Here is a 54,825-nt window from a genome sequence, read left to right as displayed (position 1 = left end):
TCGCCAAGGCAACACCCATCGTGCGCTCGACAGCAAAATGTCGGATGTCTTCCGGGAGACGCTCTTCGATAAAGCCAATGTGTAAATCGCTACCTTTTGCTTCTTCCAGGCACACCTGCACTATCGACGCGTTGAGGTCGGCGTACCGGAGCATGATGTCAAAAGCGCTCCGGTAGTTTGGGCTGCTGACCAAGGCAAACCCGGCGGGAGCCAATGACGTGAATCGATAGCGGCATCCGATCTTCATGCCGATACCAACGTCATCTCCGCACCGAGCGAGAAGATTTCGGATCAACCGAAACTCCTGCTCGAACGTGATCGTCGAATTTGCGTCCTCCAAATCTTCTGGCTTTAGGTCCGCACCCCGAAACAATGCCCGAAGGGGCACACCAACTTCGATGGCAACCTTGGCCATGATCGCTGCGCCAACCATGCTTCGGCGCAAGTTTACCGATGACATATCTTCGCTTTCGTTCCCCTTGTCCCTTTTCATTTATAAGGCGTCCCGGGGCGCTGCGGCAGGCGCATGGCCGATGCGATCAAGAAATTGGCCTAATTGATCATTTCACGTTTTCCCCCGTGCATCGAGACTCCGTTTCGTTGGTTACTCATTCGCTGGACGAAAGTGCTGGGTGAATCCCCTTGCGCCGGGCGTCGGCCAGCCGAACCCAAGTTGTGCGGAACGCTTGTCCACATCCGTTGGACTGACCGGCTGCGGGCAAAAGAGGCGCAGTCGTATCGGTCTCCGAAAAAGACGATCTTTCCGCCGATTTTCAGTTCCAGGAACCGCAAGACACGGAGTCTTTATGATCGTCAATTCGTTTCAGAAGAGAGCCTACGATGCCGTGGCCCAGTCGCTTCCCTTTGGGATCGATGACTCAAAGGTAGAGATTCGGCCAGGCCCTTCTTACGCTCGAAGCACCATAAAGATCCATGATTATGCGGCGGGAGTGATGGCCGCTTACGGGTCCGTCGTTGAACGTCTTGGCACGATTCGAGGCCTGCCAGCGCAGACCATGAAGTTGGACCGCAGGCGCTGCGGACTACTTCTGAATTCACCTCAGCTCCAGTTCTTGAACGGCTATGGCACGCTGATGGATACGTGGCCCGTTGGACCGGACAACGGCACATATCGGGCAAAAGACGGCCGGCACGTGACCATCATCGGTTTGCACCCGCATCTGCGTGATGGGCTGCTCAACTATTTCCAGTGCGCCAATACCGCCGCTGCGATTCAAAGTTCGGTCGAGAAGAAGACGTCCCAACAGATCGAGGACGAGCTCGCTGAGCTACGCCTACCCGCCGGTATCGTGCGATCGCCCGGAGAATGGTTGGCGCATCCCCAGGGCCATCTCGTTGCCAACCGGCCACTCATTGAAATTGAAGAGAGCAAGGGAGATATGGGGCGCCGACTGGGTCCGGCCAGGCGGCGGCCGCTCGAAGGCGTCCGAGTTCTGGAGCTTACCCACCTCGTCGCCGGCCCCACCATGGGTCGCCTCTTGGCGGAGCAGGGCGCAGACGTCATCAAAGTACAGCCACCCATGGGGGATTGGGTGCTGCCTTTGTGGCTAGACGTCAACTGGGGAAAGAAAAGCATCTTGCTTGACGTGAAGAGCCTGTTTGGAAAGAGTCGCTTCGTGCAGCTGCTCGCGAACGCTGACGTCTTGATCAATAGCAACTCGCCGGGATCGCTCGACCGCCTCGGCCTGACCCAGGAAGCGCTGCGAAAGATCAATCCTGGCCTTGTCGTGGCCAATGCGTCTTATGCGCCACCGAATACGCCATGGGCTTCCCGTCGGGGATTCGAACAGATTGGTCAAGCCGTCTCGGGGATGATGCATATTCATTCCGCCGATCTCCCCGATCCAACAGTCGTATCGGTGCTGATCAACGACTATCTGACGGGAAACCTGGGTGCCATCGGAATCATCGCCGCTCTCTGTGAGCGAGAGGAGCGTGGTGGTTTCTGGAATGTGCATGTCTCACTTCAGCGCTGCGCCACGATGGCAACGACGCTGCTTGAGCGCCAGGATGCGGAGCCGTACGCGCCGGTCACCCTGGACGATCTCCTCACGCACGCCGTGGATCAGGAAACGCCTATCGGCGTGTTCACGCGCCTTGCCTCCGCTGTCGAATTCAGTCACGCACCATCATGGGTTCGTCAAGCACCGAGCATCCCTGGTGTAGACCCCGACACCACCGGCTGGGACACCCCGTCCTCGTATGAGCAGACCACCTTCGATATCCCGCACTTCCCGTCGCGCATGGTCAGGGAGGGCCGTATCCGCAACTTCCTCAGCTCATATGGCATCGAAGATCGCGGTGACGGCGGTGGCGGCATGAGCCTGGCATCAAAGGCGCTCTTCGAAGCGGTACTGGCCCTGCGTGCCATGGGGCGCAACGCATGACGTACCTGTTCCCAGGGCCGGCGATTCGACGACCGGTCAACACGCCGACTAAGGCTTCACGCTCGGGGCCGTCGACACGCGTCATCAAGTTCATTCTTCTCCTGCTCGCGCTGCACGCCGGAGAGTGCTTTGCGGATACGGCGACGTCCGGCAATGGACAGTCCGTGGAGTCGGCGACGACCAATGTTGCCGCGACGCTCGATCCCCGCTGGCTGCCCGAGGGTGGAGGCAAGCTTTCCCTGATGGATCATGCGCCCGGCTTGCTCCCGTACTTCAACAACGCGCCGGTCTTTGGCGTTCCAGGGACGGTAACGGGAGACTTCTGGAGCCGCACCCAGCTCACCGGGGACTGGGGAGGCACGCGAACAGATTGGGCCCGGCACGGTGTCTTCATTGACCTCTACACGACAAGTGCATACCAGAACGTTACGTCCGGCGGCCTGAAGACCGGCGAGTCGTTCGTCCAAAGCGCTCAAACATCGCTCAACATCGACTCCGGCCGAGCGGGGCTGTGGAGTGGCGGCGTATTCCATCTCACATTGCAGTCGCGATATGGGTCGCCACCGGAAGACACGTTTACTGCGGGAGCGAGCGTGCCTTCCTACATCGGGCTCGTACATCCCGCGCCAACGCTCTACCACGATACGGAAGCCACCGAGTACTACGTCGCGCAAGCGCTTAGCAGGCACTTCAGCCTTGTTGTGGGAAAGATCAGTGACATCTTCATCCCCGACCAGACCATGATTGGAAACAGTTACAAGTACTACTTCGCAAATTTCAACTTCAACAAGAACCCGATGACGGTCAACTTCTACAACCCCAGCGCGCTCGCCGCGCTGGCGGCCTGGACACCGACCGACAAATTTGGGCTTGCCGGTGGTGTTCTTGATCCAAACACGCAGGCAGACAACTTTGCGCAGCACGCCTTCAATAAGGTGAATCTCTATCTGATGTCGCTGCTGAACTATCAGGTTGATGGACTGCCAGGCCAATTTGCGCCGGCATACAACTGGTCGAACCAGCGTCACATCGATCTGAAAGATCCCTACGGACCACTGACACCTTCGGAAATACCCGCTGCCGTCGGCGGGCTTGTGGGAGGCTCTCGAGAAGGCCTTCCGCAAAACTATCGCAACCGGAGCTCCTTCCTCATCGCCAACTTCACTCAATATGTCTATTTGAGTGATTCCCCCGACGACGTGGCCCGCCAGATGCGGGCCGGCCAGGTCCCTCGAGGCGTGGCGCTCTTCGGGCGAGCTGGATACGCGCCTTCTAGAACGAATCCGATCACGAGAGATGCAAGCCTCAACGTCATCGCGCACGGAATCATCGACGCTCGTCCATACGATAGTTTCGGCGCTGGCTATTACTTCAACGAGATCAGCGATGATCTGAAACAGTCGGTTGCATACCTCACCGGAGGAGCGCGAAAGGTCAAGAACGAGAAGGGTGCTGAAGTTTTCTATGACTTCGCGATAACACCGGCCATCCGCTTCATCACCAGCTATCAGCACATTGTCGACCCATTGACAGCGCGCGTCGCGACGCAACAGGACAAGGCAGACGTTCTGCTTGTTCGGTTGACGGTCGCTTGGTGATTTCGACAGGCGAGTCAGGTCGACGTATCTCAGTCGCATCCAGACTCATCAGCGCGCCTGCAAGGCTCACGCCTACAAGGGACGACCCATGCGACATGGAAAGTATCCTTTCTCTGCACTTTTGACTTGCATGATTCTTGTTGGAGCGACTTGCATGGCTCAAGACGCCCCCAAAGAGGCAGTGGCGAGCTCTCAGGAGCTCGCAAAGAAAATATCCAATCCTGTAGCCGACATCATCACGATGCCGATTGAGTTCAATTTCGATCAACATCTTGGCGCGCTGAACGGTGATCGATATTACGCAAACCTGATACCGGTAGTTCCATTCCATCTCAACGACGATTGGAACATCGTCTCCCGCACGGTTATCCCTGTCGTCCAGCAAAATCGAATCTATAAGGATGAGCTTTCAGAGTTTGGTCTTGGAGATGCCACTGAGAGCATCTTCCTATCCCCTTCGCTCCCAACCGACGATGGGGTGCTCTGGGGCGTTGGCCCGGCCTTCCTGATTCCTCTGGCCACCGATGACCGCCTCGGACACGAAAAATGGGGCGCGGGACCCACCGGCGTCATCATTCGTCAGACGCCGTCGGGTTGGACATATGGAATCTACGCGAATCATCTTTGGTCCATCGATGGCACGCGCCGGCGCGGAAATGTGAGTCAAACCTTTGTTGAACCATTTGTCGCGTACACAACGCCTTCTGCCGTTACCTATACGGTCAAAGTGGAGAGTACCTATGACTGGGAGGCAAGGCAGCGTTGGACGGTTCCCGTCACCGTTACGGTGGGCAAGCTGCTTCACCTCGGAAGGCTGCCCATCAATTTGGCTGGTGGTGTGAGAGGTTTCATGGCCTCACCCGACTCGGGTGCCGATTGGGGGTTACGGCTTACGGTCACTTTCATTCTCCCCAAGTAGCTTTTCATCGGCTTCCGATTTGCTCAAGACGGAGGAAGAAATGGATGCGGTCACCAGATCACTTCTTGAATCGCCGTGGACCCTGGGAAGCATTCAACTTGCTTTCATTCGCGACCTCCAGCAAGGCGTCGTCATTGTGGATGAAAAGGGACATCTAATGCTGGCTAATGAGCGGGCGATAGCCATCCACGGCCAACTGCGTCCCGACGTCGATCCGCAGGACTACAGCGCGATATATGGAGTCTTCACCACCGAAAATCGCCCCTTTCCTTCGACCGATCTTCCCCTGTCGCGAGCCGTTCTGAATGGCGAATTCGTGCCTTCGAGTCTGTGGATGGTACGAAGGCCTGATGGGTACGAGGTGAAGGTAAGAGGAGCGGCCGTGCCGCTTTTCGATGGTCAGAAGAGGCACGTCGGCTGCGCCCTCGTCTTTGAGGAGTCACCTTGAGCCGCGACTCGATGTCCCGGAATCCGCAGCCGCAGGAATGGTTGACGCTGGACGCCGCGTCGTCGCCACCTAGGCTCTATGCCACCGGCGAGTGGACGCTAGCCCACTATGCCTCGCTGCAGAAGGCGGTAAGCGATATGACGGCGTCGATCACTGCCGATGTCGAATTTGACTATAACGGCCTGCGCTCGCTGGACACCTCCGGCGCATTTCTACTAAGCAAGTTGCTGCGTACGTCATCAGCTAGTGATGTCGCCGGGATCGGCCAGAGCCTTCCGAGCGCAAAGAGGAACCTGTTGCGAGCAGTTGCCGCGACCGCAACCGGTGATCGAGCGATCGACAGTCAGCATCAGAGCCACACCGTAACCAACGTGCTCGAGCGTGTCGGCATGACCATGGTGACGATCCAGCATCAGCAGATTCGTCTTCTTGGCTTCGTTGGCCTCACCCTGGAGCGCCTCTTTTATACGATGTGGCACCCGCGGCGCTGGCGCGTCACCTCGCTGGTGTCGCACATGGAACAAACCGGCCTGAATGCCGTTCCCATCGTGGCATTGCTCACCTTCATGGTGGGCGCCGTGGTCGCATTCCTTGGATCAACGGTGCTGGCGGACTTTGGCGCCACCGTCTACACGGTGGATCTGGTGGCCTTCTCCTTCCTTCGCGAATTCGCAGTGCTGCTCACCGCCATTCTTATGGGTGGCCGTACGGCGAGCGCCTTCACCGCGCAGATCGGTTCCATGAAAGCAAACGAGGAGATCGACGCAATCCGCGCGATAGGCCTCGATCCCATGGAGCTGCTCGTGTTGCCCCGCGTACTTGCCATGCTGGCCTCGCTACCGATGCTCACTTTCCTGGCCATGATCGCCGGCCTCACGGGGGGTGGCCTGGTGTGCGCGTTGACGCTCGACATTCCCCCGGTGATGTTCGTCAACCTGATCAAGTCCGACGTTGGCGTACGCCACTTCCTGGTCGGCATCGCGAAGGCGCCAGCATTCGCCTTCCTCATCGCGGTGATCGGCTGCCTCGAAGGCTTCAAGGTGAGCGGAAGCGCCGAATCGGTCGGTGAGCACACGACGTCGAGCGTGGTGCAATCCATTTTCGTTGTGATCCTCCTCGATGCCCTGGCTGCGCTCTTCTATATGGAGATGGGCTGGTGAGCGCGGCGGCCAAGCCCCAAGCGATCGAGGACGTCATCCAGGTACGCAGTCTGGGTAACCGCTTCGGTGCACAGGCCGTTCACCAAGATCTTGACCTGGACGTCCACCGGGGCGAAATCCTCGGCGTGGTCGGAGGATCGGGAACGGGCAAGTCGGTACTCCTGCGGAGCATCGTCGGGTTGCGCCGCCCCTCGTCCGGGCGTATCCACGTCTTTGGACATGACTTGCTTAGCCTGCCATCCGATCAGCGCTCGCGCATCGAGCGGCGTTTCGGCGTCCTGTTCCAGAATGGTGCACTGTTCTCCTCGCTCAGCGTCGTGGACAATGTGGCGATGCCGCTGATCGAACACGCGGGCCTTTCACGACGCGATGCCCAGCAACTCGCCGGCTTGAAGCTCGCACTGGTTGGCCTTCCCGTGGGTGCGGAGACTAAATCTCCCTCCGAACTGTCCGGCGGCATGGTGAAGCGCGTGGCTCTGGCACGCGCGCTGGCACTCGATCCCGACATCCTTTTCCTGGACGAACCGACGGCAGGCCTGGATCCCATCAGTGCGGCCGCCTTCGACCAGTTGATCCTGACACTGCGCGACGCGTTGGGACTCACGGTCTTTCTCGTCACGCACGATCTGGACACGCTCTACACCATATGCGATCGCGTAGCCGTACTTTCACAGCGGAAAGTGCTGATCGTCGGACCGCTGAATGAAGTGACGCAGTGCGCCGACCCATGGGTGCAATCGTACTTCCACGGCCCGCGCGGTCGCGCCGCCGAAGAGGCGAACGACTACAACCAATTCCCCAGAGTGACATGAGATGGAAACGCGAGCTCATCACGTACTTGTCGGCCTTTTCACGGTGATCGTGGTCGTGGCCGCACTGCTGTTCGCATTGTGGCTCGCCAAATCGAGCGCGGACCGGCAGTTCGCCGAATACCAGGTCGAGTTCAACGAGGCGGTGAACGGACTGTCGCTGGGAAGCGCAGTGCAATACAACGGCATCAAGGTGGGTGACGTCACTCAACTCAAACTCGACCCAAAGGACCCGCGCAAGGTGTTGGCGCACATCCGTGTGGGCAGTGATACGCCTGTGCGGCAAGACACACATGCCAAGCTCACCCTAACCGGTGTTACCGGCCTCTCCATCATCCAGCTCAGCGGCGGCTCCCCCGGCAGCCCACTGCTCGTATCGCACGACGGTCAGCCTCCAGTGATCATCGCCACTCCTTCACCACTGAGCCGCATCCTCGCCAACGGCGAAGATCTGGTGACCAATATCAACGAGGTAGTTGAGCGTGCCAACGTGCTGTTGTCACCGGAGAATACCGAGCACGTCAGCCATATGCTCGAGCACCTCGATCAGGCCACCGGGACCGTCGCGGCCGAGCGTGACGACATCCGGTTGCTTCTGCAGCAACTGGCTCAGGCCAGCAGGCAGGCGAATGAGACATTGGCGCAGACGGGCCAACTCGTCCGCAGTGCAAATGGCCTGGTTGACAACCAGGCGCGCGCCACATTGGACAGTGCGCGCAACGCGATGGCGTCGCTGGAACACTCCGCCGCCGAGTTTGACCACATCCTCAGCGACAACCACGCGGCCATCACCGGCGGCCTGCAGGGTTTCAGTGAGCTGGGACCAGCAATACGCGAACTGCGAGGTGCCGCGGGCTCGCTGCGCAGTGTCTCGCGCCGCCTCGATGAGAATCCAGCCGGCGTCCTACTCGGTCGTGAGGGAAGCAAGGAGTTTGAACCATGAGGTCGACGCCCCTAATCGTCGTCATGACGGCAATAGCTTTGCTCTGCGCGTGTTCAGTGCTCCCCAAACCGGTTCCACAGGAGACCTACCGCCTACCTGGAGCGACGCTGCCGCGTAGCCCAGCGCCTAAGGTCAATTGGTCCTTGCGCGTCGATACGCCCAGAGCCGAACGGATGATCGACGGGTCGCGGATCGTGGTGCAACCCGAAGGAGACCTGATGAGCGTGTACAAGGGCGCACGATGGAGTGACGCCGCCCCCGACTTGATGCGTAACCGACTAATCGATGCCTTTCGTGATGACGGTCGTGTCACTGGACCGAGCAGCGATAAGGACGGCCTCCAGGCTGACTACTTTCTATCAAGTGACCTTCGCGCTTTTCAAACAGAATACCGGGACGGAAAACCTGTAGTAGTGATCCGCCTTGACGCCCAACTAGTGCGAGCCAAGACCATGCGTATTACTGCCACGCACAGATTTGAAGTCACATATCCCGCTGAGGCAAGCTCCACGCCCAACATCGTATCTGCCTTTGGCAAAGCTGGCGATGAGTTGTGTTCACAGCTGGTTGCATGGACGATCAACAACGCCGTCGATTGATTTTCTCTGAAGCAGCCAAGACGCCCCATCGTCCCTACGCCATAGCTATCGTCCTCGCCACCGAAACCTTCCACAATTTATGACCGCCAATGCGCTGCGTCATCGTCCATACGATCCCCCGACGAAGTGCTCCACGATGCTCTGCGCGAACGCTTCGCCGAGGAGCCAGTGACTACGTCTTTCCACACAGTGATCGCGCTTGACGCCGAGGATCGTCTGTATGGATCAATTTAGTAAGTTAAGTCATCTGTTCGGATGGCGTGGTCAGACTATGCGAGACACTTGCGGCCAAACTATGTGAGATCGCGCAGTTGCGGAAAACCGTAATTTGGACGAAACGGCCAAATTGTGATTGCCTGGAAAGCATAAGCTGGCCGCCAGGAATCATTAGGCGTGCTCCAAGGAACTTGGCGATTGGTGTCACGCTCTCTTGGCAGGAGCCAAAGATCAGCATCAGCCCGCCACTTGGAGGGCGCCACCTCTCTTGGGGACTCTGCATGATAGGGGGGGGCGGGGAGCCCTTTCTTTGCCCGAATCTGCGCTGCCACATTCATGTGGGTACCGATCGGTGCCGGAACGGAAGTTTCACTCCGTAGATGCTGGTCAGAAGTCCCGAATAGCCCCGAGACATGATGCCCAAGGCCAGCTGGTGGGGGATATGGCCGTGCTGGCGACGTGTTGCCGATCACGCAGGCGCCCACAGCTGAGCGTCAAGGCGCATGTTTGGGCGGTCGTCTGAAGCTTCGATCCGTGGCGGTATCGACGGTGGTGGATTGCTTGACCCTCCAGCAAAGGTGGCTTTTTTACGAGCGTTTAGATGGCTAAACAAATGCTGAAACGGAGGGCTTGAAAACGGTTTTTGGGTGCATACAATCCACCCCGCTGGACGCTTCGGGTCCAGCCTGCCGCGACCGTTCGCGGCGCGGCGAATAGTCCCTTTCCATGTTGCTCATACGAGGATATGGCCATGCGCACTGTTCTTGATTTTTCACCGCTTCATCGTTCAAGCATCGGCTTTGAACGCGTTTTCGGGCTGCTTGAAGCGGCCCAGGCCCAGCAGTCTGACAACTGGCCCCCTTTCGACACCATGAGGCTGTCCGAGGATCGCTATCAGATCACGATGGCGGTGGCCGGTTTCAAGCGTGATGAGATTGATATTTCCGTGCAGGACAACCTGCTCTCCATCAAAGGCGAACGCCAAAGCGATGCGGAGGGCGAATACCTTCATCGAGGCATCGCCTGCCGCCCGTTTGTTCGCCGGTTTGAACTCGCCGAGCACGTGCAGGTATGCGACGCCCAGCTGGCCGATGGCCTGCTGACCATCAACCTGAAGCGTGAACTGCCGGAGGCGATGAAGCCCAGGCGAATCGAAATCGGCACGAGTGACATCGCCCGGCCGAACGTCCGGCAGATTGAGCAGCAGGTCGCTGCCTGACCATCCTCATTTCGCCTCACTCGCAGTGGCGAGGCTCATACGCACTTTTACGCCTGCGCGTGCGCCTGTCGCCCTGCGCAGGCTTTTTTTCGTGATAACTACCTGCCGCGGAGGTCTTTGTCATGAGCAGCCAATTGATACGTCCTTCAGAGTGGCCGCGCCAGGCGATGGCGACGGATCCGATCAAGCAGTTGTTCGACCGAGTCTTCGAGGGCAGCCTGTTCCCGCGGGCCTCGACCGACGATTCGTCGATCGTTACCAGCCAATGGGCTCCCCGGGTCGACATCAAGGAAGAAGCACATCGGTTCGTTCTGTACGCGGATATCCCGGGCGTCGAAATGGATGCCATCGAGGTGCAGATGGACAAGGGCATGCTCACCATCAAAGGCGAGCGCAAGGCCGAGGTCGAACAGAACACCGAGCAATTCACGCGTATCGAACGCTCCTACGGCGCCTTTCACAGGCGCTTCGCCCTGCCCGATAGCGCCGACCCGGAAGGCATCACGGCCTCCGGGCGCAATGGCGTACTGCAGATCGTCATTCCGAAACGTCCTGAAACCACGCCGCGCCGCATCCGGGTGAGCAAGACCGGGTCGGACGAACATTGATGCACGGAGCGGACGCCAGGCCGCCGTGCCGGGATGGGTGCGCGGATAGCACCCATCCCGCCGACGCCCTCTTCATGCCTGTTGTGGAAAACCCGCCATGAAAGACAACATGCTGCGCCCGTCTGACTGGCCCAACATGAGGCCGCAGGATCCGGTCAAACAACTCTTTGATCGGGTGTTCAAGAGACATCCATGCCGCGATGTTTCCGCGGACGACTCTTCGATCGTCATCCACCCATGGACGCCGCGCGTGGACATCAAGGAAGAAGCGCACCGCTTCATTCTTTACGTGGATGCGCCTGGCGTCTCGCCCAGCGACATGAAGGTGTACATGGACCGAGGGCTGCTGACCATCGAGGGTGAGCGCCAAACGGAAGCTCAGGCTGGGCGCGAAACCTTCTTGCGTATCGAGCGCCAACATGGTGCTTTTCATCGGCGCGTCACCTTGCCAGCCAGCGCCGATCCCCGCCGCATCACGGTCACGGCCCGTGAGGGCATCGTGCACATCATTGTCCGCAAGCGCCCTGAGCGGCCGACCTGCGACACCCATGGAGGGCGTGTGGGCGCGGGAGACCTCAGTGACGGGATGACCACATTCAACGCACCGTGGAGGCCAGCCTAGTGCAGGCCGTTTGATCCGGTATCACCATCACCGCCTTGCCGATCACGATGATTGTTTGCGAACGGTGCTGTTACTTCGCGCCCGACCGAATCAATCCGCAAGCAGGTCTGGGCCGTTGCACTGCCCATGCGAGCCACGGCGCTTTTTATCCGGCCGAGAAACACCTCTGCCGGGATTTCCTGTTAAGGAAAGATCATGAAAGCAGAGCCCCCAGGGATGGATGCGTTCAACGAACAGAGTCATCATGAGATCGAGCACAGCCCCTCCTCGTACAGCCGTCGAAATCCGCCGTCTTTCGCGCGATCGGGAGCCCAGACTCGACGACGTCTAGGGATATGACCTTCGAATTGAAGGGGGTAATCCGGGCAGCCTCTCCACTTGGCCGAGGACTCGCACCTTTAGCTGGAAGTCATCGCCCGATGACTGCCTTCGGGCTGAGCCCCGCTGGATGGCATCGGCTCCAGCATGCTGAGCGCACGCTGCAACATCGGATCGACCTTTGCACTGGGACCCTCAGCCATGACGCAGCGGTCTGGGCGCACGATGGCAACCCAGCCCTCCGGTGGTAGTCGAGGTAGACCGATCTCATCCATGGGCACAAGGCGCCGCTCTTTTGGTGTCAAATGTCGTGCGTCGCCGCCTTGGCACCACTGCCAGGTCATTCCGCCCAGACAGCTCCAGCGGGCGAGCAGCTTGCCGTCAAGGTGTGCGGCGGGATCCACGCCGAAGCCGATGAGCGACCACTGCAATCCGAGTGCATTGTCGCCGAGCACGGGTTCGGAATGTTCGTAGGTGCGGATCCAGCATTGCGGCAACATGGAACCTGCGAGGAGCTTGCGAGCCGTTCGGTCACGCCAAAACAAACCGCGATGGAACACCTGCGGTGGCTTGATTTTTAGATCGTCGAATACCGACCGGCCTGCAGGAAGCATTCGCACTGCACGGATTGTCCCGTGGATGGCAAAGGCGACGAGGCGATTACGCGGCATCACCAGCTTGCCGAGGAACCGGGCAAGACTGATGATCTTGCGAGCGTGCGGGCGGCGCTCCTGGTCGTAGCTGGCTAGCACCTGCTCGTTGAGCTGGCCCCGCACCACGCCCGCGATTTTCCAGGCGAGATTCGCGGTGTCGCGAAGGCCGGCGACCAAGCCCTGGCCGGCGAAAGGTGGGGTGACATGCGCGGCATCGCCGACAAGAAAGCAGCGACCTTTCGAGAAGCGGCGCGCCTCGCGGGCGTGGAAGCGGTACACCGCGGTACGCTCGATGCGGATGTCTTCGGGCTTGCACCAGGGGGCGAGCAGGGCTCGAACACGCTCAGGCTTTTCCATCTCGCTGGCTTGTTCGCCGGCGTGCAGCATGAATTCCCAACGCTGTCTGCCACCGGGCGCCACCATGTGAGGCGTGGGGCGTCGTGGGTCGCATAGGAACTCGACGTGGTCGATCGGTGTCGGTACGTCCAGTGCATCAACGATGCGAGCGCCGCACGAGCGAGCCTGCTCCGTCCGCGCCGATCAGGTATCGAGTCCGAACGGGGCGGAGCCCGTCACCATGCCTGAGCATGACTTCGACGCAGTTTCCTTCGTCGACGAAGTTTTCCAGTGCCACGCCCAACTGAACATCCACGTTAGGGTATTGAGATAGCCGGCGGCGCAGCGCGGTTTCCAATTGGGGTTGGCAGAAGGTCACGAGCTTCGGGTGACCGTCGATCATGCGTGCCGTGTTGATACGCGCGAAGCACCCAAAGAGAGGGGGGTGATACTTCACTTGCGTCGTTGCGCGATCTATGGGAATGCTGGGATCATGTCACGGCGCTGGTACTTGTTACGGTCGCCCTGACGACTTTCGCCGTGGCGGTGGTCGTGCGTCATCTGATGCCAGGCATGTCATGGGCTGCCGCGATGACGCTGGGAGCGCTGCTGGCGCCGCCGGACGCTGTCGCGGCCACCACGGTTCTGAAAAGGATGCCCCTGCCGCTCCGCATCCGCATGGTGCTGGAGGGAGAGAGCATGCTCAACGACGCCTCCGCTTTGCTCATCTACAAAGTGGCCGTTTCCGCCACCATGCTCGGAAGTTTTGATGCCGGCCAGGCGGTCCCGTTATTTACACTTGTGGTTCTTGCGGGTGCAGCGGCAGGCGTGCTTTTGTCGTGGCCTGCCAGCTGGCTCATGGCGCGATTCGAAGATGTGTCCAGCGCGGTGATCTTCCAGTTTGGCCTAACCTTCGGGCTATGGCTGGCGAGTGACTGGCTCGGTCTCTCGCCCATCATCACGGTGGTTACATTCGCGATCACCTTGGCCCAGCGGAACGACTATTCAGGACCTGCATACGTCAGATTGTCCTCGTTCGCCATCTGGGATTCGGCCACGGTCGTACTGAATGCGCTTGCATTCACTCTGATTGGTTTGCAGCTCCGCCCTGTGCTTGAGGCGTTGTCACCCGAACAGCGCGTACATTCGATCTTGATGGCTCTTGTCATTCTCGGCGTGGTGATAGGGTCCGCCTCGTTCTGCAGCTGGTCCACTATGCACTCGTTCGGCCGAGGCATCGGTTGGGCGACAACACGTCAACCTGCAGGCCGAGCCTTGGGGGTGCGGTCCTTGTCGGTTGGTCGGGCATGCGAGGCATCGTGACGCTCGCCGCCGCCATGGCACTGCCGTCCAGCTTTCCCTACCGCGACTTCGTTCAGCTCACTGCATTCGTTGTCGTACTGGGGACGCTGACCATTCAAGGCCTGACCCTGCGTCCACTCCTCAGATTCATTCGCCTACCGCCTGACTACACAGTGCAGAACGAACTCGCGTTAGCACGAAAGGTAGCGGCGAGGTCCGCCCTGGCCGAGTTAGGGCAGGACCCTGCGCCTGCAGCCGAACGACTGAGGCAGGAGATCTCCGAAGCATTGAGTGGTGCGGTGCGGGAGTTCAGTCCCGGAAATAGCCATGGCAACGTGTTGCGACGTCAGTTGGTTGGCGTGGCAAGGCACGCGATCGAGGATCTCAGGCGCACTAACAAGATTGGCGATGATGCGTATCGCCAAGTGGAAGAAGAGCTCGATTGGCTGGAGCTAAGCGCCGGCGTTCCGGAGATGGAGGGCGATTCTATGATCTAGCTTCAGTTTGAGTATGAGCGCGGCGCAATCGGCTCGGGCACGTCTTGGCGCGGAGCGTGGCTCTCTCCGCTCTGTGAGGGTGGGGGGGAAGGCTCGGGCCTTGCAGTCTTGGCAGGCAGTCGCGACCGTGGGCTATGACGCCAAAAGCTTGCCGACCCTTTTCCAGGCAAGGCCATCGATGGGCCATGCAGAAGCCGCAAAGCCGAACAGCAACCGATCACCATCGCTTCGCATCCGAAGGCACAGGATCTTCTTCCCGTGCCTTTTTGCTTGTTGCGTGAGGCGGACGCGTACGGCTTCCCGCATCCGCCCGGATGGGGCTCGTGTCGATCCGCCATACACTCGTTCGTCGTATGCATGAAGGCGGCCACCCGGTCGCTCTTTCCACCAAGGAGACAGTCATGTCCTACATCGATGGTTTCGTGATCGCCGTACCCAACGCCAACCGGGAGCAGTTCATCGAGCACGCCCGTACCTTCGACGCCGTTTTCGTGGAGTTCGGCGCCATCCGGGTGGTGGAGTGCTGGGGCGACGATGTACCCGACGGCAAGGTCACCGATTTCCGCCGCGCCGTGCAGGCGACGCAGGACGAATCGGTGGTGTTCTCCTGGATCGAATGGCCCGACAAGGCCACTCGCGATGCCGGCATGGAGAAAATCATGCAGGACCCGCGCATGCCTGGCCCCGGTGACATGCCTTTCGACGGCAAGCGCATGATCTTCGGCGGCTTCGTGCCGGTGGTCAGTCTCCCTGGCTAGGAGGCCTTGAGCCGCGCGCTTTCAGAGCAAGCCTGGCATCCGGGCCGGAACGGCCCCTCACGTCATGCCGTTCCGCCTAGGCCTGTGGCTCCGGGAACTTCCATGATTGGTCGAGGATGGCAGCGCGAGGCCGATAGAGGCGCACGGTGTAGTTCCAGCCGGGCATGATCGGGAGGCAATTGGGGATCTTGCCGTCGCAGCCGCCGAACTGCACGCGGATGGAGCCGTCCGCGCTGCGCTTGGCGGTGATGTCGTTAAGCGTATAGGCGTTCAGCGCATTCTTCTGGAAATAACCATCGGCGTTGTAAACGCTGATGGACCAGAAGGCGTCGACGGGAACGTCTCTCACCGTGAGATGGTAGATCGTCTTGCCGTCGTTCCTGGGTGGCGTAAACCCCAGATAGGTGGCGTCCTTGTCCGGATTTCCGCCCCATCCCGCGGCGGTACCCATGAGGTGCGCGATCGGATCAACCTCGCCCTTCTTGCCAAACGCATTCTTGAACCCCGTCGTTGAAGCGGCGAGCACGAGCAAGGCGTCGCGTATCTTCTTTTGGCTCACCGGGTCCCAACGGGGAACCTCGAACGTGCCATGGCTCGCCTGGCTGACCTTGATGGCATCCTGCAGCGCGTGCACTGCCTGCACATCCTTGGCATCGTTCGGGTCGACCAGGGTGCGGATGGCCACGGCCATGTAGCGTGTGCCGACCTTGTCCTTGTCGAAGGTGTAGCTGCCCGCACCGTAGACCACGGCCGGCACGTAGTGGTCTTCGCTGATCACCTGCATCGACATGAATCGCTTGCCGGCATCAGGAAGAACAACGGTGACAGGACCCGCGTCCAGGTCGAAGACGCCGGAGGTGTACAGCGTGTCGCGATTGAGGCGTATCACGTCCTGCTTGTCGATGGATGCCGGCTCGCGTTCGGAGTGGAGATTGCCGAGGCCGTTGCGTTTCTGGAGAGAAGCGAGGTAGGTGTCCGATTCGGCGCGGACAAAGTTGTTCACCGTGACCGGGACGGCCTCTGCGGATGGTGCAGCGGCATGGGCGGCTGACACGAAGAACAAGGTGGCTGCGACAGCCGGAATGGCCCACTGCATGCCCATGACACCCTCTGCGCGATGGTTGCGGTGAGGTTTAGTAGACAGGAGAACACGGCAACGAAACACCGAAAAACTACTTAGCAGGTGTCCACGGAAAGGAAGGCCTGCTTCCGATTGCACTTTTCTTGCCCGCCTTCGTGCCGCTGCGGCGCGCGATTCCGTGTTGGCTGGAGGATGCAGCTAACGGTCTGGGCATCTGTTTCCGATGCTTGCTCGACGGGCCGTCGCGCGATCTGCGAGGCGAGCATTGCGCTTTGCGAAGCTCACACTTAGTGATGGCGGTTTCACGCGAGGCTGGCTTGCAGAAACCCTCCAGGCATAGGGGGACGTGGCTTGGGAAATCGCCCTTTCTGAACGAAAGGTTATGTGGCCATTTGCTCTTTGGGCCAATGATCTCTAGGGTAGGGGAGCTGAGTTTCAAGGGTCACCCTGAATGGTGGCCCGATGCTGTAGATCGCAGTTCACTACACCGTTGTACCCCCTTTCTCCTTGCAACCAGCTTTTCCGCCGCGTAGCGGCTTTTTTTCGTTCCAAGGAGAAACACATGTCCCAGGCAGAAACCGGTACCGTGAAGTGGTTCAACGATGCAAAAGGTTTTGGCTTTATCAGCCGCGACCAAGGTGGTGACGACGTATTCGTGCACTTCCGTTCCATCCAGTCGTCGGGCTTCAAAAGCCTGGCTGAGGGTCAGAAGGTGTCCTTCATCGTGACCCAGGGCCAGCGCGGCCTCCAGGCCGAGCAGGTCCAGGCAGTCTAAAAACTCCCGCCCAGTCGCAAAAAGCCCGGCCTCGCGCCGGGTTTTTTTGTGGTGCGTTTCCGCGGTGTGCCTCTCCTGCGCATGTGAAGAGCGGGCAACTCATGCCCCGACGTCCGCTTCTGACCCGGATAGGTGGTTGTCGAAGATGGCCGGATGCCAGCACCGGCTCTCGCGGTCCAGCATGCATGCGGAACATTCCACATGCCCAGTGCGATGCCTGACGACCGACAGGTCATGACTTGCCATCCGGGCGAGGAGATCACCGAGCCCCGGCATCCGTAACGTTGCACTTTCGGAAGCTCCACTGGCCCTGGCGGCGGAAATCGCGAGATCCTCGCTGCAAAAGCGTTCAGTGGTCATGCCGAAGCGCCCGCGCAGGGCAATGCCATCGTGCAACAAGCGCCAGCACCATGCCATTGTCCATCCGCGTCGGGGCCGTCGGCCAAGGCATCGACGGAGTCGACACGATCTTTTCCTCGGAAAACTGCTTGGACGCTGGCCTCTTCAGGAAACAGCTGCAATGAGATTCCCCGTCCCACACGGGGAAACTAACATTTGAAGCCAAGCAACAGCGTATGGTGGGGTGGTTGGACACACTCCAGTCGGCCACTCCCACGAGGCGCGCACGGATGCTCGCGACAAAGAGCGCATGAGCACCCATCCATCCTGTGGCTTGAGTTGTAGGCAGTGGGCTCTGCTGGATGAGGTTGTAAAGCGCTGTCCATTGTCACTGCGCACGATAAGGCGCCTTGCCGACCTGCGTCGGCTCAGCGAAGCGGGCTTGGTGACAGTCGATCAAGCAAGGGTTTGTGCGACGCGTTTGGGCATGGAAGCGCTTTGGTATCACAGCCTTCACTAGTCGATAGACCATCTTCTTCCGCGTTGATCTCTCGATGGCGAGAGGCCGACGTGGCCTTGCGCCACCCGTTGCCCAGGAACTCGCCATGACACCACCTACCAAGCCGATCTCGCTGTCAGACATCCATGATGTTTACCGCGGCTCCGAGAAGAAGCGGGATACGGCCAAAGCGGAGCATAGCTATCGGAAAACCAACCGCTTTTCGCGCGATGAAGGCCATTCGGGCGCCGCACCCAATCGTCCGCCATCGCCCAGTGGGCGCAAGGTTCGCTAGTTTTCCGGGTGGATTGGGCTGCGGCAATGCAGCCGCCTGCCCGCCCATGGTGACCCCAGGCCTGGTCAGCCCATGACATGACCCGTTTGCCGTGGGCGTGTCACGAACAGGCCAACACAACGTCGCTTGGTGCGTCATGTGTCACCCACGGAACCACATGACTCGCTCCCCTCCACCTCACCCTGGTTGCAGGGTTCCTCCGGGAGCATCAATGCCAGCCTACGCCACACGCAACGAACGGCTTTCCGTTGGTGGCCACACCTACCGTTTACGGATACTGAGCGACAAACAGCAATTTTCCGACGCCGACGGGCACCGCGCGCGCATGGGCATCTCGACGGCCCAATGGAGCTTGTTTGGTCAGCTATGGCCATCAGAGCGTCTTCTCGCCCAGGCCATGCATCGCTTCGCCGTGGACGGAAAACGCATTCTCGAATTGGGTTGTGGCATCGGACTGGCAAGCCTCGTCCTCCGCCGCCGCGGCGCGGACATCGTTGCGTCGGATGCCCATCCCCTGGCCGAATCCTTTCTTGCATACAACGCTGCACTCAATGCGTTGCCCGCTGTTGATTACCGGCGCCTGCCATGGGACACCCCTGAGCCATCGATAGGCCACTTCGACGTCATCATCGCCAATGACGTGCTGTACGAACCCGCACAGGCATTGCTGGTCGCCGAGATCATCAAGCGGCACGCCTACCCCTCTGCAGAGGTCGTGATGACCGACCCCGGCCGCAGCCATAGCGAATCCTTCAGCCAGCTATTGGCGAATCAAGGCTTCGTACTCACCGAAGAACGTTGCCCCATGGATGACCGCGACGCGCCGCCTTACCGGGGCAATCTTCTGCATTACACCCGACATTGGGAAACCACTTGCACGTGACCTTGCCCACCAGACCCGCCAAGGGCGCCGCACATTGCTCCCGATGCGAAGCGGTTTGCTGTCGCCTCACGGTCGTCCTGCAACCCGAGGACCGTATCCCGGATCACCTCACCACGTACTCGCCCGAAGGCTTGCATGTCATGAAGCATGCCGATGACGGCTGGTGCGCGGCCCTGGACACCGTGCACATGAACTGTGGCATTTATGAAACCCGGCCCTCCGTATGCCGCCGCTTCGTGATGAACGGCCCGTATTGCAGGGCCATACGCGCTGAGTACAGCGAGCATGGCACTGCCTGCACACGGGACAAATCGGCCACCTAGGCTGTATTGCATGGCGACAGATCCAGCGGGTGCACTCCAGGAGGCAGCCGCCACACCACCACTTCGGGAAAGCCCCATTGGCAAAGACAAACTATTCCTTTGAAAAGCGCCAGCGCGAAATCGCAAAGAAGAAAAAGCAGGACAGCAAGCAGGCCAAGAAGATGGCATCGCGTGACGGCACCAGGACGCAGTCCACCGCAAGGGAGCCGGCCGACAAGGATGCCTAGGCCGGGCTGTCATGTCGGACAGTGCCGGTCCAGGCGGCTATCGGTTCATGGCTCATCGTGGATGTTTTGAGCCAATGCAGTGCGAAGCGCCCATGTCGGCTTGTTGGCTTCTCCCAATCCAACCGGAGCATCACATGTCCAGCGAAGATCGTCTCCGCACCCTGGAGGCCTTGTTGGTCGAGCACGGCATGAGCTCCATGGCCATGGAACTTGTCGTGTCGGCGCTCATCGCCACGCACCCAAACAAGGCTGCGTTGGGCCAGGCGATCGGGCAGCTGTTCGCCGATCGCGAAATACGGATCCGGGATATCGGGTCGCTGGATGGCAAGACAGAAGCGGCCGCCAGCAAGACGGCGGACGTCTTCCGGGCCCGCGCCGAGCACTGGCTGCATCTGGTGCGCAAATCGTCGTTGAACTGAATAGCCGATCAGGCTGGCAGCGCCCATGCGTGAAGCAGGCGGCGGTACAACGCATTGTCGGCCCCATGTTCGTTGGTTCCTCCCCTAAACGCCGGCATCAGCGCCGGCGTTTTGTCGTATGGATGGGAAAGAAGCACCGTTGCGCCAGTCCGTTGAGACCTCGACCCGGGGGATCTTCGCCGCGCATGGCGCGCTGTCGCGCAGGATCGTACAGATAGGCGCGGCGCCGGTGTCGCGTTCGCATGGCTGTCGGACCGCGCTGCCCGGATGCGGAACACGTGTCTGGTTATCGCACACCAACAGTGTGTCACGACATCAAGGGAGGCCTTGCCGCTCGTCGTTTAGGGCGTGAGGGCCACAGGACAATTGATGCCCATCGGCTTTCATGTTAACCACCTGTCTCCAGTTCGGTGGATGCCGGCCGGTTGATTCAGGTGGCTCGGACGCCGTGCGCGCCGTGTGACGGGGAAAGATCATGTGGGTACTGATTGGGGTGCCGATTGTAGTGATCGGTTTTGCATTGCGCTTCAACGCATTGCTCGTGGTAACGGTGGCTGGCCTGGCGACCGGGCTCGCCGCCGGACTTGATCCGGTAGACATTGTCAGCGCGTTCGGCAAGGCGGTAGCGGACAATCGTTATATGGGACTCATCTGGCTGACGCTGCCGGTGATCGCCTTGCTTGAGCGCAATGGGCTCAAGGAGCAAGCCAGGCACCTGGTCGCGCGCGTGCATGCGGCGACCGCCGGGCGCGTCCTGATGCTGTATTTCGTCGCCCGTCAAATGACCGCGGCCCTCGGCCTGACCTCGCTGGGTGGCCATGCGCAGATGGTGCGACCGCTGATTGCGCCAATGGCCGAGGCCGCGGCCAATCGCAAGGGCCAGCTCGCCGAGGCGATACAGCAGCAACTTCGCGCGCATGCCGCCGCGGTGGACAACATCGCCGTGTTCTTCGGCGAGGATATTTTCATCGCCATCCAGTCGATCCTGCTGATCAAGGGCTTTCTCGAGCAGAACGGCATCACCGTGGCACCGCTACAGGTATCGGTATGGGCGATCCCGACCGCGGTGGCGGCTTTGCTGATTCATGGCACGAGACTGGCGCTGCTCGACCGCCGCCTGAGGCGAGGCCTTGCGGATTGCGCGTCAGGTGCCGCGCGATGATTGGCCTGGAGGCGCTGTACACGCTCGCAGGCGTGATGTTCGCCGCGTTTGCCTGGTTCAACCTGACCGATCGAACGAATCCGCGGCGCCTCGTCAACTTCGCGTTCTGGGCGATCTACGCGGCGACCTTTCTGCTCGGTTCGCGAGTGCCGCATTTCGTGACGGGCTGTCTTGCGCTGATGCTGGCGCTCATCGCCGGCTCGGGCAAGCTGGGGCGCAGCAAGGCCGAGGCTGTCGCCGACGTTGATGCGGCCGCGCGCCGCCGCGTTGCTGGCGCGAACCGTTACGGCAATCGCCTGTTCCTTGTCGCACTGTTGATACCCATCGTTACCCTGGTCGGTACATTCGTGCTGCCGCACGTGCCCTGGGTCGATCCGAAGAATGTAACGCTGGTCGCGCTGGTGCTCGGCACGGTGATTGCCTTCATCGTCGCGCTGGCCATGCTTCGCGATTCACCCGTCCACGCGCTGGGAGATGCGCGCCAAACCATGGACACGGTCGGCTGGGCCGCCACTCTGCCTCAGATGCTGGCAGCGCTCGGCGCCCTGTTTGCCGTGGCGGGCGTGGGAGGCGTGGTATCGGGTTTGATCACCGCGTGGGTGCCGGTGAACTCGCTGCTGGCGGTTGTAGTCGCCTATACCGTGGGGATGGCGCTGTTCACCATGGTCATGGGCAACGCGTTTGCGGCGTTTCCAGTGATGACGGCAGGCATCGGGCTGCCCTTGATCGTGCACCAGTTTCATGGCGATCCGGCGATACTGGGTGCGCTGGGCATGTTGAGCGGCTTTTGCGGCACGCTGATGACGCCGATGGCGGCGAACTTCAATATCGTTCCCGCCGCATTGCTGGAACTGAAGGACAAGAACGGCGTGATCAAGGCGCAAATCCCCACGGCATGCCTGCTGCTGGTGGTCAACACGCTGCTGTTGTACCTGTTCGTTTCCCGCTATTGACCAAGAGGCGATAAGTCGATGGGCCCACAGCTGACGCCAGAGCTGGCATCCAAATTTGCGTCGCTTGCGTTGTCGCACCTGACGCGCGAATACCCGAACAAGCTCATGCACGTACTCGCGGGGCCGCAGGATGTGCAGGGCCCGCGCGCCCTGCATCCGATATTCTATGGCAGCTACGACTGGCATTCGTGCGTGCATGGCTATTGGCTCGTGCTGCACCTGCTGCGGCGATTTCCTTCGCTGCCGGAGGCCGGGCGCATCATTGCGGTAGTCGACGCACACGTCACCGCGGCGAACGTCCAGGGCGAGTGCGCCTACCTGGCGTTGCCTCACCAGCGTGGCTTTGAGCGACCCTACGGCTGGGCGTGGCTGCTTGCGCTGTCCGCCGAGTTCGAACAGCTTGCGCTGGGCACGACGGTACCGCAGGCCGCAGGCTGGGCGAAGACCTTCGCGCCGCTTACCGAGGTGTTCGTTGGCTGGTTCGAGGCGTTCCTGCCCAAGGCCACCTATCCCATTCGCGTTGGCACGCACTTCAACACGGCGTTCGCGCTCGCATTGGCGCTCGATTTCGCGCGGGCGACGCAGCGCGAGACGCTGGCCGTGCTCATCATGGATACGGCGCGGCGCTGGTATCTGAATGATGTGGCATGCCAGGCGTGGGAGCCGTCGGGCGATGAGTTCCTGTCGCCCGCCCTGATGGAGGCGGAATTGATGCGGCACGTACTCGCCCCGGCCGAGTTTGATCCATGGTTCGCGCGCTTCCTTCCCGAGCTCGCGCAAGGCGCACCGGTAACGCTGTTTGAGCCGGCCACCGTCAGCGACCGCAGCGACGGCAAGATCGCTCACCTTGATGGCCTCAACCTTAGCCGCGCATGGTGTCAGCGCGCGCTGGCTTGCGCACTGCCCGAAGGAGACGCTCGTCGAACGAGACTGCTCGACGCCGCGGCTCGGCATCTGGACAGCGCGCTGGCCCATGTCGCCGGCGACTACATGGGCGAGCATTGGCTGGCGACGTTTGCGACGCTGGCGATGGAGGCTTAAGGCGAGCCGGCGTGAATGGCAGCCGAGGTCGGCGTCGAACCCGGAACGTCGCAAGACGCACGGTAGCCCGCCAGGTTGCATCCATGGAGCGGGATCGAGATGAATCGTCGTTCGAAAAGGACGGCTGCACGTGGGTCGGCTGGGTTGGCCTGAAGTTTTCCTCAGATGAGAGGCTGGTTCATGTGTCGCCCCTGGTGTCTTATGGCGAACCTGATCCATGCTTTCCCCGCTAGATTTCATATCATGATCGTGACGACTACGACTCCCGCTCCACATCCGGTAGCCGCCATTGCTTTTCAAAGAAGGCTTTTGTCGGGCCGTAGGCGCGGAACATCAGTTCGAACCGGCGCTGCGGATCGGTGGGAATCCAGTTGGACTCCTTGCCGGCCGGAGCCTTGGGGCCGAAATAGATATCGATGGAGCCGTCGGCGTTCTTCTGGATCTCGGCGCTGTTCGAGGCGCGGCTGGCTCGATCCATGTGTTTGATGAGCGCGTGTGTCTCGCGGTCGTACGCGGTCACCGACCAATACTGCTCGACGGGAACGTTGGCGGGCACGTGCAGACGGTAGGTTTTCGAACCGTCGTAGCTGGTGCCCTGCTTGTCCTTGATGTTGATCATGTAGAACTGCCCCGCGCCAAGGCGCTTGAGCCCGATGTAGGCATAGGAATAGCTGAGGCCCCGTGCATCCACCGGATAGGCATCCGGGTCGCTGAAGCCCGCCTGGGCCTCCTTGATCAACGCAGGGTCAGCCGGCATCGTCCAATGGGTGCCTTCGTAGAACGGGGGAAAGCCAGCGTCGTATTTGGCGGCCAGGTACTCCTGTGCATCATGAACACCGGCAGTCATGGCCAGGCGCGTTTCCGCCGAGGGCGCGTATGGTTTTCCCTTCTCGATGCCCAGCGAACGCAGCTGGTCGATCATCACGCGATCGCGGTCAAGCCACGGGTCGAACTGGACGACACGATTGAGATTGTCGAAGAACGAATCGTCATAGCGGATGGTGGAATCGAATTCCACGTTCTGCACATCAACGAAGACGGTTTCCGGCGGATGGACCGCTTTTGAAAGCGGATACACCTTCACGCGCTTCGCATAGGCGATCGACCGCGCCACATCCGCCGGTGCGTGGCTTTTCATGTTCGACCGGAAGAGCGCATAGCTGCCGAGCGTGCCGGGCTCAAGCACCTCATAGCCTGCCGGCCACGGGCCCTTTTGTCCCGGCGGCACGATCAGCAGCTTGATGCCTTTGCCCTTGTCGACGCCGAGCAGGCCGGCGTCCTCCAGCGGTGCTTGCCAGATGTTGACGATATTGGCGTTGAGAGAGCCCGAGGCATCGGCGGGAGGAATCTCCACCACCATCGGCCCTGCCTCCTTGGTGTTGAGGAAGGTCATGAAATAGATGGTGTCCGGATTGGGTGTCAGCGTCTGGTTGTGCCAATCCAGCGGACGCCCCCAATAGATGACCTGGTTTTCCTTGCCCGCCGTCTTGGTCAGCATCTGCTGCCGCATCAGGTCGTAGTTCACCGCGGGCATGCCCCAGATGGTGGCTTGGGCGGCGCGACTTTGCAGCAGTGTTTCGTTCGCCTGGCTGGGCGTGGCTGCCTGCGCCATGCCGGCGAGGGAGAGTCCGATCATCAGGGTGAGCAAGGTGCGCATGGGTGGTCTGTCCCCTCGAAGGTTGCCGTCTGCCATGGGGCGTGCGTGGGCAGCATGACGTTCGCGAACGTCATGTGCCGACGGTCAATGGATCTCCTGGAAATCCGCGGGTTTCCAGCTTCCGTCGAAAGCCGCCTGTTCGGGCCCGTAGACGCGGAAGTAGACGAACCAGCCCTTGCCTGGGATGGTCTTGATCCACTGGCCTTCATGTCCCTTGGGGGCGGTCGGGCCAAAGTAGAGATCGGCGGTGCCACTTGTCGCCGATGCGGTGTCCTTCAGTTCGAACAACGAGCGCAACGCGGCCTTGCCCTGGTCGGTGATCACCTGGCTGCGCGTTTCGGCGTCGTAGACCGTCACCGACCAGAACAGCTTGTCGGGCACGGGCAGCGGCACGCTCAACTTGTAGGACTTGCCGCCATCGAGATACGCGCCGGTGTTGTCGCGCAGGCCAAGCCAGTAGACCGAGCCGGCGCCCGCGCCACGGCGGAACATCGCGGGCGAGGCCCCGATGGCCTGGTAGAACCAGAGGTCGCGCGCCTCCAGGTCGGTGTACGACGGCGCATCGAAATTGCCGTTGTCGGAGATGAGGCCGGCCCATTCCCACTTGCGGTCGGGCCACACGACGCGATCCGAGCGGCGATCGGCGAACGACTGCACGCGCATCTGCGCATTGGCCTCCTTGGCGGCCTCGGTGAGGATACGCTTCATGCGTTCGTCCGGATGGAACGGCTTGCCCTTGGCGATGCCCAGCGCGGCCAGCTCGCCATAGAAATTGCGGTAGCCATCGAACGCAGGCTCGCGCTCGACCACCTTCGCCAGCACCTCCCAATAGGTGAGGTTGTCTTCCCACTTCAGCGGCGTGGTGTCCTGAGGCTTGGGCGTAAGGTCGGCCCAGGTGGGGTCTGTCCAGCCGGCGGGTGGATTGAGCGGGCGCAACTTCACCGTCTTGATGCGTGCGATGGCGGCCGGCACGTCGCCACCCACGGGCAATGACCGTATGCCGACCAGCAGGAAGTTCGAAGAGGAGTGCCAGACGTGATATCCGTCGGGGATGGTTCCCTTGTAGTCCGGCGGCAGGAGCAGGTGCTTGCCACCTTTGCCGGCATCCGGCCCGGGCAGGCCCATGTCGGCGACCCAGCGCTGGTTCACATCCATGGCGACGACGATCAGCGGGCCCGCAGGAATCTCCACGGTCATCGGCCCCTGGCTGAGATCCACCAACAGGGGCGCATACGGCGTATCCGAGTTGAGCGTATAGCCCACATGCTTGGGTTTGGTGTCCAGCGTGCCGAAGGCCTTGTTCACCTTCAGGCCGATCTGCAGGTTGCCCTCGAAGATGGCCTCGCCAGAGACGGTGGGATAGAAGAATTTGTAAGCCGCGATGGCCCGATTGAGATCCGCGGCGTCATAGGCGTCCTGCACGGTCTTCGGATCCGGATAGCCACCCTTGAACGTGTACTGTGCGGCCCACGCAGGAAGTGCGCAGGCCACGCTCACGGTTCCAGCGGCCATGATCTTCAGCAAGGTACGCATGGGGCTACTCGGCGGGGGAGGGGCCCTATGCCAGCACACCGGTGGCCATCGGGCGTCGGAACAACTACTGAGCGCCACACAGTAAAATTACGTAGATGGTGTGTATATGGGCGCATCCGCTCTCGACCCATATCGGACACGCCGCGTTTCAGGTGAAGCCATGGATGTGAAACCGCAAACGACCGGACAAGTCCGGAAAGTGCTGAGGGAACTGGCCGCACAAAAGCCGGCCAGTGCGGAAGCACTGGCGCATATGGAGCGTGGCTCTCTGCTGCTTCGGCTACACATTCAAAGCCATGGCCTCGGAACAAACTTGCCCGAGGTCGTCTGGCACTTCCTGTCCGATGCAGATATTCGCTACAGATCATCGGACTATAGAGATACCCAGACAGCCGAACTCCTGTCTGCGCTCGATCGATGGGAGCAGGAAGAAGAAGCGTAAAAGTCTGCTCCGGTCCCAGGCGAACCCTACAACCGCCGGCAGGACCTCACCCTTCCACCCGCATGACATCGTCAAGAAAGTCGCGAATGGCTTCAACCATCTGGTCGAGCCCCGGAAGCTCCAGGGGATAGTGGCCTGCGTTGTCCAGCATCACCTTCCTGACGGGTACGTGCCGGATGCGTCGAAGAAACAATTCGCTCAAGTGCAGCGGGGTCCTGGTCCGAGGAAACGTGTAGGCTTGAGGCGGGGCGTCCGCTTGCGGGGTGGACTTCGGCAAGGCTTGGATCGACCACAGGGGGAGCGTGCGATGCGCGCGTCATGGGAAGACTGGAACAATGGTTGGGCGGAGATCGAGGTGAGCCTGTCAGCCTCAGACGTAGACCACCTCATTGCCTTGCTGCAAATGATCAAGGCCAACCCGGATCAGCACTTCCATGCCACCAGCGACTTTGTCGGCACGGGCGGAATCGGCCAGATCACGTTTCAGATTCAACAGCCGGACGAGCCAGACAACCTGAGCCTGGGCAGCCGGGCCATGGGCGAAGGCGAGTCAACTGACCAGTAATTGGATCGTCCGCTTGCGACCCAAAGCCGGCATTGCACCGTAGGCTCAGTTACCCACCCATCAAGGCCCGAGGATGATCAAATGAAATGGAGTTTCGCTTACTGCCTGTTTACCGTATCAACCGCTGTCGGAGCTGTTGTCATCCGGGCAGACGTTGATGATGTCAAATATCGAGTTCCGGCGTCTGCATTCCCCGCGCTGGTAGACATGCCGGGCGAGGGGCATGGCGTGCTGATTGCACCTCAGTGGGTCGTAACCGCAGCTCACGCGGCGCCAATGCAAATGGAAGGCATGGACGATGACGTATCCATTGGCGGTATGGCGCACAAGATCAAACGCGTCATCATGCATCCCGGCTACAAGAAAGTACCCGATCAGCTGATCAAGGTGGCGCTGGCATCCGGCGATCTATCGAAGGTGCACGCATTTCTCGACTCATCTGATGACATTGCGTTGATCGAACTCGCGTCACCGGTCACGGATGTAACCCCTGTTCCTCTCTATCGCGGGAACAAGGAAGTGGGCATGACCGCCGAGCTTGTAGGCAAGGGCGCCACGGGCAACGGCATCAAGGGCCAGGATGCCCAAAGCCCGCACCGCACCGTGCTTCGACATGCTTTCAATGTGATTGTTGGTGACGACGTGCGCTACGTCTGGTATCGATTTGACGCGCCGCCATCCGCCCTGCCGCTCGAAGGCATCACAGGAAGCGGCGACAGTGGTGGTCCCTTGCTCATCGGGGATGGCAGCTCTAGGCAACTAGTGGGTTTGGCCTCTTGGAGCAAATATCCAAAGGACCATCCATTTTTGAGAGCGTGGACACCAGATCGCCCATTCGTAGAAGGCCTCAACGGCGAAATCGTGAACGCGGTTCGCGTCTCAAGCTATATCCCGTGGATAGAAAGCGTGATATCTGCAGGCGCTCATCCGTAATGCCCGCTTCCGACTGCGGTTTCATCCGTTGCATCGACCGGCTGAAACCGCAACCCCAGGCGGACCTTTGTGACAGCCATTCAAGTCCGGTGCGTATGGGAGATTATCTACAGGTGAAAGGGTTGAGGTGGCAATTCGCTGTGCGACGCCTGGGTCGCGCCACATCTATAGGGGAGTGATGTGTTGACTTTTCTTCCAGTTGTTCTCGGCATTACCTTTGCGCTGCTGACGGCACGTCGCGTGGGTGGACGTGGCACGTCGTCATCCGTGTTCACCTATTCCGAGTTCTTGAAGATCTTCAGTTGCCTACCCTTCACTCGTCCAGCAATTCTGCGCTTCGCCCAGTAGCGGCGGATCGGAACGTCGGCATCTTCAGCCGCCTGGTTGTTGCCCGGCTTCGTGCGCCGATGCGGAAATCCTGGGCCACCACCCCTACGCATTCCTCCTACCAAGATAAGGAACTATGTATGCCCGGCTCTGGTGAACATGAATCCAAAGACATGGAACACGATGTCGAACGCGAGCGGTCGCTGTCCCTAGAGGAACTCAAGGAGCAGGAACGATCCGCACGCGAACGCATCAACCGGCTGATGGGCGCGGACAAGGCTTCCAGCTCCAATGCCACCTACAGGGCCGCGCTGGACGACATCAAAAGCAAAGACCTGGAGGCCACATCGGAGTTGGCGGGCACCATGGCCATGGACGCCGTGGAGTCGCGCCCTTTCGCCAGCGGCTGGGCCGCCGATTTCGCAGCAGACATGGATCGCGCCATCGAACGTGCAAGAGAGGAAGGAAACGAGAAGCTCAAGGATAAGGGTGGCAAGGACGGCGAACAGAGCAAAAAGTCGTACGCCCGTACCCAGTTCTGGGGCATGCTAATTGGCGGGGTGGCGATGCTTTCGTCGCTCGCGTCCAACATCCTGGCCGGCTTCGCGCTGCGACCGACCCGCCCCGACGACCCCGACTACGACGCCCGCGTTGCCGCGCGCGAGCAGTTCAACAAGTGGAAGTCGCTGCCCGGCCCCCAGTTCTGGAAAGAAGTCGGCGACTACGTGCTCAGCAAGCGATTGTCGCTCGCAACGCAGGGCTTCCTGATGCATTACGTCTCCGTCTATTTTTCGGGTGACTACGTCAAGCTGGAGGACGGAGAAGTTGCGCGACTGCGCGATGTGCTTGTCACGGCGTATCAGGACGCCGTCGGCATGAGCCCCAGCCCACCCTCCAGCGCGATCTACGCGACGCTTGCTACCGGCCTGAAGGGCAAGGAAGCGGCGACGGGACACGAGAAAGAGCTGGTCAAGCCGCAGTGCGCGGCCATCGCCCAGTTGGCGCTTTCCAAAATCATCAAGACATCGGAGATCGCCGAATGAGCCACCCACATCGATACGCGGTTGCCCTTGATGGAGCCGCTTCCCTGGACGTGGGCGCGGCGGTCGACGCCATGTTTACTCCCGGCACGGCAGCGGCTTTGCTCGATGGTTGCCGGGGATATCTGTGCTTTGGTGCGCCAAGCCTTGCCGACGCCGAATCCGGCATCAAGGCGCTTGGCGAGGAAGGTACGGAACTGGCGCTCAAAGCCGAGGCATACGCGGAATTTGCGACGCCCTGGTTCGGCCTGGCCGAAGGAACGACATTGCTCAAGACCGAAGTGTCGGTACTGGCCGAGGCATGGAACGGCTTTCCCGAAGGATCCGTCGCGCTTCGTCTTGAAACCAATCGCGGCGCGGTGACCTTTGTACGCAATGACGTGACGATCGGGCTTCGCACAGGGAATGTCTTCCACCACCGGAACCGTGCGCGTGTGGAATCCGAAGTCACAGCGCTCTACGTCGAAGACGGAAGCGCCGGCGACGCGGCGCTGACCCTTGCCGAGTACGCGTCGTTCCTGATCCCCGGTGTCGGCCCCATCGGCGCCGGCCTGATCAACATCCTTCATACGTGGCTACGACCACCCCACAAACCGGCGATGCCGGGTGAGGAGATCGTTCGCGAGATCGGCCTGCTGATGAAAAAGCTCATGGTCATTGAGGACCAGGCTGCCGTCGAGGGCGCGTATCTCGATTACAGCTCCGCCATGGCCAATGCGAAGGATGGTGACAAGGAATCGGTCGCCAACTTCAGGACGAGCGCCTTCAAGGCGCTGGACCAGAACGGAACCATGGTACGCGCTTTCAACTCGCTGACCCTTGATTCGGCCCTCGCCCAAACCGGCATCAGGGCATGGTCTTTCGCGGCCTCCTTCATGCTGCTCGCCCTGCGTCATGCGACGACGCTTTCCTCCCAGGATCGCAATATTCCCGTTGCCAGCACCGACTACTGGCGGCGCCTGCGCCTGGCTTATCACGAGATCCTGACGCACATCGGCAACGTGATGTGCGCAGAGCAGAAGGGGTTGAAGGAACGCCTTGCAAAGATAGGCCCGGTCGAACGGTGGACGCACCAGGATTTCGCCATCATGCCCAAGGGCATCATGATCCCCAGGACCGTTTTTGATGGCTACGGCTTCACGGATGGCGGCAAGCGCGCGGGATTGAAGGCTCCCGACAGGGACACGAGCGACGAAAACCAGCTTCACTCCCAGGCCGTTGCTGACCGCGACGCTTACTACGAGTCGAAGCACAAGGAATTTCTTCGCACCCTGTACGAAGAAACGGATGACGTGGTGCGCCAGATCCAGGCGTCGAACGAGAGTCTTGTTCACGCCTGGCACTACAGCCTTGAGGACACCATTCTGGCTGCCGTAAAGGGATGGAACCCGGGAGACGAATATCCCGTATTGGCGGCATGGCCGAATGGCAGCCTGAACGTCGAAGGCACTTCCGGCGTCAGACAGGATGCCTGGCAGTCGTTTCTTGACTCCAACTCCGGTGAGATGGGAGCCAAAGAGCTGCATCTGAAGCCCGATACGCCGGTATTCCGCTTCATCGGCTCCGGTGAGCCCGGCCCGGGTGGCGGTGCGCTAAAGCTCAAGGTGCCTTCGGAGAAGGGCAAGATATACGCCTTGCGAGTGCGCTACACGTCCACGGAATACTTGCGCACCTTTCGAGTGCACTGGGCGTTGGAGACGTCCCCGGGCAACGACGCTGCGCACCGCGTGCTGGCCCCCAATGCGCGCCATCAGGATGCCAAGCAGCGCTGGTGGATTTCCCGATCGATCACCATTCCGGTGGAAGCGCATCACGACGGCGACACGCTTATCCTGGATGGCTTCGACGGCTGGGCTCCTGACATCGTGAGCCTTGAGTGGTTTGAACTGGAAGGATTCCCGCTGCTGGGTTCATGAACCACGGGCATCTTTTCAAGGTTGCCGGCTCCAAGAGAAAAGGGGCAGAGTGGGCTGTCCCTGATTTTGGGCCATCGCTGATTTCAAGGGCGCTTGAAAGCGAGGACAGCCCAGAGTGCTTTTCTTGCTAACAAGCAAAACCGGGCTCACTCGAAACCGGGGTATCTCAGAGTGCACTTTCTAGCTTGTCCTATAAGCAACGCCCAGAAAGGTGCATGCTGACCCCGGTTTTGGCCCGCCGCCAAGGCACCGAGGCTGACCGCTCAGCGATGATTGCTGCATGTCCACTTTCGATCCGAGGCGGACATCCGAGGTCCACACCTGAAGAGATCCGGCCGGCCTATTTGGCGTCGTGGAAAATGATTCCCAGCGTGTGCCTATGCCCGCGGTACAAACGACTCACGCCGTGACGAAGGCTTGCACGATAGTATCCGCGCGCCGAGCGCACAGGACGATGATTAACCGCGAAGATCACGGCATCTCCTTGACACAAGGGAACTACCTCGGCGCGGCCGGGCTTCTTCGGATCACTCTCGGTGAGCAAGAACTCACCTCCGTCAAAATCTTGGCCCGGTTCGTCAAGGAGAAGAGCCGTCTGGAACGGAAAGACGTGATCGCCATACAAGTCCTGGTGTAGGCAGCAGTAATCGTTCGGCTGATAGCGCAGCAGCAGAGGCGTGGGTCGACGTTGACCGGCCTGATGGCAGATATCGCGAAATTCGATGAGCGTTGAGGGAAAGCGCTCCTTGATGCGCATGGCCTGGTGCCAGCGGTTGGCGATAGGTGCCAGGCGGGAATAGAGTGAACCGCGCAAACAGTCGATCACTTCGGGTAGCGGATAGCTGAAATACTTGTACTCGCCGCGACCAAATGCGTAGCGCTCCATGATGATGTGGCTGCGGAAGCGCGCCTCGTCGTTGAAGAATCGCGCTATCTCGCGGCACTGCTCCGGCCCGAGCAGGCGAGGCAGAACGGCGTAACCATTCGCCGTCATGGACTCTTCGAGACCGCGCCAATCGGTCGCCGCGATATGGGCTACCAGTGCGCTCGGCATCGAGGCGTGAGTATTGGTTAGTGCGCTTCGGTTGGCCATCTAAAGTCTCTGTCTTGCCGGTTCTGAATGTGTGAGTCAGGCGTTGCAATCGCGACGCTTCTTCCATGCCGCGTATTTCTCTGGAAGGCAAACGGCGCAAGGCCGGTAGCCGGCACCGATAGCCGTCGTTTCGTCCTTAAAGAAGACACGGTGCTTCACGTATCCTCCGCGCGCGATCGCCTGGAGAGCAGCGCGGCAATCCAGACGGCCGTAGATCTTGCCGCCACGATGGCCGCCCAGTGTGCCGGGTCTGGTGCTCTGGTACGGCTTGCCGTTCGTGTCGATCAAGGTGTACATCGCAGATCGTCTCTCATGGCGCGTCGTGAAAGGAAAGCTCCACGCCGACGCGATCGCCGTGGCGTACGCGGCTGATGGCGTGCTTGATGTTCGCGCGGTAGTAACCCTTGGTTCCTTTAAAGGGACGTTCTGACGTACTGATAATGGCCGCGTCGCCGATGGCCAGGGGGAGCACCATCGGTCGCGACTGCATGCGTGGGCGCTGCTCGGTCATGACCAACTCGCCACCTCCAAAGTCCGCGCCGGGGTCGGACAAGAGCACGATCACCTGCATGGGAAAAATGCGCGCTCCGAGGTTGCGCTGATGAAGTGAAAGATAGTCCCCCGTGCCCAAGCGAATCACATGCGATAGCGCCTGAGTCTGTCCGTCTCTGCGATTCTGCTCCTGAAACTCTTCGAAGTGACCGGGATAGCGGTACGCCACGCCGAGGGCTTGATTCCACCGATTGGCCATAGGTGCGAGATGCCGATAGAACGCGGTACGTCCCGACAACCAGGGTGTCGGCAGGCTCTGCCCTAAGTACGCCACATGACCCTGGCCTAGATCTTTGGATGCAAGAGACTCGGACTGGCTCGCCAAGAGTGACAGCGATTGGTGCGCCAGGTAGCGGGAGGCATCTGCATTGATAAGGCCGGGCAGATGGGCGAAGCCTTCCATTCCTAGTTTCTGCTCGATGTCGGCCCAGTCTCGTTGTTCAATGGCATCGGCAAGGAAGGTCATGACAAGGTTTCCGATTCGAATTCGGTTTCGCGACGCAGGAGTTCGCGTTTGCGATCCACGCCCCATCGATAACCAGCGATATCGCCGTCGCGGCGTACGACGCGGTGACATGGAATAGCAACGGCAATGTGATTGGCACCGCATGCTTGAGCGACCGCACGCACCGCCTTGGGCGAACCAATACGTTCTGCTATCTCGGTATAGCTCACCGTTGTGCCTGGCGGGATCTCGCGAAGCGCTTGCCAGACGCGCTCCTGGAATGCGGTACCCCGCACATCCAGAGGCAGATTCAAGCCAACCGACGGCGCTTCGATGAACCCCACCACGCGTGCGATGAGTTGCTCGAACTCCGCATCGCCACCAATCAGCTGGGCCTTGGGAAATTGGTCCTGCAGATCGCGCACCAACGCATCGGGGTCTTCTCCCAAGAGAATGGCGCAGATGCCGCGCTGGCTTTGAGCCACCAGGATGGCGCCCAGGGAGCACTGGCCCACTGCAAAACGAATGACCGCGCCCGCACCACCCGCGCGATAGTCGCGGGCCCGCATGCCGAGTAATTGATTGGAAGCCTCGTAAAATCGGCTATTGGAATTGAAACCGGCGTCGTAGATGGCGTCAGTGACCGATGACTTAAGTGCACTCAAGCCTTCACGGAGTCGACGAGCACGAAAGGCCGAAGCATAGGCCTTCGGCGTCAGGCCTGTTTCCGCCTTGAACACGCGATGGAAGTGGAAAGAACTCAAGCCGGCCTTGGCCGCCAGTTCATCCAGATTAGGTGGGGTTTCCGAGGTCTCGATCAGGCGGCAGGCCTTCGCTACCAGGGTGGCACGCTCAGCGGCCGCGGCGGTCTGGTCGCCCAAGGCACGGCGGCTTGCGCGATACCCGGCCGCTTCGGCAGCCTCGGCCGTGTCGAAGAACACCACATTCTCGCGCTTGGGCAGGCGCGCCGAGGAACTCGGCCGGCAGTAGATGCCGGTGGTCCGCACGGCATAGACAAAGTGGCCGTCCGCCGCTGGATCGCGCTTTTTCAGCGCCTCCCATCGCGCTTCATCCGTGGCGAAGGCTTGGCCTGACGAAAGGGAGGTGGTCATGTCGAATGTCCAGTCGGTTTCGAGAATGGCGCCATCGTAGGGCGGAATTCGGTCGCAAGAACTCCGATTCTTGCGAATGAATTTCAGCTGCTCGACGGGACGCGCCACAGGTACCAGGTAGCTACCGTCCGGCATGGACTCCACGCCGCGCCGATGTCTCGCATTTGCCGGGGCGACGGCGCCTTGTCCAAGCCTTTGAGGCGCCGGTAACCGTCACGAACGCCAAAGTCGTCCACCGGCAAGATGTCGGCACGCTGCAAGGAATAGATAAGGAACATCTCCACAGTCCAGCGCCCCACGCCAGGCAGAGACGTCAGGCGGCTGACGAGTGCATCGCTGGGCAAGTGTTGGGCCTCGATCAGGCTCGGCACCGTCCCTTGGATGGTTGCCTCTGCGATACCACGAATCGTGGCGACCTTGGCCGCTGAGAATCCGCAGGCACGTTGCGTGCGGGTGTCCGCGGCGAGCAAGGCGGCAGGTGACGGGAAATCCATCCCTGGGTACAACGCCAGCAGACGCCCCAGGATGGCGTCCCCCGCCTTGGCGTGGAGTTGCTGATAGGCAATCGCACGCACGAGTGCCTCATACGGTTCCCGTGTCGGCTTGGGTTCGAGTCGACACGGACCGATGGCAGCGACATGGCATGCCCAATCCTCATCCAGTTCGGACAGAAATGCGGAAGCCTGCCTATAAGCACGCGGCGAAAGCGTGGCTGCGAGAACTGTTTTAACCACACCTAGAATCCCGGCAGCGTGGCGTTGACATGTCCGGCTTGGGGAGCCATTGCCCCCTCGTGCTCAAGCAACCAACGCTTGCGATGCAAACCCCAGGCGTAGCCCTTGAGGTCGCCATTGCTCGCAATGACACGATGGCAGGGAACGATGATGGCAATGGGATTGGCCGCATTGGCTGCACCCATATCGATAGCCGCACGCGGGTCACTGAATCCTAGTTGCTTGGCCAGCTTGCCGTAGGTGGTCGTGGTACCTACCGGAATCTTACGCAGTGCGGCCCAAACCTGCTGCTGCAGGCCGGACCCGGCCGTCGCCGTGGTGAGCGCATCGAGTGCGTGCAGATCCCCGTCAAAATAGCGGGTGATGGCCTGGGCAATCGCCGGCGGCGCAGGAATGTCCGTCATCTCCGCCGTGCCGTAGTGCTCGCGCAACCCGCGGTGCAGGCGAGCCATGTGATCGGCGAAATCCAATGCACGCACGTTGTTCTGTGCATCGGTCACGAGCCGCATCTCACCGAGCGGCGAATTCAAACGACTCTGGAACAATTCCATACTACGAATCCTCTGTGCTCGCGGTGAGCGATTGATGTAAAGGAAGATGGCCAAAGGTGCGATCCATCAGCGCAGTCGCGTGATGCCTAGATCACCGAGGAGATAGATCTCGCCGTTCTCCATGTGGAGTTCGACTTGGCCCTCGTCATTGACATGCCATTGGGCATGCCCCGTTTCTACGAGCGACTTGAAGAGGACTTCTACTTCGCGTCGCGCCGCAACCACAGGGTCTTTTTTACGCGTTGGGTTCATGATCAAGCTTCTAGGTACGTGTGCATCGTATCCACGCTACTGCCATTTAAAACTCCGACTCTTGCGGTGAAATTCATGGCCGTTAACCCGCCTTGCGCAAGGTCAAGTTGATACGCTGGGCGCCCAGTAGCGGGTGCGGAGCATCTTTGAGCGGCATGACGCCGTGGTAGCGCAAGCGGTCTTCGCCGCCCCATATTGCGACGTCGCCATGATGCAAAGGCACTCTCGTCGTCTTATCCGATCGAGCTGACCCACCGAACAGGAAGACAGCAGACATACCTAGTGATACAGACACGATCGGCGCGTCGAAATCCCGCTCGTTCTTGTCCTGGTGTAACGACAAGCGGGAGCCCGGAAGGTAGCGATTGACCAAACAGGCATCCGGTTCGAAGGCCCCAAATCCAGCGGTAATGGCGACGGTCCTGGCCAGGGCACGTAACGTGGCCGGCATCGCCGGCCAATGCTGATTTGAAACGGGATCAACAGTCGTATAGCGGTAGCCACGGCGATCCGTGGTCCACCCGAGATCGCCACAATTGGTGAGCGCCACAGACATGGTGAATCCACCTGGCGTCTCCATGTGACGAAACGGCGCAAGTGCATCAATGGCCGTAACGGCGCGAACGAGCTCGGCGGCGATCGGCAGGGCAAAACCGCGTAGTACGAAAGCGCAGGGCCCCATGCGGTCCACGATGGGCGGTGTGCTGCGCGGGAAGAGATCAAGCGTCGTCATGCCCATCGCCGTGCATTCCAAAATGGGGTTGGCGCCACGCAGGGCGATATTGTCTTGGTCATCGGGCGCCTTCCTCGACCAGCAAGGTCCGCTTGCGCTCCACACCCCAGCGATAACCGGAGAGATACCCGTCCTTGCGGACAACGCGGTGGCACGGAATGACGACAGCAAGGAGGTTGGCGGCGCAGGCAGCAGCCACGGCCCGTGTGGATGCAGAGGATCCCATCGCCTGCGCGATGTCGCTGTAGGAGCGCGTTTCACCCTCGGGAATCGCGCACAATTGTTTCCAGACCTGCTGTTCAAAGCGCGTGCCACCGATGTCGAGCGTGATGGTGCCCTCGACGGTGCCTTTGTCGATAAAGGCGACGATATGGTCGACCTCGTGTTGCAATGACGTCTGCTCCGCGACCAGTTCACCGGCCGGAAAGGCCGAGATGAGATCACGGCACAAGGCATCGGCATCGTTGCCGAGAAAAATGGCGCAGACACCGTTGAGGCTTCGGGCCACCACGACGGTGCCCAGGCTCGATTCGCCAAATGCATAGCCGATCGCGCCGGAAAGCAAGTTGCCCGGGGCGCGGAAGTTACAAGCAAACGGGAAGCGTTGACGGACGTTCATGGCGATATCACTCGATGGCTTGGACAGTGATGCCAGTGTAGGAACGGACAGCGCGTGGTTAACTCCGCTCCTTGCGATCAAATTGCGTTTGGCTTAACGACTGTTACCAAGGCACGTAATGCGCCATGAGCATGAGCCAACGTGCCAGACATCCGGCATCACTCAGATACTGCAGTGCTTCTGACGCCCGCCAGGTACACGGAACGCGACGCAACCACGTGGAATCGGGTCCGGCCTGATACATCCAGATGAGCGTCGCGGAGAACATCTGCTGTTCGGGGTTCATGGCGCGAAAGTCAGAACGCCACTGTGCCATGTCAGCGGGATAAGGCTCGCCCGCGCGTCGGTGGTAGGCGGCCGGATGCACGCTTCGGTGGTGCTCGCATTCAGGATCTCGGCTGAACAAGGGAGAGAGCCGATAGTGGCGAATGACTTGCAGCAAGATATCGAGAAAGTGCTCCGGATCTCGCCGGAAAAGGACTGATGGCTCGCCCTTCAGCGCGGCAACCGCAGCTGCCTCGTGCTCATCCATGTCCAATAGCTGGAGGACGAGGTCTTCCAGTCGAAGCGCGCTGATATCCGTGCGCGTAAGGGATTCTCGAAGAACCGACGTAATGAGATCTAGCCCGAAAAATGAGGTGGTCGCCGCCCGTGCGTTAGACCGTTGAATGAACATGATGGCGTCGCTCAAGGCGATGGTTGATAAGCTCAGCGAAACGCGTGAGTGCCCTGGCTGGTCCAGGCGTAGTACACGACGACCAACAGAAAAATGCCGACGGCGAGGAAGGGGTGAATGAACCACCCAACGAGCGCCGCAATCGCGAAAAGCATGATGCCAACCGAGGGTCGCAACACTTCCTTGGCGAAGAGGGTGGGGGGAAGGTTGGGTTTCACCAGTTCGGGGTGGCAGCGGAGGTACGAAAATGCGGGTAGCCACGCTGCGGACATAAGTGCCGACACCAAGGCATACAGCACCACGGCGACCTTCTGGTCCATCAAATCGCCGTCGCGGATAGCCTCTGCCAGCACCCCCGTGGGAAAGGGAATCAACGATGAGGTTCCAATGATCCCAAGGTTTATCCAATTGAGTGCTGGATCGATTGCGCACAAGCGCTCAAACATGTAGTGATGATTGAGCCAGATGATGCCGACATAGACGAAGGCCACTACATAGGCCACATACGACGGCCAAGCATTTAGAAGCTCGTGCGCCAAGTGCCCGGGGGAAGCCACGGGTCGGTGAATTTCCAGCACGAGTAACGTGATGATGATCGAGAACGCGGCATCACTGAAGCTCACGGCCCGACTTGGCTCGTGGATGCCTTGAAGATGGTCTTTGCGAATGATGGAAGGTTCGCTGTCAGGCTTGAGGTTCATGGTTCTCACCGTTCAATAAGACGCCTCGGCAAGGGCACCACAGGCCTCCGCGTGAAGCAGTCAATCTCCTGGATGTAGCGACACCTCGGAGGGGCGCCAGGCCATGTGGTCGTCGTTCTCGCGCGTTGGCGAGCTGCCCTGTGGGACTTTGTGTTTCGGCAATCTATCGATCGCGTGCGGTGATAACGCTCCGCTTCTTGCGGTCAAATTCGAAGGGTGAGTCGAGGCATTCGCGGCGAAGGCAAAAGGGGCCGGCGCTTGCGCACCGGCCCCTGGATTGTCATCAACTAGACACGTCCGATACTGCCCTTACTCCACACGGGATCAGGCATCGCCATTCTGTGCGGTGATCTTGATAAGGCCGAGCTGCATGAGTGCTGTTACGCCATCGTCAAGGCCGATCTCTTCCACGATCTTGCCGTCGACCACCTTCAGCACCGTGGTGCCGGTGAAATGCATCTTGCGACCTGTCGCTGCCGGAAGGCCGCCGACCAGGAAGTCGCCAAAAGCCGGCCCCGTGTGGGTGCCGCCACCTTCCCATTGGCCGACGACGTAATCACCCTCGGCGATCAGATCGGCGGTACCCCAGAAATTAAGATCGGGAAATGCCGCACGAAAGTCCGTCATGAACGCCTTGATGTCAGCCCGGCCGCGCCGCGATTCGTGCAACGAATACTTGAGCAGCATGTCCGGCGAAGCGATCTCGTCGACGACCGCCAGATTGACATTCTTGCCCCAGAATTCTGTAAACCAACGGGCGACAACAGCCTTATTGTTCTCTTCTTTGCTCATCGGAGTGCTTCCTCAGGTTGGTGGAGTGATCATCAAAATCACTCGATGACCTGAGGAAGAGGCTAGGCGGCAGGGCTTTGCTGGAAAAATCCGATTCTTGCTCTCGAATTGAACGGCTGCGCGTTACTTTTGGGTGCTAGAGGTATTTGCATCAGCGGTGGGACCTGTGGGCGGTCCAGCACTTGCTAAGCTTAGGGTGTCCGCTGTCGACGGCGGCCTCAACCGGTCGATGCAACACACTAACGACTGCGCAAGCAGCAGGAGTGTTGCAGATGAGACACCGTACCCGCATCTATTACACCGAAGAGCAGAAGTCCCAGATGTGGGATCGCTGGCAGCGGGGTGACTCGCTGCATTCGATCGCGCGGCGTTTGATCGGCACCACTCGTCGGTTCGCGAGATTCTCGCGGCTTCTGGCGGCATCCGTCCACTGCGGCGTCGACGTTCGCTGCGCGCGTTGACGTTGGCTGAGCGGGAGGGCATTTCACGCGCTCTGGTGGCAGGGCATGGCATCCGCGCCATTGCCCTCTCACTGCAGCGCGCTCCCTAGACCATCAGTCGTGAGATTGCTCGCAACGGCGGCCCGCTGGCGTATCGTGCCAGCCAGGCAGACGAGGCGGCCTGGGCTAGAGCACGACGCCCCAAGCTCTGTAAGCTGGCCACGCATCGGGTTTTGGCGCGATGGGTGGCGGCCAAACTCCGGCACCATTGGGCGCCGCAGCAGATTGCAGGGTGGTTGAAGCACTGTTACCCCGACGATACGAGTTGTCAGGTGTCACACGAGACGATCTATCGCACGCTCTACATCCAGTCCCGGGGAGCCCTTAAAAAGGAGCTCCTCGCGCATCTGCGACGCTCGCGCGCGATGCGTCGTTCGCGTCATCACACGCAAAAGACCGAGGACCACGGAAGGATCACCGGCACTGTCTCCATCAGCGAGCGACCGGCGTGTGTCGAGGATCGTGCGGTGCCCGGTCACTGGGAGGGTGACTTGCTCTTTGGCAACAAGAACAGTCAGATCGCCACCCTGGTCGAACGCAAGACGCGTTACGTGATGCTGGTCAAGGTTGATCGGCGCGATACAGAGACGGTGATCAATGCACTAATCAAGCACGCGCATAAGCTACCTCGGGAGCTCTATAGGTCGCTGACGTGGGATCGGGGATCGGAGATGGCGGACCATCATCGCTTTACCTTGGCCACCGACATCCAGGTCTACTTTTGTGACCCGTACCATCCGTGGCAGCGTGGTTCTAACGAGAACACCAACGGCTTGCTGAGGCAGTACTTTCCCAAGGGCATGGATGTTTCGGGCATCACCCAGGCCAAGCTCAATGCCGTCGCCAGAGAATTGAACGAACGACCGCGAGAAACGTTAGGCTTCGAAACACCGGCCGAGCGATTTCAACAAGCTGTTGCATCGACCGGTTGAGGCCGCCACCCGGAGCGGACAATCCGGCCGTAGGTCAATTGAGGGTGGAGCAGAACCTCGCATTGGGAGATTTATCGGCATGAAGCAGTCCACCGCTGCCAACCTAGCTGTTTGCCTGGCTCCTTTAGGATGGCTCATCTGTTTCTTTGCGATGACGTCCCTTCTTGGCGATCCGCCCCCAGGGTACCCACACCAAGCGTACGCGTTGGAGCAACGCGTCTACACGACGGCAACGCTTGTGGGTGCCCTAACACTGTTCGCTGCCCTTGTGGCTTCAGGTTATGCACTAGCACAGGCTCGAATCCGGGCATGCATCGCGATTGCCATTTGCGCCATGCCGATCGCCGCGCTGTGCGTCTATGCGCTGTTTCGCCCACTGTGAAGGCGCGATATTTTGCTTGAAACGAAGGGTCCGCTTCCGACCCGCAGCGGACTATGATCCACAGGGGGCACTATGAACGTAGGTCGGATCGCTAACTTGGCTTTGGCGCTGGCTGTCTCCGGCTGGCTACTGGCGTACTACGGAGTCATGTCCCAGCTTGGCGATCCGGTGCCGGGGACGCCGCATTCTGTTATCGAAAGCCACCGACATGTCTCCGTCTCCATATTGCTTGGCGGTGTCGTGTGCCTGCTGGCATCACTGTGGCTATCTGGACATGTGTTTACTGGCGCCAGGAAACGGTCCCTGTTGGGTGGGCTGCTGATGGCTGGTCCCGCGGTTGCAGTGATCGTGGACTTATACTGATCGAAGGCATCGCTTAGGTCAGCTTCCAACCGACATCGGCGGCCAGATCTCTACTTGCGACGCCAACCTCGCGGGTATGTCCATTTGTTCAGTGGTTCGCAAACATCGCCGTCGGTTGCCTCTCTTAACCACAATCCACGTGAGGTCACTCCCATGGTTCGCCTCCATGTTCCCGCTGCGCTTTCTGCCCTGCTGTTGGGCGTGATGCTTTCCGGGTATGCCGGGCCTTTGCCGGCTGCCACTCACGCCGTGCAGCAGGCAGCGTCGCCGGCGGGTCATCCCGACATATTCCGTTTCAAGATCGGCAAGCTCGATGCGGTCGCGCTCAAAGACGGCGACATCGATGCCGCCAATGACGGCAAGACCTTCGGTGTCGGCCAGCCCAACGGGGCTGTCAGCGCGTTGCTGGCCGCAGCGGGGCAGCCGACGGATGTGCTGCACCTGAGCATCCAGCCATTGCTGGTGCGTAGCGGGAAGCGCGTGCTGCTGTTTGACACCGGCGCGGCGGACGCTTCTTTCGCTCGTGCGGGGCGCCTGCCGGTTTCCATGCGCGAGGCGGGCGTGGCGCCGGCGCAGGTCACGGACATCTTCATCTCGCACCGTCATCAGGACCATACCGGTGGACTGCTCACGCGCGGCGGCGCTCTCGCGTTTCCCAACGCCGTCATCCATATCTCGGCGCCCGAGTGGGAGGCGCTGAAGAAGGATGGCGGCAACGCAGCTCTCGTCGCTGCCATCACGCCCAAGGTCGAAACCTTTGAACCAGGCGCGACGATCTTGCCTGGGGTGGTGAACGCGGTGGATGTCCGGGGCCATACCCCGGGACACAGCGCCTACGAGATCACGTCGGGCAACGAGCGACTGCTCTACATCGGCGACGTCGTGCATCACTACGTTGTCTCGGTGCAGCGACCGGAATGGACGGTGGAATACGACGAAGATGCGCCCGCGGCGCAGTCAACCCGGCGTGCGGAGCTGAAGCGCATGGCGGAAAACAACGAGCGTGTTTACGCGGTCCACTTTCCATTCCCTGGATTGGGACACGTGACGAAGCAGGGCGACAGCTTCGTGTGGGTGCCCGAGGGGCCGTAGCCGCTGGGCGCTGACTAGTGAGAAGCCCTGCATAGGTCCTTGTCAGGTGGTTCCTGGCAGGTGCCCGCCACTGGGAACGGCGACCTTCGCATGGCGCGTCGCCTTTCCGGCAAACGCGAACCGGGCCTGGATTTTCCAGGCACTTCCAAAGGTGAGTACGACCACGCACGGCCTGGCGCCGCTCAATTCACCGCGACGCGAACACGCCCCGGGCATATGCCGCTCACGCGCTTGAACAAACGCCGGAAGGCGGCTTCGCTGCTGTATCCCAATTGCTGCGCGATGCCGGCCACCGATTGCTGGCGGTCGCGCAACAATTGTTCCGCCACGCTCACGCGCCACTGCGTGACGTATTGGATGGGCGGCATCTTCATCAACTGGGTGAAGCGTTCCGCGAAGGCGGAGCGTGACATGCAGGCGAGTGCGGCCATGGACTGCATGGTCCATGCCTTGCCCGGGTGTGCGTGCACGTCTTGCAGCACGCGTGCGATGCGCGGATCGGCCAGCGAGGCAAACAGGCCGTGCCGCTCGGCGGACTGGCGCGCGTAATCGCAGATCGCCAGCGTGAACAACGCATCGGCCAGCTTGTTGAGCAGCACGTGGCGTCCGGCGCAGTCGGCGTGCACGACCTCGGCCATGGTCGCCGCCAGCTGGCGGAAAGGCGTGCTGGCCTGCGACGCACGGATGACCATGCACGAGGGCAGCGCCAGGTTCAGCGGGTGCTGGCCCGAACCTGTGAAACGGAACTCGCCGCAGATCAGGCTGGTGCGGGCTTCGTCGCTGCCGGGCGCGCCAAGCAGGCGGTGCGGGGTGCCGTGGGGGAATATCACCAGGTCGCCGGGTTCCAGCTCCGCGGCGGAGCCCAGCTCGTCGCACTCCACCCGGCATTGGCCGGACCCCACCAGATGGAACAGGCCGCATTCGTAGCGGGGCTCGTCTTCGTACCACGAGCCGCAGCGATGCAGCTCGGCCACGACCTGCACCTGCAGCATCGACCGGTTGAGCAGGGATTCCAGCGCGGGCTCGACCAGCCTGGGGCGCGGGCCGGCGGGCAACGACGGGTTCGGTTCGATGTACATGGGTGCCCTTCGGCGAATGTCTCCATAGTGACTTCGCCGGGGGGGCAGGGCCAGGTTACATGGCGATGCGTCAGCCCATGTCCAGCCTGCCGATCAGGCCGTCGTCCAGCCATTGGCCGAGCAGGGCGGCCATGCGTGGCAGCGCGGCGCGGGTGCCGTGCCGCTCGGCCAGCCGCGCGCACAGGGTCGCAAACGTTTCGCCATCCAGCGCGGCCTGCAGCGCGGGGAGCTCGGCAGGGGCGACGGGGCGATAACGCACCTCCAGCGCGGGTCGCCACACCAGCAGATGCCTGGGCTGGCGCAACCGGCGCAGCGAGGGGCGCGCCATGTGCCGGTCCGCCGCGCGGCGGAACGCATCGACGTTATGCGTGGCACGCAGCAGGCGCGCATGCGGGAGGGGATGCAGGCGCAACGTGGCCCAGGCATCCGCTGGCACCTGCGCCAGCTCGCCGGCGCCGATGGTGGCGTGGTCGGCGGCGTCGAACGCGGTGGAGATGGCCCAGTCGAGTTGCGCCATCTGCGCCAGGGCGGGCCGGTTGCTCCATGGCGCCGTTTGGCCCAGGAAGGTGGCGAGGCCTTCGCCATGCCAGCGGATGTTGAAGTGGCTCGACGGACGGGCGGTCACGTAGTCGTGCAGAACACGCGCAAACTGCTTGCCGGCCAGCAGCGCCAAACCGGGAAACTCCGTGTGCAATGCCTCCACCAGGCGAGCTCGGTAGCCGTGGTGATAGACCGCCAGGCGGCTCGTCGCGTCGGCCACGCCATCGCCGCGCAGCAACGCCAACGACGGCATGGCCTCCGAACGCAGCGCATCGGCGAGCTGCAGCTGCATGGCGCGCAGCCCGCTCATGCGGCCTCCCGCGACAGCGCATCGGCAAGCGCGCGGGCGTGGTCCAGTTCCGCGCGCAAGGTGGCGAGCGGGGGGATATGGTCGTCGCGCTCGATCATGGTGGACACGCGGCCAAAGCGGCGCACGGCTTGCATGTAGAGGTCCCACACGGCATCCACCACGGGCGCGTCGTGGGTGTCGATGAGCAGCGCGCCGCCGTGCTCGTGGCCGGCGAGATGAAACTGCTGCACGCGCGAAGGCGGCAGGCCGTCGAGATAGTCCAGCGCATCAAACCCGTGGTTGTGCGCGCTCACGTGCACGTTGTTGATGTCGAGCAGGATCAGGCAGTCCGCCTGCTCGGCAACCGCCGCGAGAAACTCCCACTCGGTCAGCCGCGACTGCGCATAGCTGATGTAGCTGGAGACGTTTTCCAGCAGGATGCGCCGGCCCAGCCTGTCCTGCACGCGACGCACGCGCTCCACCACGTGGCGCAGTGCCTCCTCGGTGTACGGCAGCGGCATCAGGTCATGCAGGTTCACGCCATCCACGCCGGTCCAGCACAGGTGGTCGGAAATCCACGCGGGCTGCACGTGGCGCGCCAGTGCGGCGAGCTGGTCGAGGTAGGCCAGGTCGAGCGGATCGGTGCCGCCGATGGACATCGACACCCCGTGCATCACCAGCGGGAAGCGCTCGCGAAACCGCTCCAGCCAGCGCAGCGGGCGTCCGCCGGGCACGAGGTAATTCTCGGAGACGATCTCCAGCCACTCCACATTGCCCGGCTCCTCCAGCAGCGCCTCGTAATGATCGACGCGCAGGCCGAGGCCAAAGCCGAGATACGGCAACGAGTGGGACGTTTGCTTGGCGTATGTCATGGCCATGGTTGGCGGGGCCTTCGGCACGGCGCGAAGGCCCCGCCGCAGGTCTTACGCCTGCTTGGCCGCTGCCTGGGCCGCGTCGCAATCGGCCTGGCTCTTCTGCATGGTGAAGCCCTGGCCCTTGCAGGCGTTCTGGCCCTTGCAGGCATTGCTGGCCTGCTTGCAGGCGCCGTGGCCCTTGCAGGCCGACGAGTTCGTGCACTTCACGCTGGCGGTGTCGGCGGTTTTGCCGGCGGCCGTCTTTTCGGCCGCGGAGGCGGACATCGTGGTCACGGCGAACAGGCCGGCAACCATCATCGCCATGGCGGCACCGTTGAGCTTGTGGGTCTTCATGGAACACTCCTGATCAGTGGGTGGCGCCGCCACGTGGCGGCACGGGTAGGAAACGTCGGGCCCCACATGCGCTTTCGACGCAGGAGCCGACGTGGCCATTCTCGACAGGCGCGGGGCCGGCGGCTGTTCCCCGGCGTCTCCGTTTTGTGCCCGATCGTCCGATGGTGGAAGGCCGCGCCACGACGCGCGGCAGGACAGGACGGCCGGCAAGCAACGGCGGACGCACGGCTATGGCGACGCGCGACCGTGCTTCGCATCATCGCCTCACCCCATTCCACGGATTTCGTGTCATGCGTCAGTTCATCGCCGACAAGGCATCGCGCCTGCTTGCAGTACTTCACCGCATCGAATGGCTCGGACCGCTGGTGGTGCGCCTGGTGTTCGGATACTTCTGGCTGGAAACCGGCATCGCCAAGGTCCACAACCTCGACGGCTTCACCCAGCGCTTCATCGGCTGGGGCATCCCGTATCCGGCCTTCAGCGCGGGCCTTTCCGCATGGACGGAGCTGGTGGGCGGCCTGCTGATCATGCTTGGCCTGTGCACACGGCTGGTGTGCATCCCCATGCTGATCAACATGGCCGTGGCGGTGACGCTGGTGGTGTCGTCCAACCTCATGGGCCTGGACGACTACGTCGAAGCCGACGAGATCGTCTACAGCCTGATCTTCTTCTGGCTGCTGGTCAGTGGCCCCGGCAAGGCCAGCGTGGACACGCTGCTGGCGCGCGCGCTGGGCATCCGCACCGCCGCAGACGCCACGCCGGTCCTGCGCATCGGCATGCGCGCGGTCACCGATTGATCCCCCCTGCAGGAGCCCGTCATGAAAACAACCCGTACCTACCGATGCATCGCCGCGACCCTGTTGCTCGCGATGGCCGGCGCGGCCACGGCCGACGAAATGCCGTTCAACCAGGCCCAGTACGCGCAGGCCGTGGCGGCAGGCAAACCCGTCGTGGTCTACCTGCACGCGGACTGGTGCCCCACCTGCCGTGCGCAGCAGCCCATCGTCGATCGCCTCTCGAAGGAGCCTCGCCTCAGCGACGTCACCATCTTCGTGGCCGACTTCGACAAGGAAACCGCGCTGGAGAAATCGCTCAACGTCTCGCAGCAATCCACCTTCGTCGTGTTCAAGCAGGGCCATGAAGTGACCCGCTCGACCGGGCAAACCGCCGAGCCGGCCATTCGCGCGGTACTGGAACAGGCACTTTGATGGATTTCGGTGCCGGCACCTACGCACTCGGCTTCCTCGCCGGCATGGCGACCTTGCTGTCGCCCTGCGTGTTGCCGATTTTGCCCATCCTGCTTGCGTCGGCGCTGTCGCGACACTGGTGGGGCGGCGCGATGCTCGCGATGGGCCTGGCACTGTCGTTCGCGCTCACGGGTACGTTCATCGCCACGCTGGGCGCCTCCATCGGGCTGGACGCCGCGATGCTGCGCACCATCGCCGCATCGCTGATGGTGGTGTTTGGCGCGGTGATGTTGGTGCCGCCCCTGCAGCGCATCTTCGCGCGCGCCACGGCACGGCTGGGCAACCAGGGCCAGCATGCGCTGGGCCGGGTGCATGGAGAGGGTGGACTCAGCCAGTTTCTGATCGGGCTGCTGCTGGGGTTGGTGTGGAGCCCGTGCGTAGGCCCGACGCTGGGCGCGGCCATCACGCTCGCCGCGCAAGGCCGAGACCTCGCTCAAATAGCGCTGCTGATGCTGGCATTCGGGCTGGGCGCAGGCCTGCCGCTGCTGGTGCTGAGCACCGTATCGGGCGCGGCGATGACGCGCGCACGAGGCGTGCTGATGTCCGTCGGCGGCGCGGCGAAAAGCGTCCTGGGCGTGTGCTTCGTGTTGATCGGCGTCATGGTGCTGACCGGGCTGGATCGCCGCTTCGAAGCCCTGGTGCTTTCCATCAGCCCCGAGTGGCTGACGCGACTCACGACATCGTTCTAGCGGCGGCGTTGTCCGCTTCCGCCCTGGGGTAAACGTACGCCCTGTCGGGCGTTGATTCCCTGCCAGGTATGACGAGCCGCCTGACCCGGCGGCTGGGGCTAAGAGCCTGTTCAACATCCCGGTGTCACCCCAGCCACCCCCTCCCAACCTCCCCCTGCACGCAGGGGGAGGAGTCAAGACATGCGTGCTCTGGCCCTCACCCTTGCAGGCAGGGGGAGGAGTGAAAACATGCGTGCTCCGGCCCTCACCCTTGCATGCAGGGGGAGGAGTCAAAACACGCGCGCTCCTGCCCCCTCCCCTGCATGCAGGGGGAGGGTTGGGGAGGGGGCTCTGGCCCTCTCCCCTGCACACAGGGAGAGGAGTCAAAACACGCGCGCTCTGGCCCTCACCCTGCACGCAGGGAGAGGAATCAAAACACGCGCGCTCCTGCCCCCTCCCCTGCATGCAGGGGAGGGTTGGGGAGGGGTGCTCTCCGGCCACACCAAGATTTTGACCAGGCTCTAAGTGCCATGCCGGACATCGACGGCTACGCGGTTGAAGCGTTGAGCAAAGCAAGTCGTTGCTGGCGCCAATCCCCACGACGTCGCCAACGTCGTCTCCGACGGCCACCAGAAGCCCCCCGAGCGCCGAAACCCGAAAGCCATAGCCCCTCATTGATAGCCGTAATGAGCGAGCAGGCCCCGGCCATTTCATCCCCGCCACCGCCCCCTTCGTCGCCCCATGGCCGCTTTCATCGCACGAGCCCTGGAGCCCGTGCCCCGGCTGGCTAAGCTCGACGGATCGACCGAATCGCGCGGCCCGACGCCGGGCATGCCACCGCCGATTCGCCCGCCGTGTCCAGCCCGGGGAGTGGGTTATGCGATGCATCGTCGCGATGGTTTGCCTGTTGTGGTCCGCCCATCTGTTCGCCCAGGTCGACGACGTGGCCGGCTTTGTCGACGAGTACGCCAATGCCCACCACTACAGCGGCTCCATCCTGGTGCAGTGGCACGACGGCACCACCCTGGCCAGAAGCTACGGGCTGGCCAACATCCCCTTGCGCGTTGCCAACACGCCGCAGACAAAGTTCAAGATCGCCTCGGTCACCAAGCTGTTCACCTCGGTGCTGATCCTGCAATTGGTGGAACAGGGCAGGCTCGACCTGGCCAAGCCCATCAAGACCTACCTGCCGGACTATCCGGGCGAGGCGGGCACCAAGGTGACCATCCAGCAGCTGCTCAACCACACCTCCGGCCTGCCGAGTTACGACGGCGTCACCGACCAGGCCACCGCGCTGAAGCAGGGCATGCCCATCTACCAGCTGCCGCACACCAGCGACCAACTGCTGGCGCAGTTCAGCCGCGGCAAGCTCATCAGCACCCCCGGCCAAAAGTTCAACTACAACAACGCCGACTACGTGGTGCTCGGCAAGATCATCGAGCGCCTGTACGGCCAGCCCTACGAGCAGGTGCTCAAGGAGCGCATCCTCGATCCGCTGCACATGATCGACAGCGGCGTGCTGCATCACGGCGATATCGTGGACCGCCTCGCCGACACCTATTGGTATCCCGGCGACAGAAAGATCCTCTCCCGCGACCTGCCGGTATACCCGGAAAACTGGTACGCCGCCGGCGCCATGTACGCCACCACGGGTGACCTGCTGAAGTTCGCCCACGCCCTGTTCAACGGCCGGCTGATCGCACCCGACACCCTGCAACAGATGATCAAACCCGGGCTGGACGAGTACGGCGACGGCCTGTGGTCCTACCAGCTCACCGCCAAGGGCACCAAACACCCTGTGATCAAACGCCCCGGCCTCATCATGGGCACGCAGGCGCAGTTCCTCCACGTGATGGACCAGGACATCACCATCATCATGCTGGGCAATACCAGCGTGATCGATTCCGATGCGCTGGTGGAGAGTATGGCCAAGCGGGCTATCCGCTAGGGGTTCATCGGGGCATGGACAATAGCGTGGTTTCGGTGGGCCGCGCTTTGGTGAGCCGCCAGACGGTTACCTGGACGAGGTGAGCTGGGCATTGAATGACTATCTGTGGGGTAGGTCGGCTGAGCAACGGGGAGGGTGAGCCGAATAGGCGGGCTATTCGGCTCACCGCATGAGCCGAATATAGGCCAGAGCACGCATTTTAAGCAGGCGCAAATCGAGAAATCAGCGGAAGATCCACTCTGCCCCCAATGGTGGGAAGTTCAAGTCCGGTTTGAAATCGGCGCAATACCCGAAGCCAGCGCGACGTCCTATGGTCTTGCTCCGCGCTAAACTCGACGGGAGTCGAAACCAAGCACGGTGATGGGGGAGGGCCGCCAATGACGCCGGAAGGACGCGCGCGGGAAAAGATCGACCGAAAATTGCAGGACGCAGGCTGGGACATCCAGGAAATGCAGTCGATCAACCTTGGCGCCGCCAGCGGTATCGCGGTACGCGAATACCCCACCGATACTGGCCCGGCCGATTACCTGCTGTTCGTGGACCGCCAGCCGGTCGGTGTCATTGAGGCCAAACGCGACGAGTCCGGCGAAAACCTCACCGTGCACGAGGAGCAGACCGAGCGCTACGCCGGCTCCCAGCTCAAGTGGCGCAAGAACAACGCGCCATTGCGCTTCCTGTACGAAAGCACCGGCCAGATCATCCACTTCACCGATGCTGGCGATCCGCGCCCGCGTGCGCGCGAGGTGTTCCACTTCTTCCAGCCGCGCACGCTGGCCGAATGGGCCGCACAGCCCACCACGCTGCGCCAGCGTCTGGCGACGCAGATACCGCCACTGCCCGCCGAAAACCTGCGCGATTGCCAGATCGGCGCCGTCACCGGGCTGGAAAAGTCGCTGGCGATGGCCAAGCCACGCGCGCTGGTGCATATGGCCACTGGCGCCGGTAAAACCTTCACCGCCATCACTTCGGTCTACCGGCTGCTCAAGTTCGGTGGGGCCAAGCGCATCCTGTTCCTGGTCGACACCCGTAACCTCGGCAAGCAGGCGCACCAGGAGTTCATGGCCTACACGCCACCGGACGACGGTCGCAAGTTCACCGAGCTGTACAACGTGCAGCGTCTAGCCTCCAGTCGCATCGATCCTCATGCCCAGGTGTGCATCAGCACCATCCAGCGTATGTATTCCATCCTCTCCGGCGAGGCCATTGACGACTCCGCTGAGGACATCTCGCTGGCCGAGCTGCCACCCGACGCCAAGCTGGCGCGCGAAGTGCGCTACAACCCTGCGGTGCCGATCGAGACCTTCGACTTCATCGTCATCGACGAGTGCCACCGCAGCATCTACAACCTGTGGAAGCAGGTGCTGGACTACTTCGACGCCTTCCTCATCGGCCTCACCGCCACGCCGGACAAGCGCACCTACGGCTTCTTCAACGAGAACGTGGTGGCTGAATACAGCTACGAGCAGTCGGTGATCGACGGCGTCAACGTGGGCTACGACGTCTATGAGATCGAAACACAGATCACCAAAGCTGGCGCAGAGGTCAAAGCGAAGGAATGGGTCGACCACCGCCATCGCGAAACTCGCAAGAAGCGCTGGGCCGAAACAGAAGAAGATACCGACTATACCGGCAAGGAGCTGGACCGCTCCGTGGTCAACCCCAGCCAAATCCGCACCGTGATCCAGGCCATGAAGAGCGCGGTAGAAAACGCACTGTTCCCCAGCCGGCAGGAGGTGCCCAAAACGCTGATCTTCGCCAAGACCGACAGCCACGCCGACGACATCATCCAGATCGTGCGCGAGGTCTACGGCGAGGGCAACGCGTTCTGCAAAAAGGTCACCTACCGGGCCGAGGACGACCCGGACACGGTGCTCTCCAACTTTCGCAACGACTACCACCCACGCATCGCCGTCACCGTTGACATGATCGCCACCGGCACCGACGTGAAGCCGCTGGAAGTGCTGTTGTTCATGCGCGACGTACGCTCCAAGGGTTACTACGAGCAGATGAAAGGCCGCGGCGTGCGCAGCCTGGATTACGAGTCGCTGAAAAAGGTCAGCGGCAGCGCCGACAGCGCCAAGACCCGCTTCGTGCTGATCGACGCCGTGGGCGTGGAAAAGTCCCTCAAGACCGAAAGCCGCCCGCTGGAGAAAAAACCCGGCGCCAGCCTGGAGCAATTGCTCAAGAGCATCGCCGTCGGCGGGCGCGACGAGGACACCGTGCTCAGCCTCGGCAACCGCTTGGTGCGCATGGCTAAGCAACTGGATGACAAGGCTCAGGCGCGCATCACGCAAAAGGCAAACGGCCTCAGCCTGCGCGACCTGGCCCGCGGCCTGATCGAAGCGGTGGACCCGGACCGCGTGGTCGCCGATGCGCTGGACGCCGCCCAGGCTGCCGGCATCACCCGCAGCGAGGAGACGCTCGCCCCGGGCGAACTCGATGCCGCCCGCGAGCGCCGCATCACCGCCGCCTGCCAGCCGTTCGACGACCCGGCGCTGCGCATCGCGCTCGAAACCGCCCGCCGCGAACACGAGCAGCTAATCGACCACATCAACCTCGATCAGGTCACCTTCTCTGGCTACGGCGCGCAGGCCGAGGCGAAGGCGCAGGCTGCCGTGCAGGCCTTTGCTGACTACCTCACCCAGCACAAGGACGAGATCGCAGCACTGGGTTTCTTCTACGCCCAGCCCTACCAGCGCCGCCCGCTCACCTTCACCATGATCGAAGACCTGCACGAGGCGCTGGGTCGCCCGCCGCTGATACTCACCACCGAGCGCCTATGGTCTGCCTACGCCCGCGTGCAGGCCAGCAAGGTGAAAGGTGTCGACACCCGCCGCCAGCTTACCGATCTGGTGGCACTGGTGCGCTTCGCACTAGGGATGGACGAAGAGCTCAAGCCCTTCGCCGACAGCGTCGATAAGCGCTTCCAGGCTTGGATCTTCCGGCACAATGCGCAGCGCGCCACCTCGTTCACCCCCGAGCAGACCGAGTGGCTGCGGCTGATCAAAGACCACATCGCATCCAGCTGTGCCATCAGCCGTGAGGATTTCGACTACGCCCAGCTCGCCGCCAAAGGCGGACTACAGAAGGCGTGGCAAGTATTTGGCGAGCAGCTCGACGGGCTGCTGGCGGAAATGAATGAGGAGTTGGTGGCTTGAAAGAAGTTGTTGTCCCGAGAGGTTGGTCAGTGGCGACGGTGATGAACATTGCCACGGCATCGGGTGGTGGGACGCCACCAAAGAGTGACCCTTCGTATTGGACCGACGGAAGCATTCCGTGGGTATCACCTAAAGATATGAAGGTATTCGTGATCGACGCCACCGAAGATACCGTGACAACGAAGGCGCTTGATCGTTTGACGGAGATTCCCAAAGGCAGCGTGCTAGTAGTGGTGCGCTCGGGAATTCTGGCACGCACATTGCCAGTGGCAATCAACAAAACGCCGGTAACAATCAATCAAGACATGCGCGCTTTTGTGCCTGCAAGCGGCGTCAATTCTCGCTTCCTTGCATGGCAGCTCATCGCCAAGGAACGTGAGATTCTCGATCGTTGCTCAAAAGATGGAACGACGGTCGCAAGTATCGAGGGTCCCGCTCTTGCAGCCTATCCACTCATGGTCGCACCGAGTAAAGAACAAAACCGCATCACCGAGAAGCTCGAAGAACTGCTCTCCGACCTCGACGCCGGCGTGGCCGAACTGAAGGCAGCTCAGCGCAAGTTGGCGCAGTACCGCCAGTCGCTGCTAAAGGCCGCAGTGGAAGGAGTCCTTACCGCCGATTGGCGTGCCGCTAGCGCCGGCGAACCCCAGGAAACCGGCGCCGACCTGCTCCAACGCATCCTCACCGAACGCCGCGCCCGCTGGGAAGCCAAGCAACTCGCTAAGTACGCCGAGCAAGGCAAGACCCCACCCGAGGGCTGGCAGGCCAAATACCCCGAACCGACTGAACCCTCCCACGAAAATGACCTCGCACTGCCTCCAAGCTGGGCATGGGCAACAGTAGATCAAATTTCGATCGCCCAAAAATACGGCTCGTCTTCTAAGACGAGCGAAGATGCCGGCGTTCCTGTCCTTCGGATGGGAAACATTCAATACGGCAGGCTTGACCTGAACAATCTGAAATATCTTCCGAAGGATCACCAAGAGTTCCCGGACCTCCTATTAGAAGACGGCGACCTGCTTTTCAATCGCACTAACAGTCCCGAACTGGTTGGCAAGACGGCGGTGTATCGCTCTGAGATCACACCCTGCTCTTACGCCTCCTACCTGATCGGAGTGAAGCTCACCCCTTCGTGCTCTCCGGAATTTCTCTCCGCATTCATCAACTCAGCTTACGGGCGTGCATGGATCAAGGAGGTCGTGACTCAGCAGGTGGGTCAGGCAAACGTAAATGGTTCAAAGCTTGCCGCGCTTACAGTGCCACTGCCTCCTCACGACGAGCAGCAAGAAATCATTTCTCGCCTAGATGACCAGTTGCGAGCTTCATTTCATGAGCA

Annotated in this window: 59 protein-coding genes and 1 pseudogene (1 of these 60 cut by a window edge); 37 read left to right on the top strand and 23 right to left on the bottom strand. The window is 61.2% G+C overall.

Translation table 11 applies throughout. The features are described 5' to 3' along the window. Nucleotides 1-493, bottom strand: a 493-nt coding sequence (locus JMF82_RS03405) for an AraC family transcriptional regulator ligand-binding domain-containing protein (RefSeq protein ID WP_201313128.1), incomplete at its 3' end; no start/stop codon positions are given. 313 nt (nt 494-806) lie between these two features. Here JMF82_RS03405 and JMF82_RS03400 point away from each other — a divergent pair. From JMF82_RS03400 to JMF82_RS03350, 11 genes are all read left to right on the top strand, one after another. Next, nucleotides 807-2,408 (top strand): CoA transferase, encoded by a 1,602-nt coding sequence (locus JMF82_RS03400; RefSeq protein WP_201313127.1) that lies wholly within the window; start codon nt 807-809, stop codon nt 2,406-2,408. Then, nucleotides 2,405-4,006, top strand: coding sequence for a carbohydrate porin (locus JMF82_RS03395; protein WP_201313126.1), 1,602 nt, complete (start codon nt 2,405-2,407; stop codon nt 4,004-4,006). Before JMF82_RS03400 ends, JMF82_RS03395 begins: the two co-directional genes overlap by 4 nt. A 154-nt stretch (nt 4,007-4,160) precedes the next feature. Beyond that, the gene (locus JMF82_RS03390) at nt 4,161-4,925 is read left to right on the top strand and encodes a transporter (protein ID WP_201313125.1); all 765 of its coding nucleotides are present in this window, start codon (nt 4,161-4,163) and stop codon (nt 4,923-4,925) included. Between the two features lie 40 nt (nt 4,926-4,965). After that, complete coding sequence (locus JMF82_RS03385; protein ID WP_201313124.1) at nt 4,966-5,373, top strand: PAS domain-containing protein; 408 nt, start codon at nt 4,966-4,968, stop codon at nt 5,371-5,373. Between the two features lie 11 nt (nt 5,374-5,384). Further along, nucleotides 5,385-6,533 (top strand): ABC transporter permease, encoded by a 1,149-nt coding sequence (locus JMF82_RS03380; protein ID WP_201313137.1) that lies wholly within the window; start codon nt 5,385-5,387, stop codon nt 6,531-6,533. Then, nucleotides 6,530-7,345 (top strand): ABC transporter ATP-binding protein, encoded by an 816-nt coding sequence (locus JMF82_RS03375; RefSeq protein WP_201313123.1) that lies wholly within the window; start codon nt 6,530-6,532, stop codon nt 7,343-7,345. The genes JMF82_RS03380 and JMF82_RS03375 overlap by 4 nt, the downstream gene beginning before the upstream one ends. A gap of 1 nt (nt 7,346) precedes the next feature. Continuing rightward, complete coding sequence (locus tag JMF82_RS03370; protein WP_201313122.1) at nt 7,347-8,285, top strand: MlaD family protein; 939 nt, start codon at nt 7,347-7,349, stop codon at nt 8,283-8,285. Beyond that, nucleotides 8,282-8,884: an ABC-type transport auxiliary lipoprotein family protein gene (locus JMF82_RS03365; protein WP_201313121.1), complete on the top strand. Its 603-nt coding sequence runs from the start codon at nt 8,282-8,284 to the stop codon at nt 8,882-8,884. Before JMF82_RS03370 ends, JMF82_RS03365 begins: the two co-directional genes overlap by 4 nt. 967 nt (nt 8,885-9,851) lie before the next feature. Next, a complete protein-coding gene (locus tag JMF82_RS03360; RefSeq protein WP_201313120.1) occupies nt 9,852-10,319 on the top strand; it encodes an Hsp20 family protein in 468 nt (155 codons plus the stop codon). Nucleotides 10,320-10,441: 122 nt separating this feature from the next. Continuing rightward, nucleotides 10,442-10,927: an Hsp20/alpha crystallin family protein gene (locus JMF82_RS03355; protein WP_201313119.1), complete on the top strand. Its 486-nt coding sequence runs from the start codon at nt 10,442-10,444 to the stop codon at nt 10,925-10,927. Nucleotides 10,928-11,024: 97 nt separating this feature from the next. Continuing rightward, nucleotides 11,025-11,549, top strand: a complete 525-nt coding sequence (locus JMF82_RS03350; RefSeq protein WP_236585278.1) for an Hsp20/alpha crystallin family protein — start codon at nt 11,025-11,027, stop codon at nt 11,547-11,549. Between the two features lie 398 nt (nt 11,550-11,947). Here JMF82_RS03350 and JMF82_RS03345 read toward each other — a convergent pair whose 3' ends face one another. Both JMF82_RS03345 and JMF82_RS22160 read right to left on the bottom strand, forming a co-directional pair. Further along, nucleotides 11,948-13,009 (bottom strand): FAD-dependent monooxygenase, encoded by a 1,062-nt coding sequence (locus tag JMF82_RS03345; protein ID WP_255559920.1) that lies wholly within the window; start codon nt 13,007-13,009, stop codon nt 11,948-11,950. Nucleotides 13,010-13,013: 4 nt separating this feature from the next. Then, a complete protein-coding gene (locus tag JMF82_RS22160; protein ID WP_201313118.1) occupies nt 13,014-13,259 on the bottom strand; it encodes an FAD-dependent monooxygenase in 246 nt (81 codons plus the stop codon). A 62-nt stretch (nt 13,260-13,321) separates the two neighbouring features. On the opposite strand from JMF82_RS22160, the gene JMF82_RS22155 reads away from it, so the two are divergent. From JMF82_RS22155 to JMF82_RS03325, 3 genes are all read left to right on the top strand, one after another. Next, entirely contained in the window at nt 13,322-14,179 is an 858-nt protein-coding gene (locus tag JMF82_RS22155) for a cation:proton antiporter (protein ID WP_201313117.1), read from the top strand. Next, complete coding sequence (locus tag JMF82_RS22150; RefSeq protein WP_255559919.1) at nt 14,176-14,655, top strand: hypothetical protein; 480 nt, start codon at nt 14,176-14,178, stop codon at nt 14,653-14,655. Before JMF82_RS22155 ends, JMF82_RS22150 begins: the two co-directional genes overlap by 4 nt. A gap of 401 nt (nt 14,656-15,056) precedes the next feature. After that, nucleotides 15,057-15,413, top strand: a complete 357-nt coding sequence (locus JMF82_RS03325; protein ID WP_201313115.1) for a DUF1428 domain-containing protein — start codon at nt 15,057-15,059, stop codon at nt 15,411-15,413. A gap of 76 nt (nt 15,414-15,489) precedes the next feature. Here JMF82_RS03325 and JMF82_RS03320 read toward each other — a convergent pair whose 3' ends face one another. Then, nucleotides 15,490-16,515 (bottom strand): DUF1214 domain-containing protein, encoded by a 1,026-nt coding sequence (locus JMF82_RS03320; RefSeq protein WP_236585277.1) that lies wholly within the window; start codon nt 16,513-16,515, stop codon nt 15,490-15,492. Between the two features lie 541 nt (nt 16,516-17,056). Here JMF82_RS03320 and JMF82_RS03315 point away from each other — a divergent pair. The 9 genes from JMF82_RS03315 to JMF82_RS03275 all read left to right on the top strand — a co-directional run bounded on the left by JMF82_RS03315 (nt 17,057) and on the right by JMF82_RS03275 (nt 23,410). Next, on the top strand, nt 17,057-17,269 hold the full coding sequence (locus tag JMF82_RS03315; protein WP_201313114.1) for a cold-shock protein: 213 nt from the start codon (nt 17,057-17,059) through the stop codon (nt 17,267-17,269). A gap of 944 nt (nt 17,270-18,213) precedes the next feature. Then, nucleotides 18,214-18,402 (top strand): hypothetical protein, encoded by a 189-nt coding sequence (locus tag JMF82_RS03310; RefSeq protein WP_201313113.1) that lies wholly within the window; start codon nt 18,214-18,216, stop codon nt 18,400-18,402. A gap of 211 nt (nt 18,403-18,613) precedes the next feature. Then, nucleotides 18,614-19,285 (top strand): methyltransferase domain-containing protein, encoded by a 672-nt coding sequence (locus JMF82_RS03305; RefSeq protein WP_201313112.1) that lies wholly within the window; start codon nt 18,614-18,616, stop codon nt 19,283-19,285. Then, entirely contained in the window at nt 19,264-19,608 is a 345-nt protein-coding gene (locus JMF82_RS03300) for a YkgJ family cysteine cluster protein (RefSeq protein WP_201313111.1), read from the top strand. Before JMF82_RS03305 ends, JMF82_RS03300 begins: the two co-directional genes overlap by 22 nt. A 77-nt stretch (nt 19,609-19,685) precedes the next feature. Beyond that, the gene (locus tag JMF82_RS03295) at nt 19,686-19,835 is read left to right on the top strand and encodes a hypothetical protein (protein ID WP_201313110.1); all 150 of its coding nucleotides are present in this window, start codon (nt 19,686-19,688) and stop codon (nt 19,833-19,835) included. Nucleotides 19,836-19,969: 134 nt separating this feature from the next. Next, nucleotides 19,970-20,254: a hypothetical protein gene (locus JMF82_RS03290; protein ID WP_201313109.1), complete on the top strand. Its 285-nt coding sequence runs from the start codon at nt 19,970-19,972 to the stop codon at nt 20,252-20,254. A 475-nt stretch (nt 20,255-20,729) separates the two neighbouring features. Then, complete coding sequence (locus JMF82_RS03285; protein WP_201313108.1) at nt 20,730-21,416, top strand: DUF969 domain-containing protein; 687 nt, start codon at nt 20,730-20,732, stop codon at nt 21,414-21,416. Then, nucleotides 21,413-22,369 (top strand): DUF979 domain-containing protein, encoded by a 957-nt coding sequence (locus tag JMF82_RS03280; RefSeq protein WP_201313107.1) that lies wholly within the window; start codon nt 21,413-21,415, stop codon nt 22,367-22,369. The genes JMF82_RS03285 and JMF82_RS03280 overlap by 4 nt, the downstream gene beginning before the upstream one ends. 18 nt (nt 22,370-22,387) lie before the next feature. Continuing rightward, complete coding sequence (locus tag JMF82_RS03275; RefSeq protein WP_201313106.1) at nt 22,388-23,410, top strand: DUF2891 domain-containing protein; 1,023 nt, start codon at nt 22,388-22,390, stop codon at nt 23,408-23,410. A 256-nt stretch (nt 23,411-23,666) separates the two neighbouring features. Here the strand turns inward: JMF82_RS03275 and JMF82_RS03270 are convergent, their stop codons facing one another. Together JMF82_RS03270 and JMF82_RS03265 are read right to left on the bottom strand one after the other, a co-directional pair. Then, nucleotides 23,667-25,067: a DUF1254 domain-containing protein gene (locus tag JMF82_RS03270; RefSeq protein WP_201313105.1), complete on the bottom strand. Its 1,401-nt coding sequence runs from the start codon at nt 25,065-25,067 to the stop codon at nt 23,667-23,669. Nucleotides 25,068-25,151: 84 nt separating this feature from the next. Next, nucleotides 25,152-26,600 carry a DUF1254 domain-containing protein gene (locus JMF82_RS03265; protein WP_201313104.1) on the bottom strand — a complete coding sequence of 483 codons (1,449 nt, stop codon included), beginning with the start codon at nt 26,598-26,600 and terminating at the stop codon, nt 25,152-25,154. Nucleotides 26,601-26,760: 160 nt separating this feature from the next. Between JMF82_RS03265 and JMF82_RS03260 the strand changes: the two genes are divergently transcribed. Continuing rightward, on the top strand, nt 26,761-27,042 hold the full coding sequence (locus JMF82_RS03260) for a hypothetical protein (protein WP_201313103.1): 282 nt from the start codon (nt 26,761-26,763) through the stop codon (nt 27,040-27,042). Between the two features lie 46 nt (nt 27,043-27,088). Here the strand turns inward: JMF82_RS03260 and JMF82_RS03255 are convergent, their stop codons facing one another. Continuing rightward, nucleotides 27,089-27,244 (bottom strand): hypothetical protein, encoded by a 156-nt coding sequence (locus JMF82_RS03255; RefSeq protein WP_201313102.1) that lies wholly within the window; start codon nt 27,242-27,244, stop codon nt 27,089-27,091. A gap of 105 nt (nt 27,245-27,349) precedes the next feature. Here JMF82_RS03255 and JMF82_RS03250 point away from each other — a divergent pair, with 105 nt between their 5' ends. The 4 genes from JMF82_RS03250 to JMF82_RS03235 all read left to right on the top strand — a co-directional run bounded on the left by JMF82_RS03250 (nt 27,350) and on the right by JMF82_RS03235 (nt 31,823). Further along, entirely contained in the window at nt 27,350-27,607 is a 258-nt protein-coding gene (locus JMF82_RS03250; RefSeq protein ID WP_201313101.1) for a hypothetical protein, read from the top strand. Between the two features lie 81 nt (nt 27,608-27,688). After that, on the top strand, nt 27,689-28,540 hold the full coding sequence (locus JMF82_RS03245) for a trypsin-like serine protease (RefSeq protein ID WP_201313100.1): 852 nt from the start codon (nt 27,689-27,691) through the stop codon (nt 28,538-28,540). Between the two features lie 467 nt (nt 28,541-29,007). Next, nucleotides 29,008-29,910, top strand: coding sequence for a hypothetical protein (locus JMF82_RS03240; RefSeq protein ID WP_201313099.1), 903 nt, complete (start codon nt 29,008-29,010; stop codon nt 29,908-29,910). Continuing rightward, complete coding sequence (locus JMF82_RS03235; protein ID WP_201313098.1) at nt 29,907-31,823, top strand: hypothetical protein; 1,917 nt, start codon at nt 29,907-29,909, stop codon at nt 31,821-31,823. Before JMF82_RS03240 ends, JMF82_RS03235 begins: the two co-directional genes overlap by 4 nt. A gap of 340 nt (nt 31,824-32,163) precedes the next feature. On the opposite strand, the gene JMF82_RS03230 is transcribed toward JMF82_RS03235, so the two are convergent. From JMF82_RS03230 to JMF82_RS03175, 12 genes are all read right to left on the bottom strand, one after another. Further along, entirely contained in the window at nt 32,164-32,916 is a 753-nt protein-coding gene (locus tag JMF82_RS03230; protein WP_236585276.1) for a 2OG-Fe(II) oxygenase, read from the bottom strand. Between the two features lie 36 nt (nt 32,917-32,952). Beyond that, nucleotides 32,953-33,213 (bottom strand): Ada metal-binding domain-containing protein, encoded by a 261-nt coding sequence (locus JMF82_RS03225; protein ID WP_201313097.1) that lies wholly within the window; start codon nt 33,211-33,213, stop codon nt 32,953-32,955. 13 nt (nt 33,214-33,226) lie between these two features. After that, nucleotides 33,227-33,934, bottom strand: coding sequence for a 2OG-Fe(II) oxygenase (locus JMF82_RS03220; protein ID WP_201313096.1), 708 nt, complete (start codon nt 33,932-33,934; stop codon nt 33,227-33,229). Continuing rightward, the gene (gene ada, locus JMF82_RS03215; protein ID WP_236585275.1) at nt 33,931-35,160 is read right to left on the bottom strand and encodes a bifunctional DNA-binding transcriptional regulator/O6-methylguanine-DNA methyltransferase Ada; all 1,230 of its coding nucleotides are present in this window, start codon (nt 35,158-35,160) and stop codon (nt 33,931-33,933) included. Before ada ends, JMF82_RS03220 begins: the two co-directional genes overlap by 4 nt. Further along, nucleotides 35,109-35,600 (bottom strand): DNA-3-methyladenine glycosylase 2 family protein, encoded by a 492-nt coding sequence (locus JMF82_RS03210; protein ID WP_236585274.1) that lies wholly within the window; start codon nt 35,598-35,600, stop codon nt 35,109-35,111. Before JMF82_RS03210 ends, ada begins: the two co-directional genes overlap by 52 nt. A 161-nt stretch (nt 35,601-35,761) precedes the next feature. Next, nucleotides 35,762-36,310, bottom strand: coding sequence for a methylated-DNA--[protein]-cysteine S-methyltransferase (locus JMF82_RS03205; protein ID WP_201313094.1), 549 nt, complete (start codon nt 36,308-36,310; stop codon nt 35,762-35,764). Between the two features lie 66 nt (nt 36,311-36,376). Continuing rightward, complete coding sequence (locus JMF82_RS03200; RefSeq protein ID WP_201313093.1) at nt 36,377-36,562, bottom strand: hypothetical protein; 186 nt, start codon at nt 36,560-36,562, stop codon at nt 36,377-36,379. An 82-nt stretch (nt 36,563-36,644) separates the two neighbouring features. Next, nucleotides 36,645-37,295 (bottom strand): DNA oxidative demethylase AlkB, encoded by a 651-nt coding sequence (alkB, locus tag JMF82_RS03195; protein WP_201313092.1) that lies wholly within the window; start codon nt 37,293-37,295, stop codon nt 36,645-36,647. A 58-nt stretch (nt 37,296-37,353) separates the two neighbouring features. Further along, the gene (locus JMF82_RS03190; protein ID WP_201313091.1) at nt 37,354-37,914 is read right to left on the bottom strand and encodes a methylated-DNA--[protein]-cysteine S-methyltransferase; all 561 of its coding nucleotides are present in this window, start codon (nt 37,912-37,914) and stop codon (nt 37,354-37,356) included. Between the two features lie 103 nt (nt 37,915-38,017). Then, nucleotides 38,018-38,605: a hypothetical protein gene (locus tag JMF82_RS03185; RefSeq protein WP_201313090.1), complete on the bottom strand. Its 588-nt coding sequence runs from the start codon at nt 38,603-38,605 to the stop codon at nt 38,018-38,020. A gap of 17 nt (nt 38,606-38,622) precedes the next feature. Then, nucleotides 38,623-39,291 carry a TMEM175 family protein gene (locus tag JMF82_RS03180; RefSeq protein WP_201313089.1) on the bottom strand — a complete coding sequence of 223 codons (669 nt, stop codon included), beginning with the start codon at nt 39,289-39,291 and terminating at the stop codon, nt 38,623-38,625. 324 nt (nt 39,292-39,615) lie between these two features. After that, complete coding sequence (locus JMF82_RS03175) at nt 39,616-40,083, bottom strand: ester cyclase (RefSeq protein ID WP_201313088.1); 468 nt, start codon at nt 40,081-40,083, stop codon at nt 39,616-39,618. 272 nt (nt 40,084-40,355) lie between these two features. On the opposite strand from JMF82_RS03175, the pseudogene JMF82_RS03170 reads away from it, so the two are divergent. The 3 genes and pseudogenes from JMF82_RS03170 (at nt 40,356) to JMF82_RS03160 (ending at nt 43,352) form a co-directional block, all read left to right on the top strand. After that, nucleotides 40,356-41,515 (top strand): annotated as a pseudogene (locus JMF82_RS03170) (IS30 family transposase). 79 nt (nt 41,516-41,594) lie between these two features. Further along, nucleotides 41,595-41,897: a hypothetical protein gene (locus tag JMF82_RS03165; RefSeq protein WP_201313087.1), complete on the top strand. Its 303-nt coding sequence runs from the start codon at nt 41,595-41,597 to the stop codon at nt 41,895-41,897. Nucleotides 41,898-42,344: 447 nt separating this feature from the next. Further along, on the top strand, nt 42,345-43,352 hold the full coding sequence (locus JMF82_RS03160) for an MBL fold metallo-hydrolase (protein WP_201313086.1): 1,008 nt from the start codon (nt 42,345-42,347) through the stop codon (nt 43,350-43,352). Nucleotides 43,353-43,534: 182 nt separating this feature from the next. Here JMF82_RS03160 and JMF82_RS03155 read toward each other — a convergent pair whose 3' ends face one another. The 4 genes from JMF82_RS03155 to JMF82_RS03140 form a co-directional block, all read right to left on the bottom strand. Beyond that, the gene (locus tag JMF82_RS03155) at nt 43,535-44,431 is read right to left on the bottom strand and encodes an AraC family transcriptional regulator (protein ID WP_201313085.1); all 897 of its coding nucleotides are present in this window, start codon (nt 44,429-44,431) and stop codon (nt 43,535-43,537) included. Between the two features lie 70 nt (nt 44,432-44,501). Continuing rightward, the gene (locus JMF82_RS03150) at nt 44,502-45,281 is read right to left on the bottom strand and encodes a putative DNA-binding domain-containing protein (protein ID WP_201313084.1); all 780 of its coding nucleotides are present in this window, start codon (nt 45,279-45,281) and stop codon (nt 44,502-44,504) included. Then, the gene (locus tag JMF82_RS03145) at nt 45,278-46,138 is read right to left on the bottom strand and encodes a DUF692 domain-containing protein (RefSeq protein WP_236585273.1); all 861 of its coding nucleotides are present in this window, start codon (nt 46,136-46,138) and stop codon (nt 45,278-45,280) included. The genes JMF82_RS03150 and JMF82_RS03145 overlap by 4 nt, the downstream gene beginning before the upstream one ends. A gap of 45 nt (nt 46,139-46,183) precedes the next feature. Continuing rightward, entirely contained in the window at nt 46,184-46,468 is a 285-nt protein-coding gene (locus tag JMF82_RS03140; RefSeq protein WP_201313083.1) for a hypothetical protein, read from the bottom strand. A 290-nt stretch (nt 46,469-46,758) separates the two neighbouring features. Here JMF82_RS03140 and JMF82_RS03135 point away from each other — a divergent pair, with 290 nt between their 5' ends. The 6 genes from JMF82_RS03135 to JMF82_RS03110 all read left to right on the top strand — a co-directional run. Continuing rightward, nucleotides 46,759-47,265 (top strand): DoxX family protein, encoded by a 507-nt coding sequence (locus tag JMF82_RS03135; protein WP_236585272.1) that lies wholly within the window; start codon nt 46,759-46,761, stop codon nt 47,263-47,265. Between the two features lie 21 nt (nt 47,266-47,286). Further along, nucleotides 47,287-47,676, top strand: a complete 390-nt coding sequence (locus tag JMF82_RS03130) for a thioredoxin family protein (protein ID WP_201313081.1) — start codon at nt 47,287-47,289, stop codon at nt 47,674-47,676. Next, nucleotides 47,676-48,404, top strand: coding sequence for a cytochrome c biogenesis CcdA family protein (locus JMF82_RS03125; RefSeq protein ID WP_201313080.1), 729 nt, complete (start codon nt 47,676-47,678; stop codon nt 48,402-48,404). Before JMF82_RS03130 ends, JMF82_RS03125 begins: the two co-directional genes overlap by 1 nt. A gap of 856 nt (nt 48,405-49,260) precedes the next feature. Then, nucleotides 49,261-50,331: a serine hydrolase domain-containing protein gene (locus JMF82_RS03120; protein ID WP_201313079.1), complete on the top strand. Its 1,071-nt coding sequence runs from the start codon at nt 49,261-49,263 to the stop codon at nt 50,329-50,331. Nucleotides 50,332-50,708: 377 nt separating this feature from the next. After that, nucleotides 50,709-53,489, top strand: a complete 2,781-nt coding sequence (locus JMF82_RS03115) for a type I restriction-modification enzyme R subunit C-terminal domain-containing protein (RefSeq protein WP_201313078.1) — start codon at nt 50,709-50,711, stop codon at nt 53,487-53,489. Continuing rightward, nucleotides 53,486-54,825, top strand: partial view of a restriction endonuclease subunit S gene (locus tag JMF82_RS03110; protein ID WP_201313077.1) — the 5' portion only. It continues 151 nt past the right edge of the window; the window shows 1,340 of its 1,491 coding nt (coding positions 1-1,340); the start codon lies at nt 53,486-53,488; the stop codon falls past the right edge of the window. The genes JMF82_RS03115 and JMF82_RS03110 overlap by 4 nt, the downstream gene beginning before the upstream one ends.

Source organism: Dyella sp. EPa41 (assembly GCF_016586165.1).
Taxonomy (GTDB): domain Bacteria; phylum Pseudomonadota; class Gammaproteobacteria; order Xanthomonadales; family Rhodanobacteraceae; genus Dyella.
This window is presented reverse-complemented; position numbering and strand designations above follow the sequence as displayed.

Excerpts from the sequence above, each read along its gene's own strand:
- JMF82_RS03175 (WP_201313088.1), bottom strand. The coding sequence starts at position 40,083 with ATGAGCAAAGAAGAGAACAATAAGGCTGTTGTCGCCCGTTGGTTTACA.
- JMF82_RS03285 (WP_201313108.1), top strand. The coding sequence starts at position 20,730 with ATGTGGGTACTGATTGGGGTGCCGATTGTAGTGATCGGTTTTGCATTG.
- JMF82_RS03275 (WP_201313106.1), top strand. The coding sequence starts at position 22,388 with ATGGGCCCACAGCTGACGCCAGAGCTGGCATCCAAATTTGCGTCGCTT.
- JMF82_RS03355 (WP_201313119.1), top strand. The coding sequence starts at position 10,442 with ATGAGCAGCCAATTGATACGTCCTTCAGAGTGGCCGCGCCAGGCGATG.
- JMF82_RS03350 (WP_236585278.1), top strand. The coding sequence starts at position 11,025 with ATGAAAGACAACATGCTGCGCCCGTCTGACTGGCCCAACATGAGGCCG.
- JMF82_RS03250 (WP_201313101.1), top strand. The coding sequence starts at position 27,350 with ATGCGCGCGTCATGGGAAGACTGGAACAATGGTTGGGCGGAGATCGAG.
- JMF82_RS03260 (WP_201313103.1), top strand. The coding sequence starts at position 26,761 with ATGGATGTGAAACCGCAAACGACCGGACAAGTCCGGAAAGTGCTGAGG.
- JMF82_RS03150 (WP_201313084.1), bottom strand. The coding sequence starts at position 45,281 with ATGAGCGGGCTGCGCGCCATGCAGCTGCAGCTCGCCGATGCGCTGCGT.
- JMF82_RS03370 (WP_201313122.1), top strand. The coding sequence starts at position 7,347 with ATGGAAACGCGAGCTCATCACGTACTTGTCGGCCTTTTCACGGTGATC.
- JMF82_RS03180 (WP_201313089.1), bottom strand. The coding sequence starts at position 39,291 with ATGAACCTCAAGCCTGACAGCGAACCTTCCATCATTCGCAAAGACCAT.
- JMF82_RS03270 (WP_201313105.1), bottom strand. The coding sequence starts at position 25,067 with ATGCGCACCTTGCTCACCCTGATGATCGGACTCTCCCTCGCCGGCATG.
- JMF82_RS03390 (WP_201313125.1), top strand. The coding sequence starts at position 4,161 with ATGGCTCAAGACGCCCCCAAAGAGGCAGTGGCGAGCTCTCAGGAGCTC.
- ada (WP_236585275.1), bottom strand. The coding sequence starts at position 35,160 with ATGCCGGACGGTAGCTACCTGGTACCTGTGGCGCGTCCCGTCGAGCAG.
- JMF82_RS03320 (WP_236585277.1), bottom strand. The coding sequence starts at position 16,515 with ATGGGCATGCAGTGGGCCATTCCGGCTGTCGCAGCCACCTTGTTCTTC.
- JMF82_RS03140 (WP_201313083.1), bottom strand. The coding sequence starts at position 46,468 with ATGAAGACCCACAAGCTCAACGGTGCCGCCATGGCGATGATGGTTGCC.
- JMF82_RS03145 (WP_236585273.1), bottom strand. The coding sequence starts at position 46,138 with ATGGCCATGACATACGCCAAGCAAACGTCCCACTCGTTGCCGTATCTC.
- JMF82_RS03220 (WP_201313096.1), bottom strand. The coding sequence starts at position 33,934 with ATGACCTTCCTTGCCGATGCCATTGAACAACGAGACTGGGCCGACATC.
- JMF82_RS03400 (WP_201313127.1), top strand. The coding sequence starts at position 807 with ATGATCGTCAATTCGTTTCAGAAGAGAGCCTACGATGCCGTGGCCCAG.
- JMF82_RS03225 (WP_201313097.1), bottom strand. The coding sequence starts at position 33,213 with ATGTACACCTTGATCGACACGAACGGCAAGCCGTACCAGAGCACCAGA.
- JMF82_RS03230 (WP_236585276.1), bottom strand. The coding sequence starts at position 32,916 with ATGGCCAACCGAAGCGCACTAACCAATACTCACGCCTCGATGCCGAGC.
- JMF82_RS03125 (WP_201313080.1), top strand. The coding sequence starts at position 47,676 with ATGGATTTCGGTGCCGGCACCTACGCACTCGGCTTCCTCGCCGGCATG.
- JMF82_RS03315 (WP_201313114.1), top strand. The coding sequence starts at position 17,057 with ATGTCCCAGGCAGAAACCGGTACCGTGAAGTGGTTCAACGATGCAAAA.
- JMF82_RS03240 (WP_201313099.1), top strand. The coding sequence starts at position 29,008 with ATGCCCGGCTCTGGTGAACATGAATCCAAAGACATGGAACACGATGTC.
- JMF82_RS03290 (WP_201313109.1), top strand. The coding sequence starts at position 19,970 with ATGTCCAGCGAAGATCGTCTCCGCACCCTGGAGGCCTTGTTGGTCGAG.
- alkB (WP_201313092.1), bottom strand. The coding sequence starts at position 37,295 with ATGACGACGCTTGATCTCTTCCCGCGCAGCACACCGCCCATCGTGGAC.
- JMF82_RS03120 (WP_201313079.1), top strand. The coding sequence starts at position 49,261 with ATGCGATGCATCGTCGCGATGGTTTGCCTGTTGTGGTCCGCCCATCTG.
- JMF82_RS03165 (WP_201313087.1), top strand. The coding sequence starts at position 41,595 with ATGAAGCAGTCCACCGCTGCCAACCTAGCTGTTTGCCTGGCTCCTTTA.
- JMF82_RS03265 (WP_201313104.1), bottom strand. The coding sequence starts at position 26,600 with ATGCGTACCTTGCTGAAGATCATGGCCGCTGGAACCGTGAGCGTGGCC.
- JMF82_RS03305 (WP_201313112.1), top strand. The coding sequence starts at position 18,614 with ATGCCAGCCTACGCCACACGCAACGAACGGCTTTCCGTTGGTGGCCAC.
- JMF82_RS03310 (WP_201313113.1), top strand. The coding sequence starts at position 18,214 with ATGACACCACCTACCAAGCCGATCTCGCTGTCAGACATCCATGATGTT.
- JMF82_RS03245 (WP_201313100.1), top strand. The coding sequence starts at position 27,689 with ATGAAATGGAGTTTCGCTTACTGCCTGTTTACCGTATCAACCGCTGTC.
- JMF82_RS03155 (WP_201313085.1), bottom strand. The coding sequence starts at position 44,431 with ATGTACATCGAACCGAACCCGTCGTTGCCCGCCGGCCCGCGCCCCAGG.
- JMF82_RS03205 (WP_201313094.1), bottom strand. The coding sequence starts at position 36,310 with ATGGAATTGTTCCAGAGTCGTTTGAATTCGCCGCTCGGTGAGATGCGG.
- JMF82_RS03200 (WP_201313093.1), bottom strand. The coding sequence starts at position 36,562 with ATGAACCCAACGCGTAAAAAAGACCCTGTGGTTGCGGCGCGACGCGAA.
- JMF82_RS03135 (WP_236585272.1), top strand. The coding sequence starts at position 46,759 with ATGCGTCAGTTCATCGCCGACAAGGCATCGCGCCTGCTTGCAGTACTT.
- JMF82_RS03360 (WP_201313120.1), top strand. The coding sequence starts at position 9,852 with ATGCGCACTGTTCTTGATTTTTCACCGCTTCATCGTTCAAGCATCGGC.
- JMF82_RS03365 (WP_201313121.1), top strand. The coding sequence starts at position 8,282 with ATGAGGTCGACGCCCCTAATCGTCGTCATGACGGCAATAGCTTTGCTC.
- JMF82_RS03280 (WP_201313107.1), top strand. The coding sequence starts at position 21,413 with ATGATTGGCCTGGAGGCGCTGTACACGCTCGCAGGCGTGATGTTCGCC.
- JMF82_RS03190 (WP_201313091.1), bottom strand. The coding sequence starts at position 37,914 with ATGAACGTCCGTCAACGCTTCCCGTTTGCTTGTAACTTCCGCGCCCCG.
- JMF82_RS03380 (WP_201313137.1), top strand. The coding sequence starts at position 5,385 with ATGTCCCGGAATCCGCAGCCGCAGGAATGGTTGACGCTGGACGCCGCG.
- JMF82_RS03115 (WP_201313078.1), top strand. The coding sequence starts at position 50,709 with ATGACGCCGGAAGGACGCGCGCGGGAAAAGATCGACCGAAAATTGCAG.
- JMF82_RS03130 (WP_201313081.1), top strand. The coding sequence starts at position 47,287 with ATGAAAACAACCCGTACCTACCGATGCATCGCCGCGACCCTGTTGCTC.
- JMF82_RS03385 (WP_201313124.1), top strand. The coding sequence starts at position 4,966 with ATGGATGCGGTCACCAGATCACTTCTTGAATCGCCGTGGACCCTGGGA.
- JMF82_RS22160 (WP_201313118.1), bottom strand. The coding sequence starts at position 13,259 with ATGATCGACGGTCACCCGAAGCTCGTGACCTTCTGCCAACCCCAATTG.
- JMF82_RS03325 (WP_201313115.1), top strand. The coding sequence starts at position 15,057 with ATGTCCTACATCGATGGTTTCGTGATCGCCGTACCCAACGCCAACCGG.
- JMF82_RS03235 (WP_201313098.1), top strand. The coding sequence starts at position 29,907 with ATGAGCCACCCACATCGATACGCGGTTGCCCTTGATGGAGCCGCTTCC.
- JMF82_RS03395 (WP_201313126.1), top strand. The coding sequence starts at position 2,405 with ATGACGTACCTGTTCCCAGGGCCGGCGATTCGACGACCGGTCAACACG.